Below are 57,671 nucleotides of genomic sequence, written 5' to 3'. Positions count from 1 at the left end.
GCTCTAGAGAACCCGTTTGTCCAGCAGTTGACTAGCGCCGGTGCAATCGCAGTGGGAACTACGGTGAATCCGCAGTTCTGTACGTGGGGGACGACGACGCTGCCGGGGCTGGCCGTCGACAATCCGATTCTGCCGGGGCACACTCCGGGTGGGTCCTCCGGCGGATCCGCAGCGGCTGTCGCCGCTGGGATGGTTCCGTTTGCGCAGGGCAACGACGGCATGGGGTCACTGCGTATCCCTGCAGCGTGCTGCGGGCTTTCGACCCTGAAGGCGACCCCGGGAACAATGCCGGGGCGCGTGGGCGGCAATGACTGGTACGGAATGTCTGTCCAAGGGGTGCTCACAGTCAACAACGAGGACTTGCGCCTGATTACCAAGATCCTCACAAATGGCATGGTGGATGCGGAGGATCCGGCGAAGACCCTGCCTGAAAACTTCGCCGTCAGCGTGGACACCACTGCGCCCGTATTCGGGTTAAAGGCTGCACCGGAGTACGTCGATGCGGCGCAACAGGCGGCGAGAGTATTCGCGGACAAGGGCTTTGCGGTGACGGAAAAGAACATGCCGTACCCGCTGAACCCACTGCCGATGCTCGCGCGCTGGACTGCGGGGGTGGCGGATCAGCTGCGCGACGAGCCGCGCCCTGATCACCTGGAGTGGCGCAACCGAGTCCACGCCGGCATTGGTCGCTTGCTGCGTTTCACAATCAATGGCCGCCAAGTGGCACGCGATGGCGCCCGCATCGAGCGTGAGCTGCCGGGTGACACCATTTTGATTACCCCAGCTTTGGCCAAGAATCCACCGCGGATCCGCGCATGGCATCGCATGCCCTGGATTGTGAACCTGTTGTCCAATCTGCGCTTCACTCCTTACGTTTCGACGTGGAATTACCTGGGTTTCCCGGCCGGCATCGTTGTGGAGCCGACTTCTGGATTGCCGGTGCAGCTGATTGCCCGCCCGACTCAGGAGCGAATTCTGCTCACGGCGATGGAGACCATCGCAAGTGGTGGGCGCGTTGGCTAGACCTTCCACGTTGGCTAGGCCTTTTTGGCCGGACCGCAGCCCTCATTTCCTCATCATTCGGCAAGCTGTCCGCGCGATAGTGCCGCAGGTGGGGCAGGAGTTGGGCGGCGGTATCGTCATTGGGCTTTCCGGCGGTGCGGATTCGCTCGCCCTGACCGCCGGGGCCTGTGCGGAAGCTTTCGGGTCCAAGGGGGCACTGGCCGGCCGCAACGTTCACGCCGTCGTCGTTGATCATCAGCTTCAGCAGGGCTCTGCAGAAGTCGCTGAGCGCGCCGCCCACATAGCTCGGGGGATGGGGGCTACGGCCGAGGTTATCGCGGTCGATATCAATAACGATTCCGACCGCGGTCCCGAATACGAGGCGCGTTTGGCTCGACACCGAGTCCTACGGCAGATCGCCCAATCTCGAGGTGCGGCACTGATGCTCGCCCACACGTTGGACGACCAGGCGGAAACAGTTTTGCTGCGACTGGCCAGAGGGGGCGGCCCGCAGGCGCTGTCCGCTATCCGAGACAATCTCACGTGGTCGGACGGGACTCGGATTCTGCGTCCGCTGCTCGGTGTGCGACGCACCGACACTCAGCGCTGCTGTGAAGAGCTGGGCCTAAAAGTCTGGCATGACCCACACAACCAGGACGACCATTACGCCCGCGTCCGGGTTCGAAAGACGATTTTGCCGCTGCTGGAGCAGGAGCTGGGTCCGGGAGTTGCGGAAAACCTTGCTAAGACCGCGGGGATTGCAGCAGTCGACAATGACTTTTTGGACGCTCACGCCGATTCGGCTCTGCATGCGCTGCTGGGGGAGGAAGAGGCGTCGGCAAGCGGGAGCCTGTCTGTGCGAGGGGTGGCTGAGCTTGACGACGCCATCGCGGTGCGTGTCCTCGCACGTTGGTTGCGGCAGGCGGGTGCGGAGCCCAGCAGTAAACAGATCGACATGGTGATGGCGCTCGTGCACCGCTATCACGGCCAGGGCGAAGTGCCGGTGACCCGCGGTCGCGATGGTGCTGACAGAAATGCCAGGTTGGTCGTTGAGCGAAAAGATGGCACTCTACAATTGGTAATGAATCGTCCCGCGGTGCCTTAAGAAGGGTGCCGCAATCCAACTTCCGGCGGCTGAGAACAATCGGTTGCCATAACCCTGAACTTGCACTGGGGCAGTTACGCTCCATCGACACGCCGCCATAGAAGTGCGGAAAGGAAATGCGATGCATGATGTGAAGGATTTCAACGTCCCCGCAAACCCCTACGGCGATGAGGTAGAGGCAGTTCTCATTGGCGAAGAGGAGCTGCATGCTCGCATTGCCGAGATGGCGCATCGTGTGAATGAGAAGTACAAGGATGCCGACAACGATCTGATTCTGGTCGCAGTGCTCAAGGGTGCGGTGTTCTTCCTGACTGACTTCGCTCGTCAGCTCAGCATTCCCAGCCAGATGGAGTTCATGGCGGTTTCCAGTTACGGAAACTCCACCTCGTCGTCAGGCGTGGTGCGTATTTTGAAGGACCTGGATCGCGATATTGAGGGACGCGATGTTGTGATCGTCGAGGACATCATTGACTCCGGCCTGACCCTGTCCTGGTTGATGAAGAACCTGCGCAACCGTAATCCGCGCTCCCTGGAGGTCATTACGCTTTTGCGTAAGCCAGAGGCTGTGCGCACCAGCCTGGATGTTGCGGATGTTGGCTTCGACATTCCGAACGAGTTCGTCATCGGTTACGGCCTGGATTACGCCGAGCGCTACCGCGACCTGCCGTACGTCGGCACGCTTCACCCGCGCGTTTACCAGGGCTAGGTCTGTCTTCGGCGCTTATTGCACAGTGCCGATGCTTTACGACGGGCATTGCGCGCGTACCCTCCCGCAGTTCTAGCTGTCTTCTAGCTATGAAAAGTGGGAGTTGGAAACTTTTTTCGGTTGCGATGCGTTATGCCTACTGTGGGGTCAGGTGCCATGAGCCCTGGCCCCACGTTGTGACATTGATGTGTCTTCGAGAAGAACTCGTTGATGCGTACAATTAATAAAAGCAACTAATAGATGTAGAGAGCGAAAAGCGAACCCACTGTATGGACAAGAAAAAGGTGTTCCGGTTTGCCACCGTTGCCGGCATCATCCTGATTATCCTCTTTGCTATTACTCAGCTGGCGGATGATTCCCGGGAATACCGCGAGGTGGATACGTCCGTTGCCCTGACCCAGTTGGATAAGGGCAATGTCACGGAAGCTCAGATTGACGATCGTGAACAGCGAATTCGCCTCACCCTGAAGAAGGGCGTGGAGGTCGAGGGTACTGAGGACGTCACGAAGGTGATGACCAAGTACCCAGCGCGTGCGACCGACCAAGTCTTTGACAAGGTCACCGCCGCCAAGGGTATGGAGAAGTTCGATACCAAGGTCACGCAGGATTCCTTCCTGATGTCCACCTTGGGCTTCCTGCTGCCGATGGTGATCTTCTTCTTCGTCATCATGTACTTCTTCAGCCGCATGCAAGGCGGCAAGAACGGCATGTTCGGCTTTGGTGGCAACCGCGCCAAGCTGCTGAACAAGGAGACCCCGACCAATACGTTCGAGGATGTTGCTGGTGCCGATGAGGCCGTCCAGGAGCTCGACGAGATTAGGGATTTCCTGCAGCACCCAGCTCGCTACGAGGAGCTCGGCGCGAAGATTCCGCGTGGTGTTTTGCTCTACGGTCCTCCCGGTACCGGTAAGACCTTGCTGGCCCGCGCCGTCGCCGGTGAGGCAGGAGTGCCTTTCTACACCATCTCGGGTTCGGACTTCGTTGAAATGTTCGTCGGTGTCGGTGCCTCTCGTGTCCGTGACCTGTTTAATCAGGCCAAGGAAAACAGCCCGTGCATTATCTTCATCGACGAGATTGACGCCGTCGGTCGCCAGCGTGGTGCCGGTATGGGCGGCGGCCATGATGAGCGTGAGCAAACCCTGAACCAGCTGCTGGTGGAGATGGATGGTTTTGGTGATCGTCAGGGCGTAATCATCATGGCTGCGACCAACCGTCCGGATATTCTCGACCCGGCGCTGCTGCGTCCGGGCCGTTTTGACCGACAGATTCCGGTGGGCGCACCAGACCTGAAGGGCCGCGAGGCAATTCTGAAGGTCCACGCCCGGAACAAGCCGCTTGGACCGGATGCGGATCTGACGTCGCTGGCGAAGCGCACCGCCGGTATGAGCGGTGCTGATCTGCAGAACGTGCTGAATGAAGCTGCGCTGCTGACCGCTCGCGTCAACGGCAACATCATTACTGCGGATGCGCTGGAAGAGGCAGTCGACCGAGTTATCGGCGGTCCGCGCCGTACCTCCAAGGTGATTTCCGAGCAGGAGAAGAAGGTCACCGCCTACCACGAGGGTGGCCACACCCTGGCTGCGTGGGCGCTGAAGGACATTGAGCGTGTTTACAAGGTCACCATCTTGGCTCGCGGTCGCACTGGTGGACATGCGCTGACCGTCCCCGAGGACGACAAGGGCATGTATAACCTGCCAGAGCTCTTTGCCCGTCTGGTCTTCGCCATGGGTGGTCGCGCTGCCGAGGAGCTGGTTTTCGGACTGCCGACTACCGGTGCTTCTGCCGATATTGAGCAGGCCACCAAGATTGCTCGCGCCATGGTGACCGAGTACGGCATGTCGCCGGAGCTCGGCCCGGTGAAGTACGGGGAGGAGCAGGGCGATCCGTTCGTAGGCCGTAGTGGCAGCGGCACTCTGGACTACTCGCCAGATGTGGCGGCGAAAATTGATCAGCAGGTTCGTTTGCTGATCAATAAGGCTCATGACGAGGCCTACGCCATCTTGAAGGAAAACCGCGACACTCTCGATGTTCTGGCTGAGAAACTGCTGGAGAAGGAGACCCTGCGTCGTCCGGATCTGGAAGTTATCTTCACCGATGTCGTTCCGCGTGAGCGTCTGAACTTCTTCGATAGGGACACCAAACACCCGGCCGATGGCCGCGAGCCGGTGAAGACACCGGTGGAGTTGGCAATCGAGCGCGGTGAGGAACCGCCGAAGCGTGTCAACATCTTCGCGCCGGTGCGTCGCCGCGAACCGGAGAACCAGGACGCGGGCAACAACGGCAATGGTCAGGGGCCAGCAGGCTCCGCTGGTGCCGGTAATGCTAGTGCTCCGGGTCTGCCGGGCGCCCAGCAGGACCGACCGAATGTTCCGGTTTACGGTGGCACCCCACCGCCGGCTGGTTGGACCGCACCAGGTTGGCCGCCGAAGGATACCGGCAGCACGCACGGTTCGGCTGCCGCACCGGCACCGGCCCCGGCGCAGGCTCCTCGCTCGGAGGGGCAGAGCCAGCCGGGTTCGCAGGATGGCCAGGGCAACACGCGTGGCCAGCACCCAGGCACTGCTAACTACCCAGCAGGCTCCCCGGACTTCGGCTCGAAGGCAACCGGTATTGGTAGCAACGGTGGCAACGGCCCCGCGAATATCCCTGCTCCTCCGAAGATGCCGTGGGACAGGCAGGGGGGATGTCACCACCAGGAAAACTCTGGCAGCGATGACACCCCGACTACGGTGATGCCGTCGGCGGGACAGCAGCAGGAACTGCGCGGATTCCGCTTGCCGGATAACGAGCAGCCGGAATATACAGAACGTTCGGAAAACGCGAAGAACGCCGACAACTCCGATGACAAGGGTGCACAGATGCACGATTCGGATAAAGACGGCGTCGTCAAGCGAAACGAAGACAACAGCGCCTGGCAGGACAAGCCGGACACCAACGAGGAGCGATAAGTACACATCATGGAGCGCGAATTCGATCAGGAGCGAGCCGAGGCTGCGGTTCGTGAACTGTTGATTGCCGTCGGTGAGGATCCCGACAGGGAAGGTCTGAAGGAGACACCGGCGCGAGTGGCGCGAGCCTACCGTGAGGTTTTCTCGGGCCTGTTTGAAGATCCGTCTGAGGTGCTGGCTAAGACCTTCAACGAGGATCACCAGGAACTCGTTTTGGTCAAGGACATCCCGATTTACTCCACCTGTGAGCATCACTTGGTGCCGTTCTTCGGCGTTGCCCACATTGGTTACATTCCGGGCAAGGACGGTCGTGTGACGGGCCTGTCCAAGCTCGCTCGTCTGGTCGATGGCTATGCGAAGCGCCCGCAGGTGCAGGAGCGGCTGACCAGTCAGGTTGCGGATGCCTTGGTGGAGCGGCTGGATCCGGCCTCGGCGATTGTCGTTATTGAAGCGGAGCATCTCTGCATGGCCATGCGCGGTATCCGCAAGCCGGGTGCGCGCACGGTGACATCAGCCGTCCGCGGTGGCTTCAAGACGGATGCCCGTTCGCGCGCAGAGGCAATGGCGCTGATCCGCAAGAGCTAACGCAACAGTTAAATGGTCGATTGGAAAGGCTGGACAACAAGGTGACTGAATCCCCCTTGCAAGAGCAGGCAGGACAGCAGGCGGAGATGGGTGTCGAGAATCAGCTCTGCAAGGTGATGGGCATGGTCAACGTCACCGAGGACAGCTTTTCCGATGGCGGCCTGTACAAGACCTTCGACGCGGCGATTGCCCATGCGCACGAGCTGCTCGCTGAAGGCGCACATATTCTCGACATCGGTGGCGAGTCCACTCGCCCCGGCGCACACCGCGTTTCCGAGGATGAGGAAATTGCCCGGGTCGTGCCGGTGGTCCGCGAGCTCGCGGCAGACGGGCACCTGATCAGCGTCGATACAATGCGCGCAAGTGTCGCAGAGGCAGCAATCGCCGAGGGTGCGGTATTCATCAACGATGTCTCCGGCGGTCTCGCAGACCCCAACATGTACGCAGTCTGCGCCGATGCCGATGTGCCCATCTGTCTGATGCACTGGAAGACCGATCGCTTCGGCTCCGCTTCTGGGCGCGCCGAAACTCACCCGGACGGCATTGTCGCCGATGTTCGTGAGCACCTGCTTCAGCTTGTCGACGGTGCCATGGGTGCCGGAATCGTCGAGGAAAATATTGTCCTCGACCCAGGCCTGGGCTTTGCCAAAAACGCCGATGACAATTGGGCGCTCCTCCACGACCTGCCGGAGCTTATTGACCTCGGTTTCCCCCTGTTGGTCGGTGCTTCCCGCAAGCGTTTCGTCGCCGCCGTTGGCAGTGAGGTACGAGCACCAAAGCAGGCTGATGCCGCGACTACCGCAATTTCCGCGCTGTCCGCAGCGGCGGGCGCATGGGCGGTTCGAGTTCACAATGTGGCCGACAACCTCGACGCAGTGCGTGTGGCGCAGGCATGGAACCTTGGACGTTCACTGAACGGTTACACAGCGACCGGCGACTATCCGGAAGGTGGGTCTAACCGCGCTGCGCAGCACAACGAGTCGGCTGCGGAATCACCAGCCGAGTCGGCTCTGGAAGGAGACGCGTAAACACAGTGGCTGATCGCATTGAACTCAAAGGTCTGAAAGCCCACGGCTACCACGGTTGTCTCGACTTCGAGCGCCGGGATGGCCAGGACTTCATCTGTGATGTCACCCTGTGGCTGGATTTCTCCGGTGCTGCTGCGAGCGATGAGCTGGACGACACCGTCAACTACGCCGACATTGCAGCTACAGCGCACGGAGTTTTAACCGGCACTCCTCGCAACCTCATTGAAACAGTCGCGACCGAGATCGCCGAAGCAGTGCTTGCCGACGACGACGCCCGCGCCGAACGCGGATTGTCCCCACTGTTGCACGCGGTGGAAGTGACCATTCACAAACCACATGCGCCCATTCCGCTTGACTTCGATGACGCTGCGGTGACAGCCCGCCGTTCGCGGAAGAAACGGTTGGCATGATTCGCGCAGTTGTTTCTATCGGCGCGAACATGGACCGCGCGCGAGAAAACCTCACAGGTGTGCAGGACTTCTTCGCCGATGAATTGGTCGCAGCCTCAAAAATTTATGCCACCCCGCCTTGGGGTGGGGTAGAGCAGGGTGACTTCCTCAACGCCGTACTCATTGTTGACACGCGCCGGACACCAATGGAGCTACTGGAAGCTGGTTGGAAACTGGAAAATGACGCTGGTCGAGTGCGTGAAATTCACTGGGGGCCGCGGGCGCTCGACGTGGACATTGTGCAGGTCATCGACAAGGAATCCGGCGAGGAGATTATTTCTGACGATTCGACTCTGACCCTGCCGCACCCGTGGGCAACCGAGCGTGCCTTTGTACTGGTGCCATGGCTCGACGCCGACCCGGATGCCGAATTGGAGGGAGTTCGGGTCGCGGAACTCGTCGATAAGCTGGCACCTGAAGACGTAAACGCGGTGCGCCTAGCAGACAGCGCGGATGGAGAAGGGGCCTAGAGATGAAACCGACCTCACCGATTACGTTGGCAGCATCTGCGCTGGTTCTCGCGCTGGCATCATGGATGATCTTGGCACAGTTTTTCGGTGCGCTCGGGCCGCGAAGTTGGTGGGACCTGGGGTTTCCCTGGCTGCTCACAGCCGTCTGTGTGGCGGCAGCGCGGTGGATTAAGTCGGTACTGAAAGAGGCGAAGGTCGGGCAGGATCGCAGCCAGGTGCAGCCGTTAACGTTGTCGCGATGGTTGGTGGTCGGTACGGCATCCGCGTGGTTGGGTGCGATTCTCGGAGGACTGTACGCCGGTGGCGTGCTGTGGGCCGTGCCGAAGTGGACGGAGCTTGCGGCCGCACAGGCCGACGGGCCGATCATGATTGTCGGCACAGTATCCAGCATTTTGCTCGCTGCGGCGGGGCTGTGGCTGGAAAAAGTTTGCCAATTGCCAACTGATGGCGAAAATTCTTCGCCTCCTAGCGGGGAAATGGGAACTAACTCGGTAGGGTGGGAGTTATGACTGACCTCTCCAACGCCGGTAATGACCCGAAGCGCTCGGGTGATGCCGCATATTTTCAGAGCGACGCGGCAGCTACTTCGTCGGATATGGCCGAGTCTCCGTCTCCGTCGCCTTCTTCAGCCTTCGAAAGCTACTCCGCTGGGGCTAACTCCGGGGCTGATGCGGCATATGCAGATGAGCAGAGCAATGATGTGACGAAATTCAGTTCTACCGATGGTATGACGGAGAAAACCGCCGTCATTCTCATGGTTGTGCTGCTGGTGCTCGCGGTGATTGCCAGTATCGTCATGCTCTTTGCCACCTCTGCCGGGTGGATGAAGGTTGCCGTGCTGCTGGCGTTGTGGTCGGCAGTTATCGGGGCTGTGCTGGTGACTCGATACCGCAAGACCATTGCGCTGGAGCGCAAGCGGTTGGAGACAATCGAGGAGCTGCACAAGGTGGAGCTTGACCGCGAGCTGGCTACTCACCGTGAGCAGGAACTGATTCTCGAGCAGAACTACCTGGACTCGCTTGAGGGCAACAACGATGACAACATTGCGGCGCTGCGCGCTGAGGTCTTTGCACTGCGCGCCCAGCTTGCTGAGTTCATGGGGGAGGATTTCGACGACGAGCAGGTTGCTCTTCGCGCCCAGGCCGAGCGTCTGCGTGAGCTCGACTCGCCACAGCAAGCCTCGCCGATGAAGGATCCGACCGGTCACGACCGGCCGACACCACGCGCGACTTCCCACCGTGCTGAGATGACCGCTAACGGCACTGTCGGCGCTCATACCCAGCACGGCGGCACGGGCTCCGCATCCTCCGCTTCGCCGGTTGAAGATGCCGAGGCCACCGACATGCGCCGTACATTCTCGCCGTCTGGTCAGCCGGTTGACGTCCACGAAGTCGCCGATTCCAAGGATGACGAAACCGTTTCCAAGGAGAAGTTCTCCACTAACTCTTTCCGCGCCATCAACTGGCAGGAAACCCCGGCCGAGGACGCTGCAGAGGATGATTCTCAGGGCGGTGCTCACGAGGCACACGGTGCACGGCACCCATTCGCTGCGCCGGAATCGGACGACGCCTCGGACTCTCCGACTCGCCAGCTGCAGGCCATTCGCGATGAGGACCTCGCAGAAGAGCCAGCTCAGAAACCGGCTCAGGCTCCTGAGCAGGAGCCTGCAAGCCATGGTCGGCGCCGTGCTGAGGACAATAAGGGCAGCCTGACGGTTGCCGAGCTGATGGCGCAGATGCGCAAGAAGAGGGAGCAGCGCGCGGACGAAGAGGCCTAGTCGCTTACCGAGTGTGCGCGGCCTACTCACCGCACATAGCTGGTTTGGTCTAACCTAGTCAGTCATGACGCAAAGCCAGCATGATTCCCATCCCCATCGGACAACCGCTCCGCGGTTGGCGGTGGGGATTATTTCTGCCGGAAAAGTCGGGGTCGCGCTCGGCCAGGCGTTAGAGCGCTGTGGGCATCGTGTCACTCACGTGGTCGCGCGCTCACCAGAATCTGTCACACGAGCGCATCTACGTCTCCCGAACGCACAGGTTAGTAGCATTGCCGACACAGCTTCCACCTGCGAGCTCATCGTCATCGCCGTGCCGGATCGCGCCATCGCAGAGGTCGCCGAGGACGTCGCCCGCCATGTCGGCCCCGGACGCATCGTCATGCATACTTCTGGTTCCCTCGGGCGTGCCGTGCTCGATCCGGTCGCACTCACCGGCGCGCTGACCATCGCCGCCCATCCCGCAATGACATTCGCAGGGCTTGACGACGACTCCGAGCTCCTGACCGGCTGCCCATGGGGCATCACGGTTGGGGATGAGCTCGCGAAAACAGTCAGTGAACTGCTCATTGGTGAACTCGGCGGTCGTCCGGTGTTCATCAACGAACGTCACCGCGGTCTCTATCACGCGGCTATGGCCCATGGCTCAAACGGTCTGGGCGCAGTTGTGGTCGATGCAGTAGAAATGCTGGCAACCACTATCGGCGGAGACACCGCAGCCGAAGACACCGACCTAGCTGAGCTGCGTCGAGGCCAGGCCGCCGAGCTGCTCCGCCCACTGCTGGAAGCTTCATTGGACAATGCCTTGAGGTGGGGTTCCCGGGGGCTGACTGGCCCGGTGACGCGGGACGACCTTGGGACCGTCGTCAAGCACGAACGTGAAATTGAAGCGGTGGCACCGGAAATGGGAACCGCCTACCTGGCTCTTGCCGAGCGCATCGCCGAGCTGCGCGGTGCCAACGAGGTTTTGCGGTACCTACGCCGATGAGCTGAGCGGACTGGCTGTTCTGGTCATCCGGGATGTGGCGTAAGGTATTGCCGTCGGGCGAAAAGTTTGGTCCGGTAGATCTGAACGCGGAGGAAACATGACGGGTTATACCGCCGGAGAGACAACTGTTCACAAGACTATTGCGGGAATCGCGCAGGTCACCCGTGCGTTGCGGAAGACCGGGCGGCCGGTGGTGCTCGTACCTACGATGGGTGCGCTACACCAGGGGCACCTTGAACTAGTACAGGCCGCGAAGACGCTGTCGCGCGCTGTTGTGGTGGTGTCGATTTTCGTCAATCCGCTGCAGTTCGGTGAGGGGGAGGGCTTTGACGCCTACCCGCGGACTCTGGAGGAAGACGTTGAGAAGCTCCGCGCTGTCGGTGCTGAGCTGGTCTTTGCGCCGAACGCGAAGGAGATGTACCCCAACGGTTTCCGCACGACCGTGCAGCCGGGGCCGCTGGCTTCGGAGCTCGAAGGTGCTACTCGCCCGGGGCACTTTGCCGGTGCGTTGACGGTGGTCAACAAGCTTTTCAACATCACCAACTGCACTGATGCCGTTTTTGGTGAGAAGGACTACCAGCAGCTGTGCCTGATGCAGCAGATGGTCACTGACCTGAATATGCCGGTGCAGTTGCACGGTGTACCGGTGATTCGCGAGGCCGACGGGTTGGCTATGAGCTCCCGCAACCGCTATCTGTCCGAGGAGCAGCGCAATCTCGCAGTAACCCTGTCCGCCGCGCTGACTGCTGGTGCTTTTGTCGCGGACCGTGGTGCGGATGCTGTGCTGGAAACCGCGCGTGGCGTGCTCGCCAGCCAGCCTGAGGTCGAGTTGGATTATTTGGAGCTGCGTGACGCTGCGCTCGCCCCGCTTTCCGACGAGGTGTTGCGCGGCGACGGCCAGGAGACTGAAGCTCGCCTACTGGTTGCTGCGAAGGTCGGCACTACTCGTCTCATTGATAATGTTGGCTTGATTCTGGGTGCGCCGCGCCCGGATTCGGCAAACGGTTTCGGTCAGCTCGGGCAGAAGGACGCCGAAATTGCGTCAGCGGCCCTGTCGGCTGCGGGGCTGGACGGCGAGCTGACTGAGCAAGAGGCTGCTGAGTTGGCTGAGCTGCAGGAAAAGGTCCGCGCTGCTCGGGATGCCCGCCTGAAAGATGAGTCCAGCAAAGAAAACCTGAAGAACGCCGGCTTTGGCGTTGAGCAGGACAGCGAGTAGGACGGCTTTTCGAAGTAGTTTTTCGTGGCTGGGAAGTTGTCGTATTATAGTGTGCCGACTAACAACCTGCCACGCTAAGGGGTGCCGCGGTAGGCAAGCATCCAGGGGACGAATCCAGGAAGGGACCTACCTTTTTCATGTTTCGCACTATGTTGAAGTCCAAGATTCACCGTGCCACGGTGACTCAGGCTGATCTTCACTACGTTGGATCGTGCACGATTGACGCTGATTTGATGGAAGCGGCCGACCTGCTTGAAGGTGAAGCCGTCGACATCGTCGATATCAATAATGGCAACCGGCTTACTACTTACTGCATTACCGGAGAGCGCGGCTCGGGCATCATTTCTATCAATGGTGCCGCCGCTCGTCTGATATCGCCGGGTGATCTGGTTATTATCATCGGCTACGGAATGATGGATGACGCTGAGGCGCGTACGTACAAGCCGAATGTCATCTTCGTCGATGAGGACAACAAGATTCTGGAAAGTGGCAATGACCCGGCGGATGTGCCGGAGGGTTCTGATTTGAAGAATCCGCGTAGCCCGGAGAACCAGGGCTAGTCCACGTAGCCCGCAGAGCTGGGGCTCGACTGCGTAGTTGGAGAGAAGAGTCGAGCCGGAGAACCGCAACACCAGGGTGTTCACTTTGCGTTAAAGCGCAAGTCATTAGACCGTCAGCTAAAGCTCATTGGCGAGTTGATTTTTAGAAACCGAAAGGTAACGCAACGTCCTTAGCTTCTTAGAGGATCTAAAAGTTTTAGTTTTCCATTTCCTCACCTAGTCGAAGCTATACAAAGGCGGTCTCCCCGTGGTTCGTATTGGCAAGAATCTGCTGACAAATCCTTTTGCTACCTCTCGCAGCTCTCTGACCTGCACTTACAAGTGTGGTAATGCCTGTGCTGACGATGCTCCGAACGAGTTCTCGGACAACCAGTACTTCGGTGATGTTGCGAAGGAGGCGTTCTCCCAGCGCGCATTCTCCCGTCGCGCGGCACTGAAGGTCACTGGTGCTAGTGCTCTTGCGGTCGGCGGTGGCGCCGTGCTGGCCGCTTGCTCCTCTGATGATTCGGGCAGCGCCGCAGGTGGCTCCGACGCCTCCGGTACCGCTGCTGCCGGTGACGGTAGCAAGGACGAATCGCCGGAGGGTATGCGTTTCGAAGCCGTCAAGCCGAACACGGAAGACGCAGTCGTTATCCCGGACGGCTACGAGCAGAATGTTCTGATTCGCTGGGGCGACCCAATCCACGAGGGTGGCCCGGAGTTCGACTTTGACAAGCAGACTCCGGAAAACCAGCTGAAGCAGTTCGGCTTCAACAATGACTTCGCTGGCCTGATTAAGGCTGAAGACGGCACACTGCTGTACGTTTGCTCGCACGAGTACACCACCGAGCCGATGATGTTCCGTGCCTACAAGAAAGAAGATGCCACTAAGGAGCAGGTCGACATCGGACTGGCTGCCCACGGCCAGACCATCCTTGCTGTGGAAGAGGATGACAAGGGATTCCTGAAGCCAATTCTCAGCGACAAGCGTAACCGTCGCATCACTGGCTTCACCGAATTCACAGTTGACGGCCCGGCTGCTGGTCACGATCTGCTGAAGACCAAGGCTGACCCGACCGGTATGAAGGTCGAGGGAACTTTGAACAACTGCTCCGGTGGTGTTACTCCGTGGGGTACCTACCTGTCCGGTGAGGAGAACGTTGACCAGTACTTCGGCAACGTTGGCAAGCTCAAGGACGAGGACGCAGTTAAGAAGCTCAAGCGCTACTCGGTCAAGAATGAAGAGCTGTCCGACCGCGCGTGGGAGAAGTACTACGACCGCTTCGATGTCTCCAAGGAGCCGAACGAGCCGAACCGCTTCTTCTGGCTGGTAGAGATTGACCCATCTGACCCGAACTCCACCCCGGTCAAGCACACCGCAGTGGGCCGTTTCAAGCATGAAGCCGGTCAGATTTACGTCACCGACGACGGCACGGTCGTGTGCTACTCCGGCGACGACGAGCGTTTCGAATACATCTACAAGTTCGTCTCCTCCCGCAAGATTAAGGAGGGGGACCTCAAGCACAACATGGGCATTCTGTCCGAGGGCACTCTCTACGTCGGTAAGTTCAACGGTAATTCCGAGTCCGAGATTGACGGCTCCGGTGAGCTGCCGAAGGACGGCCGTTTCGACGGTGACATTGAGTGGCTTCCGCTGATGACCGCCAAGGCAGACGGCAAGCACGAGTCCCACGTTGATGGCATGACCGCCGAAGAGGTCTGCATCTACACCCGCATCGCCGGTGACAAGGTCGGTGCGACCCGTATGGACCGCCCGGAGGATATCGAGCCGTCTCCGAAGACCGGTAAGGTCTACGCGGCGCTGACCAACAACAAGTACCGCGGTAAGGCGGGCGCGAAGGACGACAAGGGCAAGGAACGCAAGGATGGTGCAGGGCGCCCGCTTGCCGACGCCGTCGAGGTCGCACCAATCACCGAGAACAAGAATGGCCTTGTTCTGGAGATGGAAGATGACCACGCCGGTACCAAGGGCAAGTGGAACCTCCTGCTGGTCTGTGGTGACCCGAACGAGGCTTACACCTACTTCGGTGGCTTCGACAAGGAATCGGTCTCGCCAATTTCCTGCCCGGACAACGTCGCCTTTGACGAGTACGGCAACCTGTGGGTTTCCACCGACGGCAACGCGCTGGACTCCAACGACGGCCTTTTCGCCGTTGCCGTCGAAGGCGAGCGTCGTGGTGAGACCAAGTGCTTCCTGACTGTTCCGGTTGCTGCAGAGACCTGTGGTCCGCAGATCTTCTCCAACCGCGTGATGGTCAACGTCCAGCACCCGGGCGAAATCGAGACGGATCAGGGTCATCCAGTCGGCGACAACCCGGACCCGACCACCAACCCGACCTCGCACTGGCCGGACGGCGGCAAGGAGCAGCCACGCCCGGCCGTCGTTCAGGTTGTACGCACTGATGGCAAGAAGATTGGCGTCTAAAGGGCACTCAACTAGCAGGTCGGCGGTGTAGTCGGCTAACCTTTATAGCCGTGACTGACGCGAAGAAGACCCCTGAAAACACCGCCACCGTTCCTGAGCAGCTGCGCATTCGCCGCGAGAAGCGTGACCGCCTGCTCGAGGCTGGAATTCAGCCGTACCCGGTTGAGGTTCCCCGTACTCACTCTCTCAAGGATGTCCGTGAAGAGTGGGGCCACCTCGAGGCTGGCGAGGAGACTCAGGATGTCGTGACCGTCATTGGTCGTGTCATGTTTATTCGTAACACCGGCAAGCTCTGCTTTGCCGCTCTGCAGGAGGGTGACGGCACGACCCTGCAGGCCATGCTTTCCAAGGCTGAGGTCGGCGAGGACGCCCTGGCTGCTTGGAAGTCGGACGTAGATATGGGCGACTTCGTCCTCATTACTGGCCGCGTAATTTCTTCGCGCCGCGGCGAGTTGTCTGTGATGGCTACCGAGTGGCAGATGGCCTCGAAGGCTCTGCGTCCGCTGCCGGTGTCGTTCGCTGATCTGTCCGAGGACAGCCGCGTGCGTCACCGCTACACGGACCTGATTATGCGTGAGCAGGCTCGTACTAACGCACTGACTCGCATCAAGGTCATCCGCGAGCTGCGCCACGCACTTGAGCGTCGCGGTTTCCTCGAGGTCGAAACCCCGATGCTGCAGACTCTGCACGGCGGTGCAGCTGCACGTCCGTTCGTGACTCATTCCAACGCTTTGGACATCGATCTCTACCTGCGTATCGCGCCGGAGCTTTTCCTCAAGCGCTGCGTCGTCGGCGGTATGGAGCGAGTCTTTGAGATCAACCGTAACTTCCGCAACGAGGGTATCGACTCCTCGCACAGCCCGGAGTTCGCGATGCTGGAGTACTACGAGGCATTCGGCACCTACGATGACTCCGCCCGCACCGTCCGCGAGGTCATTCAGGAAATCTGCGTCGCGGTCTTCGGTTCGACGACTGTTACGCTTGCCGACGGTACGGAGTTCGACTTTGGCGGCGAGTGGAAGCAGATTGAGATGTACCCGTCGCTGAACGAGGCACTTGCTCGCAAGTTCCCTGGTCAGCCGGAAGTCACTATTGACTCGACCGTCGAGGAGCTCAAGGCAATCGCCGATGTGATTGGCCTTGAGGTTCCGGAGAAGGGCGGCTGGGGCCACGGCAAGCTGGTTGAGGAAATCTGGGAGCTGCTCTGTGAAGACCAGCTCGACGGTCCTATCTTTGTCCGCGACTTCCCGGTCGAGACCTCTCCGCTGACTCGTCAGCACCGCTCCAAGCCTGGCGTGACCGAGAAGTGGGATCTTTACGTCCGTGGCTTCGAGCTGGCTACCGGCTACTCCGAGCTGGTTGACCCGGTTGTCCAGCGTGAGCGCTTTGAGGATCAGGCGCGACTGGCCGCTGGCGGCGACGACGAGGCCATGGTTCTGGATGAGGACTTCCTGCACGCAATGGAGCAGGGCATGCCGCCGACGACCGGTGTGGGCATGGGCATTGACCGCCTGCTGATGGCCCTGACCGGCCTTGGCATTCGCGAAACCGTGCTGTTCCCGATCGTGAAGCCGGAAGCGTAAGCGACTGAATTCATGTGTAGTTATCCCGGTGTTATCACCGGGATTATTTTTATCCCGTAATTTCTTCACCCGTGAATTCGGTAAATGGGAATAAGAAAATTGATCGGCGATCCGTATTGCGCTTGGGAGCAGTAGCGGGTGCGGGGGCTGTAGCGGTTGCCGTCAATAGCGTCGGGACGCGAGCAGTTGCATCGGCGGCCCCGAACCAGTCGCCGTTTCCATTCACCGGGTTGACCAGCGGCCTTGTTGTGACGGACCTGGAAGTCGTGACCGTGACCGATACGTCGGTGACATTTTCGTGGGCGACGTATGCAGGCCCACATCCAGCGTGGGGGAAGCTGGCTCCACTGGCGCCGGCCGACACTGAAGTTGCGCTAGTGCCAGTCGATGCCGATGAGGGCGGCGAGCTACCCGTGGTACATAAGGACGAGACGCAGGTTGGCTACCACTTTGTGACCGTCGATAAGCTGCGCCCTGGAACCACGTACCGTTTCGAATGTCGATCGAATGGACTGGTCGCCGAGCCGGGATTAATTACCCGAAACCTCCCCAATGCACCCGAGCAAACTGGACAGTTCACGACGTTGGTCGCTCCGGAAGGGGAGTACCTGACCACGATTGCCATCCTTAATGACGCGCATATTGGCGAAAATGGGCACGGTATTATCACCGGCGATTTCCCCGCTCCTATCTTTTCTGAACCGGGTGCCGCGCCGTATCCCGAGGTCATGCTGACGGCTGCGCTCGCCGAGCTGCGGGGGATGGGGATTGAAAAGGTTTTCGTCAACGGTGATGCCACGTCGGAAGCACGTCCGGCGGAGGTGCGTCGATTTGCCGAGATTATGAATACTTTTGGTGCTCAGGAGCGGCAGTGGTTTGTCACCCGCGGCAATCATGATCGTCCGCATAAGCCGGATGCCGATCCATCTGCTGGCTACGACGAATTCCCGGTTTTGGAGGGTACCGAGAATCATCGCGATCCCTTCGGTGTTCTCCTGGGGCGTCCGCGGCAGGAACTGTGGGTCACTCAGCAGGGGCCGGTCCGTGTCATAGGGCTGGATTCATCGAAGTTGGATGAGTCCGGCGGCGAAATTAGCCCGGAACAGTTCGATGCACTGGAGCGGGAATTGCAGCGTGACCCCAGTAAGCCGACAGTTGTGCTGGCTCATCATCCAATTACCTCCGAGGCTGGTTGGACACATGCTGCCGGGCCCACCTTCATTCTCAACAGCGCTGATGCACGACGCTTGCAGCAGATGCTTAACGACGCTCCGGGTGTATTCTTCGCGGGGGCAGGTCACACCCACCGTGCAAAGCGTACTCGCGGTGATGTTGGGGCCGGCGTTGATTATTTGGAGACCGGCGCGTGCAAAGCATACCCCGGTGGCTACACACTGCTGCATGTCTACTCCGGTGGCTACCAGGTTAACTTTCACCGTTTGAGCAGCGAAGATGCGCTTGCGTGGACTGCGCGTGCCCGTTGGGCGATGTACGGTTTCGAGCCCGAGGCTCTGCTTGGTGAGCTCTCTGATCGCAACTACGTTGTTAACCGCGTTATCGCCTGACAAGTTAGAAGCCTGAAAGTTTTCTGTTACTTGGCAATGTTTTTTCAATTCTTGTGACAACGGTCACGTGATTGTTTTATTGTTATGCCAGTAATAGTTCTGACTCGAAAGGCCATGATCACATGAGCGAGAAGAAGAACCGCGAAGATTCGACTGTCGGCCGCAATAACCCTGGTCGCGACGCTATCGGAGCGGCAATGCGGTTCATCACGTCGATTACTGGTTCGGACTTCGCCCAGAAGTACGACCTTCAGCCAAAGATCGACCGCGTGGTGTACCAGTCCACCAAGTCCGGTTTTAAGACCCTTGGTGCCGCGAACCGTCAGTTTAAGAAGATTTCCGGTTCCGGTAAGCCGGAGCGTCCGGCTGAGGAAGCCCAGGCTGCACAGGAGGCCGCAGCCGAGGAGAAGGCAAAGAAGCTCTTCGACCTCACCCCGACCGAGGATCAGCAGATGATCGTCGAGACGGTTAAGGAATTCGCTGAGTCTCGTCTGCGCGAGGTTGCTTATAAGTCCGACCACGAGGCAACTCCGCCGGAGAACCTCGTCTCTGAGGCTTCTGAGCTGGGCGTCACTATGATCAACGTCCCGGAGGCTTTCGAGGGCATCGCTACCGGCGAGGACGTCACCACCAACGCGCTGGTCGCGGAGGCTCTGTCCTACGGTGACATGGGTCTGGCTCTGGCAGTGCTGGCTCCGGCCGGTGTCGCTGCCACCCTGACCGCTCACGGCTCCGACTCGCAGCAGAAGACCTACCTGCCGGCATTCGCTGGCGAGAACGTCCCGGCTGCCGCTGTTGTGCTCGCAGAGCCGCGCCCGCTTTTCGACGCACGCAAGCCTGAAACCACCGCAAAGCGCGAGGGCGATTCGCTGGTCCTCAACGGTGTTAAGTCCTTCGTTCCGAACGCCGGCGCAGCTGAGCTGTTCATCATCGGTGTTGAGCTCGAGGGTAAGCCGGCTCTGGTTATCGTTGAGTCCGACACTGAGGGGCTCCACGTTGAGGCTGACCCGTCCATGGGTCTGCGCGGTGCCGCAATGGGGCGCGTCATCCTGAAGGACGTCAAGGTTCCGGCTGAGAACATTCTCGGCGGCGCTAGCACCTCGGCTGCAGATCGTGAAGAGGCATACCTCGACATTCTGCGTCGTTCCCGCCTCGGCTGGGCAGCTCTTGCAATGGGTACTTCTCAGGCAGTTCTCGACTACGTCATTCCTTACGTCAACGAGCGTCAGGCATTCGGCGAGCCGATTTCCCACCGCCAGGCAGTGGCCTTCATGGTCGCCGACATCAAGATTGAGCTCGATGGTCTCCGCATGATCACCCTCCGCGGTGCTTCCCGCGCTGACCAGGGTCGCGGCTTCGCTCGCGAGGCAGCTCTGGCTAAGACCTTCGCCACTGAAAAGGGTATGAAGATTGGTTCCGACGGTGTGCAGCTGCTCGGCGGACACGGCTTCACCAAGGAGCACCCGGTTGAGCGTTGGTACCGTGACCTCCGCGCAATTGGTGTCGCCGAAGGCATCGTCGTTCTGTAAACCGCTAGATACTTCAGCCGAAAAGAATTAAGAGGAAAGAAAATGATTAACCTCGAACTGCCGGAGTTCCTCAAGGCGGGCGCGTCCCAGTCGCATCAGGCCGCCGCTGAGATCTTCCGACCGATTTCCCGTAAGTACGATCTCGCTGAGCACGAGTACCCGAAGGAACTCGACACCCTTGCCTCCATGATGGACGGCATGGCAGATGGTGGCCGTGGCTTCTCCGGTGCTTCTGGTGGACGTGGCGACGATAAGAAGCCGAAGCGCACCGGTGTAAAGAACGGTGGCAACATGGCTTCGCTGCTCAACGTTATTGAGACCTGCTGGGGTGACGTGGGTCTGACCCTGTCTCTGCCGTACCAGGGTCTGGGTAACGCAGCCATCGCAGCTGTTGCTACTGATGAGCAGCTGGAGGCTTTCGGTAAGACCTGGGCTTCCATGGCAATTACCGAGCCGTCCTTTGGTTCTGACTCCTCCGCAGTTTCCACCACCGCCAAGCTCGATGGTGATGAGTACGTCATCAACGGTGAGAAGATCTTCGTCACTGCTGGTGAGCGTTCCGACTCCGTCGTTGTGTGGGCGACCCTGGACAAGTCCAAGGGCCGTGCTGCCATCAAATCCTTCCTGGTGAAGAAGGGCACTCCGGGCTTCACCGTGGAGCGTCTGGAAGAGAAGCTGGGTATTCGTTCCTCGGATACTGCAGTGCTCCGCCTGGACAACGTCCGCGTTCCGAAGGAGAACCTGCTGGGTTCCCCGGACATTGATGTTAAGAAGTCCTTCGCCGGCGCAATGGCGACCTTCGACAACACTCGTCCGCTGGTTGCGGGTATGGCCATCGGTGTCTCCCGTGCTTCGCTGGAAGAGCTGCGTCGCATCCTGGAAGAGGCTGGCATCGAGATTGACTACGATGCACCGGCACACACCCAGAGCGCTGCTGCAGCTGAGTACCTGAAGCTGGAGTCCGATTGGGAGGCTGCATACCTCCTGGCTCTGCGCGCTGCGTGGATGGCTGACAACAAGCAGCCGAACACTCTGGAAGCTTCCGAGTGTAAGGCCAAGGCCGGCCGTGCAGGCACCGAGATTTGCCTCCGTGCCGTTCAGCTGGCAGGTACCTTCGGTTACTCTGAGCGTAACCTGCTGGAGAAGTGGTCCCGCGACGTCAAGATCCTGGACATCTTCGAAGGTACCCAGCAGATTCAGCAGCTGGTCGTTGCTCGCCGCACCCTGGGCCTGTCCTCCAAGGAACTGAAGTAGTTACAGTTTCAGAGCAATCTACATACTGGTGAGCCGGTAAAAGCTCACAAAGATGCTCAAGCCACATTTTCCTAAAACACCGTCCTGCCATGACTTGGTAGGCGGTGTTTTATTTTGCGCTGTTTTGGCCGTGTGTCTCTTGTCGTTGCGTTCCTATTTTTCTGAGATTAGAGGGAGAGTTCATCTAATTTTCATCTTTAGGTTCTAGGCTTATTTGCCATGAGCATTTCCCGCCGGGCCTACCTCTCTGTTGCAACTCTTGCTGCAAGTTCAATGGCCGTCGCGAAAACCTCGGGAGCGTACGGCCTTGAGTACGTCACGTCGGGTCTGGGGCTTACCCAGTCGGATTCCAAGTCGTGGCAGGTACTGGCTAGCGACTTGGAGGTCATCACTGTCACAGACACGTCAGTGGCATTTACATGGGCAACATATGCTCCGGGAGTGCAGACAGCGTATGGCTTCATTAAGCCGACCGTTCCTTCGGATGAGCGGGTGCTGCTTGGTCCTGCGGATTCAACGCAGTTAGAGCTCGTGCACGAGGGGTACTCAGAGTCGGGCTACCACCATGTGGTCATTGACGGGTTGGAGCCGGGACGGGAGTACCGCTTTGAGTGCTGGTCACACAACTGTCGCGCGGTTCCGTCGCTGAATATCACCATGAGCAAAACGGCACCGGAGAAGACAGGCGTCGTAAGCACTCTGCCAGCGCTGGAGGGTGCACATTTGGCGACGTTCGCGCTGACGAATGACACACACATTGGTAAGCCCAATCATGACGGCATTCGCATTGGCAACCTCGGTCTTTCCTCCGGTCCGGGAGAGCAGCCTTTTGCCTCTATGCAATTGCAGGGTCTGGTGGACACGGTAAAGGCTGCCGGGTTAGACACTCTCGTCATCAATGGCGATTGCACGGATAGCAACCGCCCTGAGGAGTATGACGAACTCATCAGGGTTTTGGATACTTTCGGTGAGTTTGGGAAAAACTGGTTTGTCACCCGTGGTAATCACGATGTGCACCCGCCCGGGCTACCCAATATCAATGGTTTCCGGGGACGCGGAATCCGCAAAGGCAAGACCGCGGTTCCGGATTACTTCAGCCAGCGTCTTGTGCCGACGCAGCAGCACTGGTCGACTCGCGTCGGCGAAGTGCGCCTCATCGGTGTTGATACCGCCGAGTTTGGTTATGCAGGTGGACGTATTAATGAGCGGCAGATGCGTGCATTGCGTGCCGAACTCGCAGACGATCCAGAGCGTCCGACAATTTTGTTTGCGCATCACCCGTTTACTCAGGATGCGGTGCGTTCGCATTTCGGTGGTGAGGCATTCATGGTCGAGGCGCAGCAGGCCAAGATTTTTCAGGAGATTCTGGCCGCCACGCCGGGTGCCAAAGGCGTGTTCGCTGGTCATACGCACCGCAGCCGCCGTGGTATCGCTGACTACGGGGATACGGACTTCTGTGAGCGGGGTGCGGCACTCGGCTATCCGGGTGGATACACACAGATTCGAGTTCACACTGACGGTTACCAAATTAGCTACCACCGCACTACGACACCTCAGTCTCTGTCCTGGTCAACGAAGACTCGTTGGTCGATGTTCGGGTTGGAGCCAGAGTTTATGCTGGGAAAGATCTCCGATCGGAACTACGTCAATTTCTTCAAGAACAAAGTGCCACTCTGAGCTAGTGCTAGCTTCTAGCAGGGTACGCTGGGCAACGCATAGTGTTAATGGAAAATACGTAGTGGCAAGTTCCGCTGTGGGCGAAGTCGCAAGCCACCACGTTATTGGCCGAGCACAAGTGTGGCTCTGAAGTAATAAGGAATTTAGCGATGACCGACCAGTACAACCCGCGTTCGTCCTCCCCGCAGGATTGGGAGCAGGACGGTTATGCAACATCTGCCTGGGAGCAGCCGCAGGGTGGGGCTCAAGACGAGTACCAGCCTCAGTACCAGTACCAGTCGCAGGGGCCGAACCAGGGAGGTTCACCCCAGCAGTATCCGGCTTATCAGCAGGCTCCGGTACCTGAGCAGAAGAGCAACAACGGTCTGTACGTGGTTTTGGGCATCGTCGGTGTCGCACTTGCAGCGGTCGCCGGTATCGGTGGCGCGTACTACCTGAATAATTCCTCCGATAATTCCCCGCAGTCTCCCGATACGGTTGCGGCAGGGGACTCGTCGTCAAGCACTGCGTCCCCGGCGCCGGTGGAGACGTACACGGAAACCTATACCCAGACCGTCGAGCCGGAAACGACGAAGCAGCCGGAGAGCAGCGCTCCTACCACTACGCAGCGGGGAAATTTTGGTCTTCGCGCGTTCGGTATGAATCGCGATGATATCGATGCCAAAGGTTGGGTTGGCAGTACCGCTCGCTGCTCGGGTGGGTATTACGCGCGTGTGTTGGCGGAGACTTCTTCGGGTAAGGCCGTGATTTGTGAGAACTCCAATAACCGCCAGCAGCGCCATTACATTGGTGACTTCGGTGAGATTTCGGATACCCCGGATGCGTACACAGTAGATAGTTTCTCCGGGAACCGTGCTGTCGCGAAAAATGGTGGCTACACGTATACCGTCACTCCGAATGCGGTAACCGTGACCCAGGACGGCGAAGAGATTTTCCGTGAGCCCGTCACGGACTACGGTGTTTTGAACGCTGGCTAATCAGCTCTAGTTCTTCCTAGGACACGCAAAAAGGACGCGGTAACTTCCATAACGGAAGTTTTTACCGCGTCCTTTTCGTGTCTGCCGTTCGCTTTACGACGGTCCCTGCGCCCTAAGCCACCTTCTCCTCGGTGACATTCTCCCACGGCTTCGGCAGGTGGCGAGGAACCACCTTGCCGACTGCGTTGCGTGGCAGTTCATCGAGGAACACGGTCTCGCGCGGAACGGCGAATCGGCTGAGGCGCTGCTTGACGTATGTGCGAATCTGCTCATTGGTCAGGGCGCGGCCCTCAGGGGAGTCGTCGCGGACAACCCAGGCGACCAGGGCCTGACCGAAGCGCTCATCCGGGACACCTGCGACTGCGCACTCGCGGATACCCTCGAGCTGGCTGAGTGCATCTTCGGTCTGGCGTGGGAAGACGTTCTCGCCACCGGAGACAATCATGTCGTCCTCGCGACCGGAGATGTAGAGCAAGCCGTTTTCCATGCGACCCAGGTCACCGGTACAGACCATGCCGTCAATGACCTGCTTGTCCGCGCCCGGGCGGGTGTAGCCCTCGTACAACATGTTGTTGCCGACGAAGATTCGACCGGTCTCGCCGTCGGCGACGCGGTTGCCGTCTTCGTCGAGAATCTGGACACGAGTGCCCAGCGGTGCGCGACCAGCTGTGGTTGGGTTTGCCTTGAGCTCATCCGGGTTAGCAATGGTTGCCCAGCTGACCTCCGTGGAACCGTACTGGTTGTAGAGAACCGGCCCGAAGCGCTCGAGGGTCTTGGTGACAATTCCCTCTGGAATAGCCGAACCGCAGGATGCGATGACCTTTAGCGATGTCGCGCCGATGTCGTAGTTGTCCGGGAGAATCTCAATCATGCGCTGCAGCATGGTCGGCACCAGGAAGATGGTGTGCGGAGAGTGCTGCTCGATAATGCGCAGGCTGTCGGCTGGATCGAACTTGCGGCGCATAATCATGGTGGAACGCAGTGCGATGCACAGCTGCGCAGTCGCGAATCCCCAGGTGTGGAACAGCGGAGCCGCAAGGTAAGCCGGGCGACGCTGACGCAGAGGAATTCGGCTCATGATGGAAGATGCCGGCATCCAGCTGCGCGGCTCCGGACGCTTGGCACCCTTTGGAGTGCCGGTGGTTCCGGAAGTCAGAATAATAACGCGGCCACGGCGCGGGCGGGTTGGCAGCTCGGCGGTCGGCCACTTTGCCGGCGGTGCTGTCTTCAGCATCTCCTGCATGGAGGTCCAGCCCTCGCGAACGCAGGAGGTGTCACCGTAGTTTTCAAACCACGACACGGCGACCGGGCACTCATCGAAGTCCTCCGGCAGCATGTGAGTGAATTCCTCATCAATGAACAGGAAGTCAATCTTCTGTTCACGAATTACGGCCAGAGTCTGCTCGGCGGAGGCGCCGGTATTGAGCAGCACCAGGTCGGTGCCGAGACGACCGTGGGCACACAGAGCCATAATGAAACCGCGGTGGTTGCGAGCCAGCACACCGATGCGGTCGCGCTGCTGAATATCGCCGTGACGGAGTGCTCGCGCCAGGGCAGTGGAGCGCTCGTGCAGCTCCTCGTAGGTCAGCGAGCCGCCATCATCAATAATCGCAGTGTGGTGCGGATCGCGGCCGGCTGCAATGCCGAGGAGACCAGCTGGCAGGAAGTCCCAGCGGTAGATGGAACTTAATGCCTTACCAGCCGCGCCGGGCCCCATCGAGCCGAGGACGCCAGCCTGAGTCACCGGTGCGAGTCCGAGAACGAGGTCCGAGGTAGCTCGCGAAGCTTTGCGCACCTTATTGAGAATCGAGGTCTGTGGATTAGATGTCATAGTCACTCATCTTCCGTGGTTCATGTCCTGTGGTCTTCGGAGAGGCCTAATCAGGCGAAACCTCATCGGTAGGACTGCCGATTTAGTTTCTTTTACAGTAAGAATAAGTGTCCTAGGTCACTTTTGCGTAGCTTTTTGCAAAATTTTTTTATCAGAAACGAATAGTTGTGAAGATATGTGGCGTGACCAGTGAAGATAGTCAAGTATCAGTTCTCTTTCGCAGCTCAATGGGTGCTGACCTTAGCCGGGGAGGGGTTCTGGTTTGGATCTGATTCTTTTGGGGAAAGCTCCTGAAACCTGTTCTTATCCAGTTGCGCTCTCGACTCGGTGGCGAAGGGCGAACCTATCCGATACGACTCCAGTCCAGACCACTATGGTGACGTCGACTGAGGAGCTGGACGATGATCGCGATGACATTGATGACACGGATGATGACCGTGACGATGGCATGGACGACGATGATCACGATGACTTTGATGACGACGATGACGATGACCGCGTGAACAATTAGTTTTCTAATCGGCACCGTAGATTTTGTGAATCATCGGCCCCCCACGTAACCCATGAACCCCCGCTCACTAGTGAGCGGGGGTTCATGGGCGTTTATGGCAGGGACGCTATTTATTGTCCTGCGGTGTCCTGTGCCATATTCTGCTTAGCGGCATGGCTGACATTGTCGGCGATATCTGTTGACAGTTGTTCGGCATCATCCCACGGGCCAGAATTGGATACCCACACATTGAGCTGTATATGCCCGGTTCGGATGGTTTCTAGGTATCCGTCCTGGTCGTTAATGGTAGATGCACGAGACTGGGCGTCTTCGTCTGCTCCACCAACAAGAATGAGAATTGTTCCATTGGAATCTTCAAAGTTGTAGCCACAGCCAATACCTAAGTCCTTCACGCTAGTCGGCACAGCGTGAGTCTCTTCCGGCATGTAGTCGCCAGCATCACAGACGTTAAGCCAGCTGAGCGCCATTTTGTAGTAATAGGAGGCTATGGAGGCCTGGTCGGAATTGGTGTTCTTGTCTTCCAATTCCGAGTTTGCTTCTTCCAGCTCATCAATCTTTGCTTGCAGCTCGCTTTCCCGCTCCTCTGCCTGCTGTTGAAACGAGTAAATCTCTTCACTCGCGCTTGCAAGTTCGGACTCAGCATTCTTACCGCCCATGGCAAACCCCGCCGCGCCGGCAACAATCACTCCGACTGCGCCGAGGATGAGCGGCAGCGTCAAAGGTTTACTCTTTCCGGACTTAGTGCCGGAAGCTCTCTCCGACACTTTCTCGGAAGTGCCCGACTGGTTGCTATTCCACGGATCGATGGGTTCGTGAGCGTTCATTTTTAACCGACTACCTTCACCTTCTGTGCGATTGTGATTGGTTCGAATCCTGGCTGCTGAGCTGTCACAGCAACGATGTATTCACCGGGTTCTGTAAATGTTGCGTAGGCCTTCTCCCCAAACCGGCGAACGATCTGGCAAGGAGTATGTTGTCCAGTCACACCTGCGCTGGCACTTGCAGTCGGTTTGCCCTCAGAATCGTAGACATCCACCTTGTTTTCACAGGTTTCCGTACCACCAGACTGGCTGAAATTCCACAGCAACCTCGCGTTTGCTTCGCCATCAACCAGGGGATAGGTCAACAGGCTATTGGCCCCCTCGAAGGGAAGCGTGATCCGAGCAGTGTCGAAGCCGCCCAATTCTTTCTGGTGAGCAGTTGCGTCAATCTTGACGTTTTGGCGCTTGGCACTGCCGGGCTCCATGCCGCCAATTTTGGTCAGCTCCATCGAGCTATTCAGCGTTACTGCACCGGAGTCGGCATCCGAGTCTGAAAGTTCGCTGTTGGGAGAATTCTTATCCTGCGAACTGTTGGCATATTCCTGCTCTGGCTCTTCCGACCCGGTCGAGCTCTCAATCGAGCTAGGAGTTTCGGATTGTGCATCAGAAGCAGGGGACGTTTCTGTAACTGTCACCACCGCGGGGGACTCCGGGACAGCGTTGTTAGTGGGCATACCTGAGCAGCCAACCAGAGTCAGGGTAGCAGCGGCGGCTGCCACAGCTAAAACGTGCTTTGAATGAAACTGGGATGTCATGGGCGTTAAAAACCTCCGAGTTAAGCGCCGAATAAGCGTTTTCTTCATCTGCTTGACGACGCTATAGCGGAGGCCTCAGAAGCGGTACGGGAGTTCTCCCGGTGACTTTCACTACCCGTGCAGGTTTAACTAAATCCTGTCGGGTTCAGCGAATTAATCGTTGGACAAAAGATTGAGGGAAAGAACCGTTTAATGAACCTCCAACAGCTGAAAGATGTGGCCAAAAGCTACTTCTCAAAAACCACAGATATTGTGAAGGGTGTTCCAGATCGTACTAAAGGTTGGCGCGGTGATTTGGAGGATCAAGGAATTATTCCAAACCGTGTTGGTGTAGATCAAGAAGGTCGTATCATTCCGCCATTTTTTGTTTGGTGGGCACCCTGGATGTTTCGAGTCGTACTCATTATCGCCGGATTCATAATTGGCGGAATTTTGGAATCCATCAATAGTGGGCCATATCCAGATACGGCGATGTTGATTCCATTCGCCATGGGGTTTGCGATGTGGTTCTTGCGAAATCAGACTAGTTGGATTCCCGGCCTCATTATCACGGTGCTGGCAGTCACCGCAGCATCGCTTATGTCTAAAAGCGTCCTTATTTCGCTCGAAGCATTAATCCTTTTCGCTCTCGTAGTCCTAGTGGAATACATCTACGCTCGCGCCGCATTCGACTACAACACTGCCGCGGCGTTTGAAGAGATGAAGCAGGCGCTTTCCACCTACGGCACTGCCTATGAGCTTGAAGAACGAGAGGACACCAACGTCAACGGAGAGACTCTGACAACTGTCTCCGCGCTTGATTCGGGACGCCCTGCTAGGGCAATGATTCGACTGTTGCCGGAGCATGTAGACCCCGGATGGCTTATCGCAGTAGATCCCGCCAGGCGGTTTATGACAGGCCTATCTCCAGAACAGCGTGTTCGCATCAGTGAGATTCAGGAGCAGATGTGAGTCTGAATCCCGCAGTTCGAGACAACCTAGCTGGAAATCTATTTTCACCAGGCGCAGTGCCAACGGGCGCCAAGTTAGCTCAGCTGATTGCTGACATTCCCATGGGCGGAGATGCCTCTTCCTCGGATTTTTGGGAAGCGCGTGTCCGTTTAATTCGAGACCTGTTGTTCTTCGGTAAGCAGTCCCAGCGCGCACTGGACATTATCGATGAGCTGCACACCGAAGATTTTGTCGCCGCAGTGCGAAAGAAGTTCGGTGTTTCTTTTCGACTTGTTCTCAAACGAGTACAGCGTCCTCAGTACTTCTTCACTGATGTGCAGATGAAGGCAGTTAAAGAGGGGTTCTTGAAGCCGTATGCAAAGGGCAGCGGAAAAGCGATTACCGAGCACGGGCTTGAAGAGTTCTTTGATCGGATATTGGTTCCAACGTCTAACCGCATGGAGCTCCGTGAATACGTCGACGTTGAAGATAGCCAGGAAATTGAGACTGGTCCGACGAACAACGCGGAGAAACGAGTCTGGGCGGCCTTTGATGAGGCCAGTAGTGCAAATACCGACATTCGGTCGATTGCAGATGTCATTGCGAACGGTTTTCGTGAACAGTCCGAAGGCTTTATTGACGGCAAACCGATCGATAGCGACATGCTGAAGAGTGCAACTAAATCCATCGGTGCGAGTTTTCGTACCGGCTCGCCAGAGGCTGAAACCCGCACCGGTCTTATTCGAAGGTTGCAAGCAGTCGATGATCCAGCGGATTTAGTGACTCGACATACTTTCGGTCTGCTTAACGACGAATCGTCGCTGGACCCAACGAGACTTCGTAAAGAATTGCAAATTGCTGAGGGAGCCTACTGTTCTAGTTCCGATTCGACAATTGAGAATCGCGTCCTTCAAAACGTCAATCGAGACGATGTCTTGAAGGCTGATACCGGAAGGGGAAAATCGGGTTTTAAGACGCCCCATGCCGGTGAAGGGGATGCGATTGCCAAGGAGTTATTACGATTTCTTTCTCCATTTGTTGTGCTCGGTTTAATAGTGCAGTTCATGCAGGAGGGTAATGGATTTATTGCTGTACCGGTTCTGGCTATTTTTGTCGGTATCTTGTGGGCGTTGGTAAAGAAGCGAGTGGCAAAACGATGGATTGCTGTTTTTGGAATCGTATATTTCATTGCCATGGGGGTTATAAATGATAATTTCTATGAATTAGGATGGGTTCTATTTTCTATATTTATCATTACATTTGTGTCGATTGCCTATCTATTCGCTAAGGGGAAGGAATATAAAAATGGGGTTCTTTAATAACAAAAAGGATGAAAATAAAAGGTCGGTTAAACATTCAGACGGTCGTGCTGATGAGTATCAGGAACGAGATCCTAAGTATCCGGAGGTTGACTTCGGTGGAGCGCATAATTTCGCCCCGCTGCCGAATTTTGATGAGTCCTTCGGCCCCCGGGGCACGGTCGACAATGGTGATACCACAGGTCAGGAGCCGGTCGAGTATTCCGGAGATCCAAAACTAGACACCGACGAAGCTGCATGGTCCAAGGTTGAGAACGTCGAATTTGACGGTGTTGAATTTGGTGGTGCCGAGTTTGGCCATGATGAAGACACCGCGGAAGGAGTTCCAGCCCAGCAGGATTTTCCTCCCGCGACAGTGGAAGAGCTCCCAGAAACGGATGCTGAAAGTACCGCAGGTGTTGCGGCCGGGAACGTCGTAAAGCAGTTGGATTTGATTCAAACACGGCTGGACACAATGAACGCAGTATTGCGCTCTCAAAGTGAAGAGTTGGAAGCGCTGACTGATCGTCGTTGGTACGCCCAGTTGATGCCGCTGGCGGAAAAGTTGGCGGCCATCCATGACGGGATTTGCGCTGACCTTTCGCGGCTCGAAGAAACTACCGAAACTGATGGCAGTGACCTGTATTCGACCCTGGATTTCCTGCAGGACTCGATCGCAGATGCGCTTCAGTCCATGGGAGTGGCAATTACAGAGGCGAAGGTGGGCGATGCCTTTGATTCTTCAATTCACCGTCGTACCAAATTCGCGGATTCGGATAACCCCGCGCTGCACCGCACGCTGGCGCCATCACGACGAATCTCGCACTACTACACCTTCACCAGTTCTACCAGTCCAATTGTGGTGGCCAAGGCGCCGGTCACGGTGTACCGGCACAGCGGCAACTAGGCCAAAACTCGAGTCTGAACAGAGCACAGCTCGAGTCCGGCCAGCACACAACTAGAGCGCTGACACGGCAAAAGAAGTCAAGAATCCAACAGATTTCAGAATAAGGAGAAAAATCATGGCTGAACGTATTTACGGCATCGATCTGGGCACATCCAATAGCGCAATTTCCTACGTGGACTCACTGGGTGTTCCTGTCATTCAAGAAAACCTCGACGGAGATCTGTCGACACCAAGTGTGGTGTGGTTTGAATCGAAGGCCAATACCGTTGTCGGAAAGCTGGCACGTGAAGAGAAGCTCTTCAGCCCCAATGACGTCATCGAGCTGGTGAAGCGGAGCATCGGCACCGATAAGAAATGGAATTTCAGCGGGAAGGCGTATACCCCGGAGGAGATTTCTTCATTGATTTTGCGCTCGTTGGTTCCAGACGAAGCAGCTGACGACGAGATTTCGGCAGTTATTACTGTGCCGGCATATTTTGGTGCGAAGGAGCGCGAGGCAACTCGCAACGCAGGGCAGATTGCTAATTTCAATGTGTTGGAGCTGGTAGCAGAACCGGTTGCTGCGGCCCTCTACTACGACTCCAAGCAGCCTCTAAAGGACAAGACCTTGCTGGTGTATGACCTCGGAGGCGGTACATTCGATGCCACGATTGTGCAGGGGATTGACAACACCTTCCGGGTTATTGCCACCGACGGTGATGCTCGACTGGGCGGTGCTGACTGGGATAAGGCGCTTGGTGAATTTATCCTGGATAAATTCATTGAGCAGACTGGTGACGAGGAGGCGGAAAACGATGAGACCTTCGTCGCTAAGTTGCATGAGCAGACGGTGAACTGTAAAGAGGCGCTGAGTAATGCGGAAAGCGCCACTGTGCGACTTGCCAGTGACTCTGGTTCCCGCGCCAAGATTGCCGTTACCCGCGAAGACTTGGAGCGTGTCACGGCGCCATTGCTCGAGCAGACGGAGATTCCTTTGACCCGTGTATTGGAGACGGCAAAGGAAAAGGAGCCGGGACTGACAATTGATGAGGTCATCCTGGTGGGTGGATCTTCGCGAATGACCGCCGTAACCAAACTGGTGGAGCGTCTGACGGGTAAGAAGCCACTGTTGGTTGAGCCTGATCTAGCCGTTGCTAAGGGTGCTGCCCTTGCTGCGATGATCAGCAAGCTCGGGGGAGTGGTTAATGCTGAGTCCAGCCCTGCTGTCCAACAGCAGTCAATTGCGCAGATCGCGGCTGAGACAGGGATTGACGCCGGGCAGCTAGCCGCGCTGTCGGAGAAGAAGGTGGCAAATGTATTGCCAAAGTCGATTGGCATTCGAGTTGTCGATCATCTGAACAACCCGTACATCGACTATCTGGTCAACCAGAATGACATGATTCCCCTGTCTGAGCCGGTGGTCCGGGAGTATTCGACCGTAGCTGATGGCCAAGAGGAAGTAGATTTGACGCTGTATCAGCAGGCCAGTGACGTTCCATCCGAAGATGTCGCTCTCAATGACATCATTAGTGGATCGGAATCTATGCTGACAGGTATCCCGCCGTTGCCCAAGGGTCAGCCAATTCAGGTTAAGTTCTTTGTAGCAGCAGACGGCATGATTACCGTGGAAGGCACTCACGTTCCATCGGGTCGCTCAATCGAATCCCACGTGCGCATTGGTGTGATGAATGAGGAAGAGATTTCGGCTGCTCGCACGACGATGATGAAGGTTTCTGTCAGCCAAGGAGATAACTGATGACCGACGATCGCACTCTAATCCCGGGCGTCGATGACATTGACAGCGGTGCAAATTCCGATACTGATGGTCGAAATCGGAAGATTCTGCTGTTCGTGCTCGCCATTCTGGTTGTCGTCATCCTGGCAATGGTGGTCTGGATCCTAAATTTCCGCTCTAACCAGCAGGATAACGCCGACGGGTTGTTTGAAACCACTGAAAGCACCGAAGTGGAAGTCTCGCCGTCCTACTATGTGGGCGATGATCAGGAACCAACCTCGACTACAATCGCACCGCCTGCCGACGATCGGTTCGTAGACCCAGAGGTCTTAGCGTCGACCGTTGATCCGACGTGCCCGATGCTGCAGAGTGCCTGGTCAAACCAGGGCTCCGATATGGACTGTGAAGCATATTACGAGGTAGTGCGGGCGCTCAGTAAACAGCGGCAAGAGCAAGGAACACTGCCAAAGCAGACGACAATCGAGATTGAGTATGACGGTCAGCCACTGACGATGGAATGCCAAGAAGTTTCGCCTAATTATGATTGCCGCTCTGAGTCTGGGATTCAGATTATGGTGGGTAATCTCGATGGGTCTGGGCAACGGAACCGATGACTAATCTTCCCCAGGTAGGCGATATTTTTGAGGGCTACGAGGTTGAAGCTCTCATCGGTGCCGGCAATATGGGGACTGTTTTTCGAGTACGAAATCCCAAGCTGGGCCGAAACGAAGCACTGAAAATCGTCCCACTGCCGGAAGAGGCCAGTGCTTCTAAGCGAATGGAGGCACTGTTCCAGAACGAGGTTTCTATCGCAGCCACTGTTCACGTTCCCAACGTTGTGACCGTGTTCGATGGCGGGCGAGCCGGGAACCTGCTTTGGTTCACCATGACTCTTATTAGCGGTAATTCGTTGGGCGCTGAACTGGCCGAATATCCGCCGCGCACTTTCGATAAGAGCGAGGTCATGTCGATTGGTGTGGAGATTGCTACCGCGCTAGATCGGCTAGCAAAGCACGAACCAGCGGTGATTCATGGTGATGTAAAACCATCAAATATCGTCGTAGAGCGAGATTCGTCGGGGCTTGTGTTAAGCGCGACGCTTGTGGATTTCGGTGTATCAACCGCCACTGAAATCGACAGTGTTGGCGTGACCAATCGTGTTGCCGGCTCATTGCCCTACATGGCGCCAGAGATCTTCACTAAGGGTTGCATTAGTGCAGCTAGTGACGAGTATGCGTTTGCGTGCACGATATTCGAGCTGTTGCAGGGATATAAGGCATTTCCAGCTACTGACGCGGCCAGTGCGCGGCAATTGCACTGCGGTAAGCGACCGGTTACCAACCTCGGTGCGGTAGTTGATTCGGTCTTCGCCAAGGCGTTGGCGGTTGACGCCGATGAACGCTACGAATCCTGCAATGCGTTTATTAGCGATCTCATTGCTGCGCTAAATGGTGGTGCCGTCGAGGTTCGCAATCCGAAGAACCGGAAGAAAGCCCTTGCAGCGTTCTCCGTAGTGGCATGTCTAGGCCTTATTGGTGGTGGCATTGTTGTTGCCGAACGTAGCGGCATTGGAGATGGCGGTCTCTTTAGTGCCAAGCACTTGGCACAGCCAGTAGCTATCGGAGGTTCTGCGGAACCGATGCGACTTCGCGCTCCCGATTTGGCGAAGGGGCCTCGGATTCCGGTGGGTGACCGATGGACCCTTACGTCGTTAAGCGACGTCCCCATCGGTGAGAAGAGCTGGCAGGGGATTCAGCGGATGGGAACATTCAACGGTGCTGCATATCACGCGACGCAGTTTGCTTCGGCAGATGAATTCTTGCTGCCATTTCGCCACGGTATTGATGAGAAGAAGCCGATTGCAGAGGCTGAAAATGACAAATGGCGGGGTGAAATTCTGGATGCCGTGAGCAAGAACCGGTCAGTGGCTGAACCAGCTGGCTCTGAAGTGGTGAAACTGCGAATGGAGCCCGATGGTCGCCGGCTGGATGTCCTACAAACGTCAGGCTCATTTCAAGCTGTGAACAGCGAAGGTTCCGAGGCAACACGGCCGATTAATTACTGCTTGGTTCAGCCGGCGGAAAGTTCTGCGCCATCCAGTCCCGAAGTGCTTCGTCCGGTATTTGTCGTTTTGAGTGAAGGCGATCCTTGTCCTGCTGCCTATGACACGGTGGCGGCGTGGGCAATGCAAACCACGACGAATTAAGCGATAACGCCGAGAATATTTGTTATATTTCGGATAACTATCATGAATGCCAGTCACTTCAGCCGTCGTTGGGCGATTCCCCCAGGAGCGTTGGGTAGGGTTCCTGATTCGCGGTTGGTGGCTGGTGGTGCGAGAGAAAGGCCTGGTCAACGTGACATCGCTCCCAACACTTGTGGTTGATAATTTGTGTGGGGATGCGATTGTTGCCAATCCGAGTGAGGGATTGACCATCGGGCGTGACGCCGACCTCAAAGTGGGCGAAGATAACCGCTACATGCACCGCATAGCAATGTATGTGTATGCGGAATCCGGAATGTGGTTTCTGCTCAATAACTGCGAGCACGTGACTGCAATGGTGCACATTCCGGAGGTGTCGCGGTCATTCCGGCTGGCTCCGCAACAGCGTTTTGATTTGAGCTACCCGGAGTATTTCATCCGCTTTTCCGTCAAGGATGACCAGTACGAAATTCAGATTAAACAGGATATTGAGCACGCCGATGCGAAGGTCGTGCTGCCAACTGACGGGACTGAAACCATCTCGGTTGGGGAGCTGCCGGAGCGCCAGCGTGCTCTGATCGCTGCATATGCGGAGGATTATCTGCGCGGCCGAATCGACACCATTATGGTTTCATGCACCGATGCCGAGGCCGGCCGAAAGCTGGGAGGCAAGACCGCAAAGGCAGTCGAGCATTACCGCACCGCACTTTTTGAATCCGCTTTGAGCAAGGGGCTGGTCTCAAGCAAGGAGTGGCAACGGGTTAATCAAAAGAGCCGTCTGCAGCTGGTAGTTGTCGCTGCAATCGAAGCACGATTGGTCACTGCAGACGACTTGAAACTGCTCGCTTAACGACGGTACTTGCGATAAGTCAATCCTTTAATTGGCGTGTTCACAGTAGTGGTTCGGCCGCCACGGGCATTCTTCGTCCACCGAACGGGCCCCATGCGATAGGAATATCCGAGGCCAGAACGCGATAGCGTAACCCGGGAGTTGCGGGTGGGGCGGAAGGTCTTTCGGAAGCTGAATAGTTTGAAAGCCATTGATATAAATCCATTCTCGGTGCGTCACAGACTGCCATGCGCTCTGACCGTGCTGCTTTGGACAGCATCGCTCTCTGACTGCATTGTGCCGGTGACATAAGCGGATAAATCGTGGTGCGTTTGATGGCACCACTGTCCAGATTTGGGCAGTCCAGCATGGTTTAGCTAGGGGAGAACTCCCCGGGGAGAACTCCCGTTTCTTTTGTGTCCGAGAGTTTTTAATCTGAGATCATGTTCACCAAGAAGATTTCCGCTGTAGCCGCCGCAATCACTGCCGCCACTGCGCTTGCTGTTGTCAATCCGTCCGTCGCCGATGCAGCTACGAACTACCCCAAGATCAACCGTGACTATGTCAGCTATTCCACAGACGGAGAAACCGTAGTCTGTGGTGGGTCGGTAAATCAGGACATGTTCCGCTGCCAGACCACAGCTAAGTGGGGTAACAAGAAGAACGCCCACAATCTGGTCACCTTTGATCTCGAGGATGCATCTGGAAGTTGGGAAGCCGGAATGAGCGGTGGAAATTGGGATGCCTCGCGCCCGCCATTCCGACTGAAGGAAGGGAAGAAGTACAGCTTCCACGGGATCGTGGTCCTGAATAAGAATGGCACCCTGTACTTCAGTTCTCCGTACCACGAGGTGCGCGGTGAAGTGACTCCGTATGAGTGGGAGATTATGGAGACTGACTGATATCCCGTGCAAATACTCCTTCTTGTCTGGCGTTTGGCTTAACGCGCAGGAGTAATTCATTCCAACATTCGTTTCCTCCCGGTGGCATTGCCGCCGGGAGCTTTTGCTGCCGTACGAGCAGTGATACCTCTCTCGACCAGGCTGTTCGCTACTGGCGTACGGCTATAGGGATTAATCTGTGTCGCGTCGCGTTTAAGCTAGGTGAAACAACCTTTATTGAATTACGGCAAAAATAGACACTTGAAAGGGCAGTGATGTTCGAGAGGTTTACGGACCGAGCACGTCGCGTTGTCGTCCTGGCACAGGATGAGGCACGCGAGCTCAATCACAATTACATCGGCACGGAGCACATCCTGCTCGGCCTGATTAGTGAAGGCGACGGTGTAGCTGCCAAGGCGCTGGAGTCCATGGGTATTTCCCTGGATGCTGTGCGCTCTGAGGTAGTCGACATTATTGGTCGTGGCTCCCAGCCGCCGAGCGGTCACGTGCCGTTTACCCCGCGTGCAAAGAAGGTGCTGGAGTACTCTCTGCGCGAGGCTCTGCAGCTGGGTCACAAGTACATCGGTACTGAGCACCTGCTGCTCGGCCTGATTCGTGAGGGCGAAGGTGTTGCTGCTCAGGTCCTGGTTAAGCTCGGCGCTGACCTGCCGCGCGTACGTCAGCAGGTTATTCAGCTGCTCAGCGGTTTCCAGGGCGATGAGTCCGATGGTTCTCCGGAGCAGCGTCCGGTCGGTGCTACTTCCGGCGCTCGTGTGCAGGAGGGTAACCACCAGTCGGGTTCGCTGGTGCTTGATCAGTTCGGTCGTAACCTGACCGTTGCTGCACGTGAGGGCAAGCTGGATCCGGTTATTGGCCGCGAGAAAGAAATCGAGCGCATTATGCAGGTTCTTTCTCGTCGCACCAAGAACAACCCTGTGCTGATTGGTGAGCCTGGTGTTGGTAAGACCGCCGTCGTGGAGGGGCTTGCACTGGACATTGTCAACGGTCGTGTGCCGGAGACGCTGAAGGATAAGCAGCTTTACTCTCTCGACCTGGGCTCGCTGGTTGCGGGTTCCCGTTACCGCGGTGACTTCGAGGAGCGTCTGAAGAAGGTGCTCAAGGAGATTAACCAGCGCGGTGACATCATCCTGTTTATTGACGAGATTCACACGCTGGTTGGTGCCGGTGCCGCCGAGGGCGCAATTGATGCAGCCTCGATTCTGAAGCCGAAGCTGGCTCGCGGTGAGCTGCAGACCATCGGTGCTACCACTTTGGATGAGTACCGTAAGCACATTGAGAAGGACGCCGCTCTTGAGCGTCGTTTCCAGCCGGTGAACGTGCCGGAGCCGAGTGTGGATCTCACTATCGAGATTCTGCGCGGTGTCCGCGATAAGTACGAGGCTCACCACCGCGTATCCATCTCGGACAAGGCTCTGGTTGCCGCAGCTACGCTCTCCGACCGCTACATCAACGACCGCTTCCTGCCGGATAAGGCCGTTGACCTGATCGATGAGGCCGGTGCTCGCATGCGCATCAAGCGCATGACTGCCCCGGCTGACCTGCAGGAGATTGACTCCAAGATCGCCGATGTGCGCCGCCAGAAGGAAGCCGCCATCGACGAGCAGGACTTTGAGAAGGCAGCTGGTCTGCGCGACAAGGAGCGCAAGCTGGGCGAAGAGCGCCGCGAGCGCGAGAAGAAGTGGCGTGCGGGCGAGTCCGACACCATCGCTGAGATTGGTGAGGAGCAGATTGCGGAGGTCCTGGCTTCCTGGACTGGCATTCCGGTGTTCAAGCTCACCGAGGAAGAGTCCTCGCGTCTGCTGCGCATGGAGGATGAGCTGCACAAGCGCATTATCGGTCAGGAAGAGGCCGTCAGTGCTGTCTCCCGCGCTATTCGTCGTACCCGCGCTGGTCTGAAGGACCCGAAGCGTCCGTCCGGTTCGTTTATCTTCGCCGGCCCGTCTGGTGTTGGTAAGACCGAGCTGTCGAAGGCCCTGGCCGAGTTCCTCTTTGGTGAGGAAGACGCACTCATTCAGATTGATATGGGTGAGTTCCACGACCGCTTCACCGCTTCGCGCCTCTTCGGTGCTCCTCCCGGATATGTCGGCTACGAAGAGGGCGGCCAGCTCACCGAGAAGGTGCGCCGCAAGCCGTTCTCCGTCGTGCTTTTCGACGAGATTGAGAAGGCCCACAAGGAGATTTACAACACCTTGCTGCAGGTCCTGGAAGACGGTCGTCTGACTGACTCGCAGGGTCGAGTGGTGGACTTCAAGAACACGGTTCTGATCTTCACCTCGAACCTGGGTACCAGCGACATTTCCAAGGCTGTTGGTATGGGCTTCTCGGGGGTCGGCGAGGCCGATGAAGATGGCAAGTACGAGCGGATGAAGGACAAGGTCCACGACGAGCTGAAGAAGCACTTCCGTCCGGAGTTCCTGAACCGTATCGACGAGATTGTGGTCTTCAAGCAGCTGAGCCAGGCTGAGATTGTCCAGATGGTCGACCTTATGCTGGCCCGCGTCAGCGACCAGCTCGACGAGAAGCGCATCACCATGGAGATTTCCGACCGCGCCAAGAACCTGCTGGCCAAGCGTGGCTTTGATCCAGTGCTCGGTGCCCGTCCGCTGCGTCGCACGATCCAGCGCGAGATTGAGGATCAGCTCTCCGAGAAGATTCTCTACGGTGAGGTCGGTCTCGGCGAGACCGTCTTCATCGATGTCGAAGGCTGGGATGGCGAGTCCAAGGACGTCGACAAGGCGAAGTTCACCTTCACCAACAAGGGCAAGGCCGGGAACGTTGATGCCGACGGCGGTGCTCTGGGGGAGTCTGAGGAAGACAAGGACGTTCTCGGCAGCGCTGATGGCACCCTGAGTGTTGAAGCCGACGACATCGAAGGTGCTGCCGACCAGGCCGCTGCCGAGGTCGAATCCGATAACTCCGAGGGAGAGAACTAAATGGGGCTCCAATTTCGCAAGAAGCAGAACCTGGACAAGGACACGTGGCTGAACTACTCGGGTTCGGGAGTCTCTGGTTCTAAGCGTATCGGTCCGGTGACCATTAACAGCCGCGGCGGTTACACCGTCCGACTGGGCAAGGGCCTGACCTTCCGCGGTCGTTGGAAGAAGAAGTAGTTAGTGGCTGATGGCTGTCGGTGAGCATTTCACCGTCAGTACAGCTAGTGCGCTAGCACACTAGTACCCCATTTTCTGATTCACCCACGCAAGCATCTCGTCGTGGGTGAGCACGTAGGCAAGGCCGTGCGTCCCATCACCGAGGTCAGTGTCGACCTCCACGTAGGTGATGTCGGCGCCGGCCTTTTGCCATTTCTGCACAAGTTTGCGTGCCGACGTCACGGGTAACACATCATCCAACGCGTTATGGGTAACGAATACGGGCATACTGGGAGTCTTTGTCCCCAGAGCTTGTTCTTCCACGTGGCGCCGAACGACGGGGGAGAGCTCCGGCGAGCGCAGATTTTCCGCTATTCCTAAGTCGTTGGCCGTGAATGCCTTGGTGTCATTGCGGGGCCAACGTTCGACAGTGGCGCCAATGCATTCATCGGCCGTGAGCTTCAGGAAATCCTGCCCCAGCGGGCTCAGCATGCGCTCGATCGGTTCTTTTGTCTCTGGGTACTCTGCAATCAAGCCGTTCATGAAGTAACCGACGAGCCCCGCCAGCGCCGAGCCGCGAATATGCAGTGCAGTGTCGGTGAGATCGGCCGGAATAGCCCCGGCGTAAACAGCGCGGATGTTCAGCTCCGAGGCGTACGCATCGGCTAGCTCGGCGGCTGCAGCGGTGGCGCCTCCGCCCTGTGAGTAGCCGAACAGCGCAATGGGAGTATCTGCAGGTAGTTGTAAAGTCTCAATAGCCGCTCGCGCCATATCGAGCGTGTTATTCCCGGCAATCTCACGGTTGAGATACGGATGTACCCCAGGCGTGCCGAGCCCCTGGTAATCCACAATGGCAACATTCCATCCCTGTGCCAGCAGCTGAGGTGCCGGAGGCGTCGGAGGCGCTTCGTAACGCAGGGCGACCGAACTGGCACAGTTATCAGCCATGCCGAGAGTTCCAGGTGCAATTACTGCCAGTGGGCGCGGGGATTTCTCTGACCATCGGGCGTAGGGCTGCAAAATCGTGCCGGACACGGCTGTCTGGCGGTGGTCGCGTGCACCTGTGGAGGAAAACACGACCCGCTGTGCGCGTGCGGGCGTATTGACCGGAAATGGCGTCTTCGTAATTACCTGCCCCGGAGGCAATCGCTTCACCGTAGAAGAGTCAGAATCCGAAGAACCGAAGCCAGTCGCTCCTAGACCATCCACCGCCGAGCAACCACCGAGCGTTCCCACGCTAGAGCCCAGAAGAGCAACTCCAAGCACTGTGCTCAGCGCAATTCTGCGCTTACTAGCCCCAAAGAGACAGCGCTGGCGCTGAGGTCGATGGGGCGTGGCATTCATGTGTCTAATTCTAGGCAACGCACTTGTTCGAATCTGGTCTTTACCGGAGCATTGCCTCGGCTTTAACGGGGCAACTGGAAGCGGCCATCGGAGGTTTGCTCCGCAAGTCCGTCGTCAAGCAGGGAAAACAGTGCGCGGGAACGCTGATGCGCATCATCCCAGACCGCATCCAGAGCGGCCTGTTCGACGGGGGAGTCGGCGGCGCGGAGCACGTCGAGAAGCAAGCCCCGGACTTGACGGTCGGTGCCTTCGAACTTCTGCACACGCCGTTTAGCAGCGGCGATTTCGTGGTCTTCGGGTTCGGGGCGACCGGCGGCAATCCATGCGCAACTGGTGGCGATGGGGCAGACCTCGCACTCGGGTGTCGTTCGACAGACGGTAGCGCCGAGTTCCATGAGTGCGACGGAAGTCTCGGCCGCAGTCGTGGGGTCGAGTGGTAGGAACTCTTCGACGAGCGTCATGTCGGCGCGTTTGGCGATGCCGGGTAGGTACGTGCCCTGACGGTGTCGCCGGAGTACGCGGCGCACGTTGATGTCCACCACCGGCGTACGCACGCCAAAGGCAAACGCCGCTACTGCCCGAGCGGTGTAGTCTCCTACCCCCGGAAGGGCTAACAGTGTGTTCACGTCGCTTGGTACTTCGCCGTCGTGCTTTTCGACGATCTTTTCTGCGCATTCACGCAGCCGGAGTGCACGTCGGGGGTAGCCGAGTTTTCCCCACATACGTAGGACTTCATCCTTGGGCGCGACTGCCAAATCGGCTGGGGTGGGCCATTTTTCCAGCCAGGCGCGCCAGGAGGGGATGACGCGGGCGACGGGAGTCTGTTGACTCATCACTTCGCTGACGAGCACAGCCCATGGTGAAGTGCCTTCTTCGCGCCAGGGAAGTGGCCGCATGTTGGTGCGATACCAATCACGTAAGGCGGCATCGACGTGTTCGTCGAAGTCGTCGGATTGGTTAATTGCAGAGGTCAATCTACATTCTCGCTTTCCCATAAACAGCAGAGTCGTTGCACAATATAGCTATGAGCAATTCTGAGAGGACTCCTGAGAGTGTATGGCAATCGATGGTGCGCGGAAACCTCCGCTTCTGCGAGAGCAAGACTGCGCATCCTCGCCAGGACTTGGTTCGTCGTAAGCAGCTGACGCAGGGGCAGAAGCCGAAGGCCGTTGTGCTGGCTTGCTCGGATTCCCGCGCTCCGGTGGAGATTATTTTCGATCAGGGCTTGGGCGATGTATTTGTAATCCGTACTGCCGGTGAGATTACTGACCTGTCGGTGCTGGCTTCGCTGGAATTCGCAGTTGATGGTCTTGGAGTTCCGCTGGTGATTGTTCTCGGTCACGAGTCCTGCGGCGCTGTGGCTGCGGCGAAGAATGCACTGGATGGTGGCGAACTGCCGGGTGGTTTCCAGCGTGTGCTGATTGAAAAGGTCACCCCGTCGCTGCTGGCGGCTCGCAAGGATGGCGAGACTGAAATCGACGAATTTGAGCGTCGCCACGTGCGCGAGATTGTTAATCACATTATTGATCGCTCTCCGGAGATTTCGTCGCGCTTGGTGACCGGCGAGGTAGGCGTTGTCGGTATGCGGTACCGCTTGGAGGACGGACGCGCTGAGACCGTCGTTACCCATGGAGTCAGCGAGAACCCGCTAACCTAAATGTGTGACCAATAAGCTGCCTCCAGAAATCTACCGGCGTCGGCGTATCGCCGCGGCGGTGTTGCTCGTTATCATCCTCGTTCTCCTGGGCTGGGGTATTTCCGCACTGGTAAACCGGGACAGCGAGGATTCTGAACCGGTGAATGTCACCAGGGATGACGGGAAAGAGGTGACTCCTCCGGAACAGCCCAAGGAACCTTACGCGCCTAAGTCTGACAAGGACTCGGAGAACGACAAGTCTGACAAGGACGCCAAGAAGGGCGACAAGGAAGGCGAAGACTCCGCGAAGGATAACGCTCAGGCGGCGCTTGCGAGCAAAAAGGACTGTACCCTTGCAGATCTGCAGGTGACGGCCACCTCGGATCAGCCGAACTACGGCGATGAGCAGCCGACTCTGGCGATTACCGTCCACAATCCCACCGGCGGTGAATGCCGCGTGAACCTTGATGAGCAGCAGTTGCGCTTCGAGGTGTACGACCTGGCAACGTATGAGCGAGTCTGGTCGGATGTGGACTGCAATGACTCCGAAGGCCACGGTGAACTGGTATTGGCACCGGGCGAGGAAGTCAACTATGCCGCCACCTGGTCGCGTCTGACCTCGGCGCCGAACAAGTGCTCCGAAGAAGACCGGGTCCCAGTTCCCTCCGGGTCGTACATCTTCTACGGCGTGATTGGTGACAACAACTCTGACGCCTACACGTTCAACATGCGCTAGCGCTTAGCTCCTAACCCAAGCTCAATGGCCTCGGCAACGGTGCCTGCTTCCAGCAGTTGCATCCCTGCCGGGCCTTTTGCGCCTCTGGGCACAATTGCCGTGTCGAAGCCCATTCGATGAGCTTCCTTAAGGCGCCACTCCAAATCGGTCACTCGCCGCACTTCGCCGGCCAACCCCAGTTCGCCGAGTGCAATGGTTTTGTCCTGGAAGGTCCGCTTAGTCATGGATGAGGCCAGTGCCAGCGCAATCGCCAGGTCCGCGGCAGGCTCCGACAGCGTCATTCCGCCGACGGTGGACACGTACATCTCCATGCGGGCTAATTGCTTGAAGTTACCGTGTTCAGTCAGCACGGCCGCGACCATCGGCACGCGCCTCGGGTCGAGACCAGAGACATTGCGTCGTGGATTATGTGCCTCAGTGTTGATTACCAGGCCCTGCACCTCCGCCAGCAGCGGTCTGCGGCCATCCATGGCCACGGTAATTGCAGTTCCCGAGGTCGGCGTTCGGTGATGCAAAAACAGCCCCGAGGGATCCTCAACTTCCGCAATACCGCCCGCGGTCTGCTCGAAGCAGCCCACCTCATCGGTGCTGCCGAAGCGGTTTTTCAGACCCCGCAAGAAGCGTAGCCCCGAGTGTCTATCGCCTTCGAAGTTGAGCACCACATCAACCAGGTGCTCCATCGTGCGCGGGCCGGCCACATTGCCGTCCTTGGTCACGTGCCCTACTAAGAAAATCGCAGTCCCGGTCTCCTTTGCCAACGCCGCCAGGGCAGAGGTTACGGCGCGGGCCTGAGCAACGCCACCGCGAGCACCTTCGACGTCGGCACGCATCGTCTGCACGGAGTCCACAATGAGCAGACCGGGGGAGAGCTCCAGCGTCAGGTCGATGACGTCCTCGATATTCGACACCGCCGACAGGTACAGAGAGTCCGACAGTGCGCCAGTGCGCTCGGCACGCAGCCGCACCTGGCCGACCGATTCCTCACCGGTGACGTAAAGCGTCGGCCCCAAATCGCCGTCCGCGCAGCGGTAGGCCACTTCAAGTAGCAGCGTCGACTTACCAACTCCCGGCTCGCCCGCCAAGAGCACCAACGAACCCGGCACAATACCGGAACCGAGCACTCGATCCAGCTCACCGATGCCCGTGCGCACCGCGTGCGCAGCCTTGGCGGAAATCCCCGTAATCGCGGTCAACTCGGAAGATGAAGTGGGGATTCGATCTGTTGCGGAAGTCTCGGCGAGGAAACGTTCCTCCGCCTCGTCGTCAAGCGCGCGCTGTGCTAGACGCTGGCTTTCAGCCGCGACGGAAGTGGAAGATGCTTTACGACGACCACCCCGCGTGCCGGGCTCCGTTGCGGCAGCGCTACGGCGACGTTGCTTGGCTGCCCGTGCGGCGATTTTGTCCTCAAGGGTGGAGCCGGACTTCCCACCGCTGGAGCGGATAGTGACCTTCTCTAGCGTGCCCCACTCTTTGCAGTTGGGACATTGGCCGACCCATTTCGACACCTGCCAGCCGCATGCTGAGCATTCGTAGGCTTCGTCTTTGGTCCTGGCCACGGTGCAACCACCTTTGCTTCAAACGAGGGGGCGACAGACCCGACAACGTTTGGTGCGGGATGTGCGGGAAATGTCGCTAAAAAATTGCCCCAGATACGCGAGAACGGGCCAGGGCAGAGTCAATGACATGTGTCAAGGACTGACTGTACCGCCGTGGCCCGTATCAAGCGACCAATCGCCCATGCCCGCTCGATGAAGCTCCTCGCGTTATTTGCGGGACAGGACTGCGCTGTACCAGCGCCTAAAAGTGCGCTGCGCACGAACAGCGCAGGGAACGCGCTGTACTGCGCTTACTTGGATTCAATCATGCCGTCAGCACCGCGGTTCGGTGCGCCAGCTTCCAGAATGTCAGCAGAGATGGTGATGTCCAGGTCGTAGGTGTTGGTCTGGCCCTGCGGGTCAGTGAACTCGAAGGTGGCCTCGCGGTTCTGGCCAGCAGCGCTGCTCTTGTCGCCAACCAGGGTGCTCGGGTCCAGCTCATTGGTGTAGTACGCGATGCAGCCGGTGTTGTCCTTGGCGGTCTTAGCCAGCGGATCGATGACGGACTTCGGGCCGGCAACAATCTGGCACTCACGCGGCAGGGAGTCCTCGCCCTTTGCAGCCTTAGCGAAGGAAGGTGTCTCAGCGACCTTCTTCAGCTCAACCTCGCCGATACCTTCAACGGTGACGGACTTCAGCTTGTAGACCGACTCGGTAGCGCGCTGCTGGTTGCTGGCGGAGAACTTCAGACCAGCGGTACCAGCCTCCGGGTCGACCAGGATGTGAGCGTCGCGGATGTTGACGAAGCCAAGAGCCGAGTTGGTGTTCTCAGCACCCTTGCCGGCAGCATCTTCGCCGCCGTTCATCGCACCGTCTACAGCCGGGTGCTGATTTGCGGTCTGCGAAATCTGACCGGCGCCACAAGCAGCAAGTGCAACTGCGGATGCTGCGGAGACGGTGATGAGGGCGCTGCGGCGAAGTACGGACTTGAAGGCCATGACTAGATTTCCTCCAGTAGCTTGAGGATGGGCGATAGGATTTTCAGTATTTAAAGAACACCTTAGTGTCTTCCTAAGATGTTCTCATACTACCCGTAAAATCATGGGGGGACATGATAGGGTGGAAGGCCGTTGGAAAGGGCGTGTGCATTACATGGAATTCAGCATTGGCGATACCGTAGTTTATCCGCACCACGGAGCTGCGAAAATCGAAAACATCATTGAACGAGAGCTTAACGGCGAGACCGTTCAGTACCTCGTACTGCAGATTCTGCAGAGTGATCTGAATATCCAGGTGCCCGCCAAGAATGCCGAGCTGGTCGGTGTCCGCGACGTTGTCGGTGAAGAGGGGCTGCTGAAGGTCTTCTCCGTTCTGCGTGAGACCGACGTGGAAGAGGCCGGCAACTGGTCCCGTCGCTACAAGGCCAACCAGGAGCGCCTGGGTTCGGGCGACATTAACAAGGTCGCTGAGGTAGTTCGTGACCTGTGGCGCCGTGATCAGGATCGCGGTCTGTCCGCCGGCGAAAAGCGTATGTTGAGCAAGGCTCGCCAGGTTCTCGTCGGTGAGCTCGCGCTTGCCGACGGCGTTGATGAGGCCAAGGTCGAGGAAGTTTTTGCCCGCGTCGATGCCACTATCGAGCGTCACCGCGCCCTGGCACAGGAAGGTGCCGCCGGTGAGAAGAAGGACGAGGCCGACGATAAGCCGGTGGACCTGGACGCAGACGCATAAGTCGTTTCCCTTCCCCGGTTCCTTCCAGTAGGGATTTTCTGCACTTTTCCGGTTAACGGCTAGCGCACACACATTGCCCGTGTGCGCTAGCCGTTTTCTCTTTTTCACCCGTATCTATTTCCCCGCTATGCTCGGGGCTGTGACTTTTCAAATCTTCGATACCGCAACCCGCCAACTGAAGGATTTTGAGCCTCTCCGCGAGGGGCATGCCTCCATTTACCTGTGCGGTGCGACCCCGCAGGCTCAGCCGCACATTGGCCATGTTCGCTCCGGCGTGGCCTTTGATATCTTGCGCCGTTGGCTGATCGCCAAGGGGTATGACGTCGCCTTTGTGCGCAACGTTACCGATATCGATGACAAGATCTTGAACAAGGCCGCCGAGCACGGCCGCCCTTGGTGGGAATGGGTCTCCCGCTTTGAACGTGAATTTACCTGGGCTTACAACCAGCTCGGTGTTCTCCCGCCGAGCGTTGAGCCGCGCGCTACCGGGCATGTCACTCAGATGGTGGAGTACATGCAGCGTCTGATGGATAACGGCTTCGCCTACGCTGTCGATGGCAGCGTCTATTTCGACGTGGATGCCTGGTCCAAGGCTGAAGGCAGCGACTACGGCAGCCTGTCCGGCAACCGCGTCGACGAGATGGAGCAGGGCGAGACCAACACTCCGGGCAAGCGCGGTGCGCACGATTTCGCGCTGTGGAAGGCTGCCAAGCCTGGCGAGCCCTCGTGGCCGACGCCGTGGGGCAATGGCCGCCCGGGCTGGCACCTGGAGTGCTCCGCCATGGCCACCTACTACTTGGGCTCGGAGTTCGACATCCACTGTGGCGGCCTCGACCTGCAGTTCCCACATCATGAAAACGAGATTGCGCAGTCGCACGCAGCCGGCGACGGCTTTGCCCGCTACTGGATGCACAACCACTGGGTCACAATGGCCGGCGAAAAAATGTCGAAGTCGCTCGGCAACGTGTTGTCCGTGCCGCATATCCTGACCATGGTTCGTCCGGTTGAGCTGCGTTACTACCTCGGTAGTGCGCACTACCGCTCCGTGCTGGAGTACTCCGAGGAGGCTCTGCAGGAAGCGGCAGCGGGCTACCGTCGTATCGAGGCGTTTATGCACCGTGCCGTCGATAAGCTCGGCGATATCGAAATCGGTGAGTGGACGCCGGCGTTCGAAGCAGCGCTCGACGATGACCTCGCCGTCCCACGCGCGCTCGCGGAAATCCACAACGCTGTTCGTGGAGGTAATCAGGCGCTTGCCGACGGCGACGAGACCAAGGCCAAGGAGATTGCCGGTGCTGTCCGCGCTATGGCCGCAGTCCTTGGGTTCGATCCGCTGAATGAGCAGTGGGCAACCTCCGATTCCAGTTCTGATGCAGCAATGCATGCGCTCGGTGTGCTGGTTGAGCACCAGTTGGAGGAACGCACCCGGGCTCGTGCAGAGAAGGACTGGGCTACGGCTGATGCTGTGCGCGATCGTCTGAAGGAAGCGGGTATCGAGGTAACTGATACCGCGGATGGTCCGGCATGGTCTGTCGCTGACTAAAGCTAAAGAAAACTATTAACAACAGGAAGCAGGTAGCTATGGCAGGCAACGGTCGTCGTGGCGCAGTGCGCAAGGCAAGCAAGAAGAATGTTGGCGGCTCCGGTGGCCAGAAGCGCGGCTTGCGTGGCAAGGGGCCGACCCCGAAGGCAGAGGACCGCGTTTATCACGCAGCTCATAAGCGGGCGAATGAGAAGCGCCGCCGTGACTCTGGGCGTCATGAGCGCAAGGGGGATGGCTCCGAGCTGGTAGTTGGCCGTAACCCGGTCGTGGAGTGCCTGCATGCGAAGGTGCCAGCGGCAGCGCTGATTGTGGCGTTGGGCACCGACAATGACGAGCGCCTGCAGGAGTCAGTGCGTATTGCTAACTCCCGTGGTATCCCAATTCGCGAGGTGCCCCGCCACGAGCTGGACACCATGACTGGCAATACCATGCACCAGGGCATCGGTCTGCAGATTCCGCCGTACAAGTACTCGTCTGTCGAAGATCTGATTGATTCGGTGGCCAAGACCGGGGAGCCGGGTCTTATCGTCTGCCTGGATAACATCACCGACCCTCGTAACCTGGGTGCGGTCATTCGCTCGGTGGCGGCCTTTGGCGGTCACGGTGTGGTGATTCCGGAGCGTCGCTCGGCCGCCATTACGGGCGTGGCCTGGCGTACTTCGGCTGGTACTGCTGCGCGTCTGCCAGTTGCGCGGGCGACCAATATGGTGCGCTCGCTCAAGCAGTTCCAGAAGGCTGGCTATCAGGTCGTTGGACTGGATGCCGGTGGCGACCACACTCTGGACACTTACGACGGCACCACCCCGGTGGTCGTGGTCGTCGGCTCCGAGGGGAAGGGCCTTTCGCGCCTGGTGCGCGATACCTGTGACACCATCATGTCCATTCCGATGACCGGTTGGGTGGAGTCGCTCAATGCTTCCGTTGCTGCCGGTGTGACTCTGAGTGAGTTTGCCCGCCAGCGCCGGGCAAAGAGTAGTTAGTAGCGCATTTGATACCCCCGGAGGCGCCATTATCAATTCGTTATAGTAGTAGCGTTTACGTGGGGTATTTTGGGTTCTAAATTGCGGCCGGTACTTATGGCTACCCCCAGTAGTTCAGCGCTTTAAAGATAATTCTATTTCCGGCGTGCGCTGCAGAAATAACAGCGTTATTATCACTTCCAACAGAAAATTATCCGTAGTTTCCCGAAGGGGAGGGCGGGCAAATCATGCTCCTAGAAATAGGGGCGTAATTGGCCGTAGTTTAGGGAAGCGCACGGACCTAGCGGTGGCTTGTACAGCTAGCTTTGGGTCACTGAGATGTCAGACCACGACATCCTCAGCGTTAGTTTTTCTGTCTGCCGGGGCAACCCATTTCGGCAGTCTCGCAGTCTTAAAAAGAGCTGGGGGTATTGGAGTCTGCTTTTAGAGAATCCAGCAAAAATACGGGCAGCCCCTCGGTGGCGAGAGGGAAGGTGCGCACCTTCTCCGCAATCGTCACTCGAGGGGCTGCCCGATGTTTTTGTTGTTTTAAAAGCCACTCCGAAAAGCGTATGTGTCTATTTGCTCCATTTGGCAGCCTGGACGTCGTCACGCGTTGCCTTGCGCGATTGCACCGTTCCGATGGCGTAGCAGATCAGGTAGATGACAAACGCGATTGTCGTCACTAGAACGCTGACCGGGATGCCCGGTGCGAGTGAGAGAACAATGCCGCCGACGGCCGCGACCTCGGCGAAGATGGTCGACAGGATGATGGCCTTTACAGGAGAGGCGGTGACGAATGCGGCCGCAGCACCAGGGGTGATGATGAGGGCGATGACGAGCAGAGAGCCGACAATCTGTACGCCCTGGGCGGCGACGAGACCGGTGAGAATCGCGAAGTAAATCGATAGCGCCTTCACGTTGACACCACAGGCGGCGGCCATGATGGGGTCGGCGGAGGCGAATAGAAGCGGCCGCCATTTCCAGACAACGCCGCCGACGACGATGACCGCGACGATGGCCATCGTCCATAGAGAAGTGTCAGTCAGACCAATGATTTGGCCGGTGAGAAGTGAAAACGCGGTACTTGTCCGGCCGGGGTAGAGGTGGATAAACAGCACCGATAAGCCCATGCCGAAGCTCAAGACCACGCCCACGACCGCATCTTGGCGCCCTCGAAGCGACAGTGCCGCCAGGACTATTGCGATGAGCACCGAGCCGATAATGGCGCCGCTGCTGACACTGACACCCAGTAATAGAGCCGCGGATGCGCCCATGAGTGCCAGCTCACTGGTGCCGTGGACCGTGAAGCTCATCTGCCGCATGACAATCAGGGGCGAGATGATGCCGGAAATCAGCCCAAGCAGTGCCGCTGCAATGAGGGCATTGTGGACGAAGCCGACCTGGAGTAGAGCGGCGGTGTCGGAGAAATACTGAGCCAGTAGGGTCATTAGACGATAACCAACTTTCCCTCGACACGGGCAACCACAATTTTGGTTTGGTAGAGCTCCGAGAGCGTCTCTGAAGTGATGATTTCCTCGACCGATCCGACCGCATGTCCATGCGGCGTCAGGTAGAGCACCCGGTCACAGACGCCCAGGATGGGGTTGATGTCGTGGGTGACGAAGACGACTGCCGTGTCATTTTCCCGGCGATGCCGGTCCAGGCGCTCGACCGTGGTCCGTTGTGCCGCAGGGTCGAGGGAGAGCAGAGGCTCGTCGCAAAGCAAAAAATCCGGCGCCGAAACGAGCGCCTGCGCCTGACGGACAAGCTGTTGCTGACCGCCAGAGAGCGTGCCGACGCGACGGTCCGCAATACCGCCCGCGCCGACAAAGTCCAGCATCTGGTCGGTGGCGGAGCGGTTCTTGCCGGCTGCCAGCTCGACGAGGTCGCGAACCCGAATGGGCAGTGAGGGCTCGAACATCCGCTGCTGTGGAATGTAGCCCAGGTTTCCGTCGACTTTTACTGAACCGTGAGTCAGCCGGCGCATGCCAAGGGCGGTGGTCAGCAGCGTGGATTTGCCGACGCCGTTGGGGCCCAGGATGGCCAAGAACTCGCCAGGTTCGATATTCAAATTGAGACCGGACCACAGCGGCTCAACGGCTGCGTCAGTAAAAGTCAGTGAGGGCAAAGTTATGCGGACTCCATATCGGAAAGGGTTTGCTTGTAGAGATCAAAGAACGACTGGTCAGCGCTCGGCGACTCAAAAACATCGACGATTTTAACGCCCTTTGCCTTGGCAGCCTCGACGAGTCGCTGCGAGACCTGGTCGTGGGTCTGCGGTGCGTCGATGAGGTAGTCCAACTCGCCGGACTCGATCAGCTTCAGCATTTCATTGACATCGCTTGCCGACGGCTCGGACTCATTCAGCGTGGACTGACGGTAGCCCTTCGGGGTGATGTCCTCGACCTTCGTGTCCTTCAGGATGTCATCGGCCAGCGGGTGAACTTGAGCAACCTTAGCGGCCTTGAGCTTGCTCTTGGCCTCTTCGATGTCCTTGATTTCCTTATCGACAGCCTTGGTGTCGGCCTTGGCGCCCATCTTGGTCAGAGCTTCGGCGAGCTGCTCTGCAGTTTCTTCAACCGCATCGGTGTTGTACCAGACGTGCTCGTTGGCCTCGCCATCGTGGTGGTGGTGCTCGTGGCCTTCGTGGTCGTCGTGACCTTCGCCATCATGCTCGTGGCCTTCATGGTCGTGCTCGTGGCCCTCGTGATCATGGTCGTGACCTTCGTGGTCGTGGTCGTGGTCGTGGCCCTCGTGATCATGGTCATGTTCGTGGTCATGGCCTTCTTCCTGCGGCAGCGCAGAGATAATGACCTTGTCCTTTGCGTCACGCAGAGAGGAGGTCAGCCATGCGTCGTAATGCCCGCCACCTGCGACGAGAATATCGGCGTCCCCTACCTTTGCCATGTCGGCTGCGGCCGGTTCGTAGGAGTGAGGGTCGATGTCGTTGGACGCGATAATCGGGTCGATGGAGACCTTCTCGTCGTCGGTGACTGCGTCGGCGACGTCTGCCCAGACCTTGGTGGAGGTGACCACCTTAATGGTGTCTTCGGACTTGCCCGCGGACGTAGCGCTGTCATCATTGCTGGAGCATGCGCCGAGACCTGCGACGAGGCCGGCGCTGGCGACTAGCGCCGCGATGCGCGTGGAAAAGCGTGCCTTCATATATGTATCCAATCCTGTTGCGGGCTGAATTATTCCTTTTATTCAGCTCCTGAGCATTAACCGCTATTGAAAACAGTTGTCTTTTAGTTCAAATAACATAGTAGGGGCTGCGGAGACCCAGTCACAAGGCGGGCCTCTGCCGGAGTGGCCGAAATGACAGTCGCGCACATTCGTTGGGTAAAGTTGTCCGCGATTAGATGCGTGTGATGCTCGTTGTAGTTCTTTTCCATAAAATCGAGGTTTTCTACCTGAGGTAGCTGGACGAAGATATCTGAGCGGGCAGTCGCTGTTGGTTTTTCAAGAAGGGTCGGTATTCCGTGCAAAGTCGGCGTCGTCGTGGCACCTTGGCTTCCATCGCTGCAGAACTTGGGGTCTCGCGCACGACTGTGTCTAATGCTTACAACCGTCCTGACCAGCTCTCGGAGAAGTTGCGGGAGCACATCTTGGAAACTGCGGAGCGGCTTGGCTATCCCGGGCCGGACCCAATGGCTCGCGGTCTGCGCATGCGCCGGGTTGGCGCCATCGGCGTGCTGTTCACCGAGCACCTCCCGTTCGCTTTTGAAGACCCTGCGTCGGTGGATTTTCTCGCCGGCCTCGCAGAGGAGCTCGGCGAAATGGGCGACTCCATGTTGGTCATTCCAGCTTCCTCCGAGGAGGGCGGGGACGTAGATCTCAATCTGATTCGGCAAGCGGTGGTCGACGGTTTCGTGGTCTACTCCGTCGCGGACAACGACCCGTTCCTCGCTGCCGTGCGCGCCCGTGGCTTGCCGACGGTCGTGTGCGACCAGCCTGCAGATGCGGTGGCTCTACCGTTTGTGGGCATCGATGACCGTGAGGCCATCAAGCCCGCGGTGCGACACCTGACTGAACTGGGACATCGCAAGGTGGGAATCTTGTCAGTGCGATTGTCGCGTACCCCGAACTCGGGATATGTCACGGAGAAGCGGCTGGCAGAAGCTCATCACCAGGTGCAGAAGAACCGCGTCGAAGGTGCGCTGGAAGCGCTTGCCGAGGCTGGTATTCAGCAGGTGGATGTGCCTATCATCGAGCGCCACCTCAATGACCGCGAGAATAACCGCGATGCGGCTCGCCAGCTGCTGACCGACAACCCGGATCTCACGGCGGTGGTCTGTACCACGGATACTCAGGCAATTGCGGTCTTGGAATATGCCAAGGAGAACGGAATTCGTGTTCCGGAGGACCTGTCCATCACAGGCTTTGACGGAATCGAGCGCGCCCTCTTCCACAAGCTGACCACTGTAATTCAGCCGAATAGGCAGAAGGGCATTGCCGTCGGCCGCGCGCTGGCCGAGGAGCTTGAGGCCGCACGCGAGGACAGCGGTCGCGCTCCTCGCGTCTTGTTGGAGACTGAGTTTGTCGTTGGATCGACAACCGCAGCGCCGTCGGCACCGTCAGCCGGGTAGCGGGCCGACGAGGGTAACAACATCGTGGCGCTATCGGGGGCTCTTGGGGTGGTAAACCCCACCTCGTCTTTACTGTGTTCGGATTCAGATTAAGGTCTATTACATGACAGATTCAACAAATTCGAGCACCGACCGATCAGCTGCGGCTCTCAATAGTCCGGAAGCTACCCGCGACGACCATGTCGAACTTGGCGGCCCCGTCGAATTGGATGAAATGTCTATCCGTGGCGCGATGAGTGAGTTCACCACTGGCGTGACCATTATCGCCACCGAGGATGAAGGCGAAGCGTACGGTTTCGCCTGCCAGTCTTTTTCCTCGCTGAGTCTCACTCCACCGATGGTTCTGTTTACTGTCATGAAGACCTCGCGGTCTTGGCCGCATATACGGAACGCTGGACGCTTCTCCGTCAATGTGTTGGCCGAGGATCAGGAGGATATCTCGGCAGCCTTCGGCCGCAGTAATGGCGAAAAGTTCAAGACGGGGAAGTGGACCCGCTCTGAGCTGGGCAACCCTTTATTGCACGGCTGCTCCGTGTGGATTGATTGCACCGTCGTCGATGTTTACGAAGGCGGCGATCACTGGATTGTGACGGCGGATATTGTGGCTATCGGCAAGCGTGAAGAAATCAATCCGCTCATTTACCACCGCGGTTCTTACGCACGGGTTTCTCACCCCGGCACCGATGCGCCTGTCGATCAGAAGTGGCGTCAGCGCCCCTCGGTGTAACCCGAAGTTGTCGCAGTCCAGCCACGGCGATCCTCGCCTGGCTTGGGGTCTTTCATCTCTCGCATGCGCAGACCATTGTTGTCCTGCGTGTAGACGAATTCGCCCGCCACAATCTTGTGGAAACGCTCCGAATAGGTCTGCGCCTGGTCTGAGCAGTCCAAACTGCGAGTCTGCTCCGGGGTACCGAATTCGACCGCCTCGCCCTTCCACTGCAGCGAACCAGAGCCGTTGCCACAGGAATCAGCGAAGGTATATGTTGTCTGCCCCAACGTAATAGTCGGCGCCTGAGTTCCGTCCGGCACACCGTGGGGCAGGTTTGGGTCATCAAAAATCGCGGTTATCTGCCACTGCTTGCCGACGATCTCCGCTGCCGGCTTTGCCTGGCATGCGGTAGCCGTCATGGACACCGCCGCAACGACAGCTACTGCGGCAACCGCTTTTTTCCCGCTCCGACCCATGCTGCGTGACCCCGTTAGTTAGCTGCCTTCTTGGTGGTCTTCTTAGCAGCCTTCTTCGTCGTCTTCTTAGCGGCCTTCTTGGCAGCCTTCTTCGCCGTCTTACGAGTGGTCTTCTTTGCGGCCTTCTTGGTCGACTTCTTCGCAGTCTTCTTAGTGGACTTGCGTGTGCGCTTTGCGGTCTTCGGAGCGTTTTCCTTCTCGTATTCCTCGTGAACCTTCTTGAAGCTCAGGCCTTCCTTCTCCACTCCGAGCATGCACATCAGAGTGACGGCATCGTAGAAATCCTCGGCGAAGGTAGCAACAATTCGCCGTGCGCCAGCAGCGGTCTTTTCTTCGACCTTGTGAAGAGCCTCGTTCTGAGCAGTGCGAGTGTCTGTGACCTTCGGTGGCACGAATCCTCCTGGCAAGCATGGCCTTAATTGCGCCCCATACACCTACTTCTGCCAGCCATCTCGCCACATGCTCCCGGCACTGAGCTCAACCGAGTTCAGTGAAGAAGGAATGGGATTGTGATGACGCAGTTTCAGCTTTAAGCGCTACTTACAATTCAAAAACCTTATTCTACCACGTTGTTGATAGGTCGCGCGGTGTGGATAATGCTCCCATGGATACGGCTAGTCCACGCAGCGGCTGTCCCGCGGATTGAGCAGTGGCTGCCCCGCGGAATGGCTAGTCCACACGCGGGTTCATACCGCCCTTGAAGCGGTAGTTGCGTGGACGGCGAGGCTTGTTCCGCGGATTCACAGGACGGATGCGACGCATACCGGCCCGGATTGGACGGGTCAGGCCACTGTCTTCGCGCAGTGCGCGAGGGCGACGGAGCCTGCGCGCCATCCATTCACCGAGGACAATACCCGCAGCTAGTGCCGTCGCAATGCCTAGCGCTGAGGCTAGCGCCGTAAACCCCTTGGTCGGGTGGTCGTGCAGCAGTGCGTGCATACCGCGGTAGATCGTCATACCCGGAAGCAGCGGGGTTACGCCTGCCACTGCCGTAATCAGCGGCGGGATGGACCAACGTCGTGCCAGCAGGCCACCGATGAGACCAATCAGCGTTGCTGCCGCGCCTGCGCTGGTCACCGGATGAACTCCCAGTGGAGTCAACACGTAGTAGTAGGTCATCGACCCCAGCAGAGCGACCGTTCCGGACACTGACAACGCGGTGAACCCAGCATTCGAGGCCAACGCAAATGCGATTGAGGCGGTAGTTCCCGCTATCACCCTCACTGTCGCCTGTGCCAGGTTGAGGTCAGAACCCGCGATGACGTCGGGAAGCGGAATGCCCAGCATTCCGGAAAACTCGATGCCCATTGCGATGCCAGCGACGATTCCGCCGGTCAACAACATGGTGTCGAAGAAGCGCGCGGAGCCAGTCACAGGTGCGCCGGTGATGCCGTCTTGCAGTGCTTGCACGAGGGTTAGGCCGGCGAGCATCACGATAATTCCCGAGGCGATCAGCCTGGATGGCTGCATCTCAAAGGGGAGATACGCCTGCGCCGCATTGAGCACAGCAGCGGAGAGCGTGGCAATGAGACCGCCGACTGCATTCTGAAAGAATGTGGGCAACTCGCGGGCAGCGAGTTCACCAATCACGATGACGATGGCCAGTGTGACCGCAGCCGCGATAAGGGCGACCTCGAAACTCGAGCCGAGCAGCACTGTCACAGATGAAGCCAGCAATGCCCAGCCAGTGTAGATGACGCGGAGGCGGTATTTTGCGGGCTCACGCTCGACCTTGTCGATAGCCTCAATAGCCTCCTCCAAGCTCAGGTGGCCCGCGCGAATTCGGCGGATGACACGGTCGGTGTGACGCAAGCGCTCGAAGTCGGGCACTGGTGCGGTGACAACGCGCATCGCGGTAATAGGGGTACGGCGCGCGCCGATGAGGTGGTAGACCGTCACGGAGGTCAACGTGATATCGACTTGGATTTGGGTGAGGCCATAGGCTGAGGTCACGGCCTTAATTTGTAGCTCGGTATCGCGGTTGCCCGAGCCACATGCCAGCAATAGCCCGCCGATGCGAGCAGCGAGATCGAGTACGGCCGTGACCTGACTCGGGTCGGAATAATCGATCGGTGCCAGCGGCAGCGGGGTAGTAGTCGAGTGCACTAGGTCGACAGTTGCCGTTGGGCCGGAAACGAAATCAATCACGCGCTGCTTGAAGGTGGACTGACCTTCGATTGCAGGAAACTGGGTCTGCGGAGTGTCGTCGTAAGAGACAGTGGCTTCAGCGTCGTAGAGATCATTCTTCGCAGCGGAGTTTTCTCCGGCGTTGGAATTGCTGTCACCAGCGAATGACATGTCGACACTTCCTTTCCCCGATACTGCCTGGGGTGCATTGCAGTGATGCTGCAAAGACGCGATGCGGAGACGTTGCAGAAACATAGCCCCAGTGATTTAGCGATAGTCACACTACCCCGTCAGTGACCGAGAATCTTAATTCGTTTTTGAGGCGGTGAATTTGCCTATCTGAGCGGGGCTTTTAGCGTGTGGAAAAGTGTTCAAGAAGTGCGGTTGCAGTTTTCCTGTGGTGTCGTTTTTAACTTCTGCTTGCCAACCTGTACAATCGCCTGTCAGCGGCACAGCTGAGTTCGATTCTCAGGTTGACTCTGATTCTTTCGAGCCAGCGACGGCTAACGCCAAAAGGTCGCTTTAAAGTTGCCGGGATGGCGCAATTGGTAGCGCAACTGATTTGTAATCAGTAGGTTACGGGTTCGAGTCCCGTTTCCGGCTCCAAAACCCCAGGTCAGGAAGTTTTCCGGCCTGGGGTTCTTTGGTTTAAAGG

Annotated in this window: 51 protein-coding genes, 1 tRNA gene and 1 pseudogene (1 of these 53 running past the window's edge); 39 read left to right on the top strand and 14 right to left on the bottom strand. The window is 58.0% G+C overall.

The features are described from left to right. The 20 genes and pseudogenes from ADM64_RS10060 to ADM64_RS09965 all read left to right on the top strand — a co-directional run. Positions 1-1,023: the 3' portion of an amidase family protein gene (locus tag ADM64_RS10060; protein WP_049171905.1), read on the top strand. It extends 258 nt beyond the left edge of the window; the window shows 1,023 of its 1,281 coding nt (coding positions 259-1,281); the start codon falls outside the window, past its left edge; the stop codon is at positions 1,021-1,023. A 10-nt stretch (positions 1,024-1,033) separates the two neighbouring features. Continuing rightward, entirely contained in the window at positions 1,034-2,107 is a 1,074-nt protein-coding gene (tilS, locus tag ADM64_RS10055; RefSeq protein WP_241486362.1) for a tRNA lysidine(34) synthetase TilS, read from the top strand. Between the two features lie 121 nt (positions 2,108-2,228). Beyond that, entirely contained in the window at positions 2,229-2,813 is a 585-nt protein-coding gene (gene hpt, locus ADM64_RS10050) for a hypoxanthine phosphoribosyltransferase (protein WP_049190659.1), read from the top strand. 269 nt (positions 2,814-3,082) lie between these two features. Next, positions 3,083-5,761 (top strand): ATP-dependent zinc metalloprotease FtsH, encoded by a 2,679-nt coding sequence (gene ftsH / locus ADM64_RS10045; RefSeq protein WP_049194059.1) that lies wholly within the window; start codon positions 3,083-3,085, stop codon positions 5,759-5,761. A 9-nt stretch (positions 5,762-5,770) separates the two neighbouring features. Then, positions 5,771-6,346, top strand: a complete 576-nt coding sequence (gene folE / locus ADM64_RS10040) for a GTP cyclohydrolase I FolE (RefSeq protein WP_049194058.1) — start codon at positions 5,771-5,773, stop codon at positions 6,344-6,346. 86 nt (positions 6,347-6,432) lie between these two features. Further along, positions 6,433-7,374 carry a dihydropteroate synthase gene (folP, locus tag ADM64_RS10035; RefSeq protein WP_049194067.1) on the top strand — a complete coding sequence of 314 codons (942 nt, stop codon included), beginning with the start codon at positions 6,433-6,435 and terminating at the stop codon, positions 7,372-7,374. Positions 7,375-7,379: 5 nt separating this feature from the next. After that, a complete protein-coding gene (gene folB, locus ADM64_RS10030) occupies positions 7,380-7,784 on the top strand; it encodes a dihydroneopterin aldolase (protein ID WP_049194057.1) in 405 nt (134 codons plus the stop codon). Beyond that, the gene (folK, locus tag ADM64_RS10025) at positions 7,781-8,293 is read left to right on the top strand and encodes a 2-amino-4-hydroxy-6-hydroxymethyldihydropteridine diphosphokinase (RefSeq protein WP_049194056.1); all 513 of its coding nucleotides are present in this window, start codon (positions 7,781-7,783) and stop codon (positions 8,291-8,293) included. Before folB ends, folK begins: the two co-directional genes overlap by 4 nt. A gap of 2 nt (positions 8,294-8,295) precedes the next feature. Continuing rightward, positions 8,296-8,802: a DUF3180 domain-containing protein gene (locus ADM64_RS10020; protein WP_049194055.1), complete on the top strand. Its 507-nt coding sequence runs from the start codon at positions 8,296-8,298 to the stop codon at positions 8,800-8,802. Continuing rightward, a complete protein-coding gene (locus ADM64_RS10015; protein ID WP_049194054.1) occupies positions 8,799-10,070 on the top strand; it encodes a DUF6779 domain-containing protein in 1,272 nt (423 codons plus the stop codon). The genes ADM64_RS10020 and ADM64_RS10015 overlap by 4 nt, the downstream gene beginning before the upstream one ends. A 64-nt stretch (positions 10,071-10,134) precedes the next feature. Then, entirely contained in the window at positions 10,135-11,055 is a 921-nt protein-coding gene (locus ADM64_RS10010) for a Rossmann-like and DUF2520 domain-containing protein (RefSeq protein WP_049194053.1), read from the top strand. A 97-nt stretch (positions 11,056-11,152) separates the two neighbouring features. After that, positions 11,153-12,094 (top strand): annotated as a pseudogene (gene panC / locus ADM64_RS10005) (pantoate--beta-alanine ligase); the annotation flags it as partial. A 314-nt stretch (positions 12,095-12,408) separates the two neighbouring features. After that, entirely contained in the window at positions 12,409-12,831 is a 423-nt protein-coding gene (gene panD / locus ADM64_RS10000) for an aspartate 1-decarboxylase (protein WP_016421480.1), read from the top strand. A gap of 247 nt (positions 12,832-13,078) precedes the next feature. Continuing rightward, on the top strand, positions 13,079-15,256 hold the full coding sequence (locus ADM64_RS09995; RefSeq protein ID WP_049171890.1) for a PhoX family protein: 2,178 nt from the start codon (positions 13,079-13,081) through the stop codon (positions 15,254-15,256). Positions 15,257-15,306: 50 nt separating this feature from the next. Continuing rightward, on the top strand, positions 15,307-16,839 hold the full coding sequence (lysS, locus tag ADM64_RS09990; RefSeq protein ID WP_016421478.1) for a lysine--tRNA ligase: 1,533 nt from the start codon (positions 15,307-15,309) through the stop codon (positions 16,837-16,839). Positions 16,840-16,910: 71 nt separating this feature from the next. After that, positions 16,911-18,404, top strand: coding sequence for a metallophosphoesterase family protein (locus tag ADM64_RS09985; RefSeq protein ID WP_016421477.1), 1,494 nt, complete (start codon positions 16,911-16,913; stop codon positions 18,402-18,404). 122 nt (positions 18,405-18,526) lie between these two features. Continuing rightward, the gene (locus tag ADM64_RS09980; RefSeq protein WP_016421476.1) at positions 18,527-19,933 is read left to right on the top strand and encodes an acyl-CoA dehydrogenase family protein; all 1,407 of its coding nucleotides are present in this window, start codon (positions 18,527-18,529) and stop codon (positions 19,931-19,933) included. Between the two features lie 42 nt (positions 19,934-19,975). After that, the gene (locus ADM64_RS09975) at positions 19,976-21,187 is read left to right on the top strand and encodes an acyl-CoA dehydrogenase family protein (RefSeq protein ID WP_049194051.1); all 1,212 of its coding nucleotides are present in this window, start codon (positions 19,976-19,978) and stop codon (positions 21,185-21,187) included. Positions 21,188-21,406: 219 nt separating this feature from the next. After that, positions 21,407-22,864: a purple acid phosphatase family protein gene (locus ADM64_RS09970; RefSeq protein ID WP_048731772.1), complete on the top strand. Its 1,458-nt coding sequence runs from the start codon at positions 21,407-21,409 to the stop codon at positions 22,862-22,864. A gap of 149 nt (positions 22,865-23,013) precedes the next feature. Further along, entirely contained in the window at positions 23,014-23,841 is an 828-nt protein-coding gene (locus ADM64_RS09965; RefSeq protein ID WP_038626626.1) for a hypothetical protein, read from the top strand. Positions 23,842-23,953: 112 nt separating this feature from the next. On the opposite strand, the gene ADM64_RS09960 is transcribed toward ADM64_RS09965, so the two are convergent. Next, positions 23,954-25,672 (bottom strand): AMP-binding protein, encoded by a 1,719-nt coding sequence (locus ADM64_RS09960; protein WP_038626623.1) that lies wholly within the window; start codon positions 25,670-25,672, stop codon positions 23,954-23,956. Positions 25,673-26,045: 373 nt separating this feature from the next. On the opposite strand from ADM64_RS09960, the gene ADM64_RS10995 reads away from it, so the two are divergent. Further along, positions 26,046-26,183 carry a hypothetical protein gene (locus ADM64_RS10995; RefSeq protein WP_160310025.1) on the top strand — a complete coding sequence of 46 codons (138 nt, stop codon included), beginning with the start codon at positions 26,046-26,048 and terminating at the stop codon, positions 26,181-26,183. A 110-nt stretch (positions 26,184-26,293) separates the two neighbouring features. On the opposite strand, the gene ADM64_RS09955 is transcribed toward ADM64_RS10995, so the two are convergent. Together ADM64_RS09955 and ADM64_RS09950 are read right to left on the bottom strand one after the other, a co-directional pair. Next, on the bottom strand, positions 26,294-27,007 hold the full coding sequence (locus ADM64_RS09955) for a hypothetical protein (protein WP_049171884.1): 714 nt from the start codon (positions 27,005-27,007) through the stop codon (positions 26,294-26,296). A 2-nt stretch (positions 27,008-27,009) separates the two neighbouring features. Then, positions 27,010-27,759 carry a hypothetical protein gene (locus ADM64_RS09950; RefSeq protein WP_222865188.1) on the bottom strand — a complete coding sequence of 250 codons (750 nt, stop codon included), beginning with the start codon at positions 27,757-27,759 and terminating at the stop codon, positions 27,010-27,012. Positions 27,760-28,143: 384 nt separating this feature from the next. On the opposite strand from ADM64_RS09950, the gene ADM64_RS09945 reads away from it, so the two are divergent. From ADM64_RS09945 to ADM64_RS09915, 7 genes are all read left to right on the top strand, one after another. Next, a complete protein-coding gene (locus tag ADM64_RS09945) occupies positions 28,144-28,710 on the top strand; it encodes a hypothetical protein (RefSeq protein ID WP_224433512.1) in 567 nt (188 codons plus the stop codon). Continuing rightward, positions 28,707-30,008, top strand: coding sequence for a hypothetical protein (locus ADM64_RS09940; protein ID WP_049194049.1), 1,302 nt, complete (start codon positions 28,707-28,709; stop codon positions 30,006-30,008). The genes ADM64_RS09945 and ADM64_RS09940 overlap by 4 nt, the downstream gene beginning before the upstream one ends. Then, positions 29,995-30,894 (top strand): hypothetical protein, encoded by a 900-nt coding sequence (locus ADM64_RS09935; RefSeq protein ID WP_016421466.1) that lies wholly within the window; start codon positions 29,995-29,997, stop codon positions 30,892-30,894. The genes ADM64_RS09940 and ADM64_RS09935 overlap by 14 nt, the downstream gene beginning before the upstream one ends. A 115-nt stretch (positions 30,895-31,009) precedes the next feature. Then, complete coding sequence (locus ADM64_RS09930) at positions 31,010-32,629, top strand: Hsp70 family protein (RefSeq protein ID WP_016421465.1); 1,620 nt, start codon at positions 31,010-31,012, stop codon at positions 32,627-32,629. Further along, positions 32,629-33,222, top strand: coding sequence for a hypothetical protein (locus tag ADM64_RS09925; RefSeq protein WP_016421464.1), 594 nt, complete (start codon positions 32,629-32,631; stop codon positions 33,220-33,222). Before ADM64_RS09930 ends, ADM64_RS09925 begins: the two co-directional genes overlap by 1 nt. Beyond that, the gene (locus tag ADM64_RS09920) at positions 33,219-34,814 is read left to right on the top strand and encodes a serine/threonine-protein kinase (protein ID WP_016421463.1); all 1,596 of its coding nucleotides are present in this window, start codon (positions 33,219-33,221) and stop codon (positions 34,812-34,814) included. Before ADM64_RS09925 ends, ADM64_RS09920 begins: the two co-directional genes overlap by 4 nt. A gap of 46 nt (positions 34,815-34,860) precedes the next feature. Further along, positions 34,861-35,661 (top strand): hypothetical protein, encoded by an 801-nt coding sequence (locus ADM64_RS09915; RefSeq protein ID WP_224433510.1) that lies wholly within the window; start codon positions 34,861-34,863, stop codon positions 35,659-35,661. Here ADM64_RS09915 and ADM64_RS10855 read toward each other — a convergent pair. Beyond that, positions 35,658-35,852: a DUF4236 domain-containing protein gene (locus ADM64_RS10855; RefSeq protein ID WP_016421461.1), complete on the bottom strand. Its 195-nt coding sequence runs from the start codon at positions 35,850-35,852 to the stop codon at positions 35,658-35,660. The genes ADM64_RS09915 and ADM64_RS10855 overlap by 4 nt on opposite strands. A 231-nt stretch (positions 35,853-36,083) precedes the next feature. Here ADM64_RS10855 and ADM64_RS09910 point away from each other — a divergent pair, with 231 nt between their 5' ends. The 3 genes from ADM64_RS09910 (at position 36,084) to ADM64_RS11025 (ending at position 39,652) form a co-directional block, all read left to right on the top strand. Next, the gene (locus ADM64_RS09910; RefSeq protein ID WP_038626607.1) at positions 36,084-36,542 is read left to right on the top strand and encodes a hypothetical protein; all 459 of its coding nucleotides are present in this window, start codon (positions 36,084-36,086) and stop codon (positions 36,540-36,542) included. A 254-nt stretch (positions 36,543-36,796) separates the two neighbouring features. Then, positions 36,797-39,475 (top strand): ATP-dependent Clp protease ATP-binding subunit, encoded by a 2,679-nt coding sequence (locus tag ADM64_RS09905; RefSeq protein ID WP_049194048.1) that lies wholly within the window; start codon positions 36,797-36,799, stop codon positions 39,473-39,475. Beyond that, positions 39,476-39,652: a hypothetical protein gene (locus tag ADM64_RS11025; RefSeq protein WP_162837151.1), complete on the top strand. Its 177-nt coding sequence runs from the start codon at positions 39,476-39,478 to the stop codon at positions 39,650-39,652. Positions 39,653-39,712: 60 nt separating this feature from the next. On the opposite strand, the gene ADM64_RS09900 is transcribed toward ADM64_RS11025, so the two are convergent. Both ADM64_RS09900 and ADM64_RS09895 read right to left on the bottom strand, forming a co-directional pair. Further along, positions 39,713-40,975 (bottom strand): lipase family protein, encoded by a 1,263-nt coding sequence (locus ADM64_RS09900; protein WP_241486361.1) that lies wholly within the window; start codon positions 40,973-40,975, stop codon positions 39,713-39,715. Positions 40,976-41,037: 62 nt separating this feature from the next. Next, on the bottom strand, positions 41,038-41,970 hold the full coding sequence (locus ADM64_RS09895) for an A/G-specific adenine glycosylase (RefSeq protein WP_049194046.1): 933 nt from the start codon (positions 41,968-41,970) through the stop codon (positions 41,038-41,040). A gap of 29 nt (positions 41,971-41,999) precedes the next feature. Between ADM64_RS09895 and ADM64_RS09890 the strand changes: the two genes are divergently transcribed. Beyond that, positions 42,000-42,632 (top strand): carbonic anhydrase, encoded by a 633-nt coding sequence (locus ADM64_RS09890; protein WP_042388218.1) that lies wholly within the window; start codon positions 42,000-42,002, stop codon positions 42,630-42,632. 4 nt (positions 42,633-42,636) lie between these two features. Next, positions 42,637-43,347 (top strand): hypothetical protein, encoded by a 711-nt coding sequence (locus ADM64_RS09885; protein WP_049194045.1) that lies wholly within the window; start codon positions 42,637-42,639, stop codon positions 43,345-43,347. On the opposite strand, the gene radA is transcribed toward ADM64_RS09885, so the two are convergent. Next, the gene (gene radA, locus ADM64_RS09880; protein WP_049194044.1) at positions 43,344-44,903 is read right to left on the bottom strand and encodes a DNA repair protein RadA; all 1,560 of its coding nucleotides are present in this window, start codon (positions 44,901-44,903) and stop codon (positions 43,344-43,346) included. The genes ADM64_RS09885 and radA overlap by 4 nt on opposite strands. Positions 44,904-45,193: 290 nt before the next feature. Further along, positions 45,194-45,880 (bottom strand): hypothetical protein, encoded by a 687-nt coding sequence (locus ADM64_RS09875; RefSeq protein ID WP_016421450.1) that lies wholly within the window; start codon positions 45,878-45,880, stop codon positions 45,194-45,196. Between the two features lie 154 nt (positions 45,881-46,034). Between ADM64_RS09875 and ADM64_RS09870 the strand changes: the two genes are divergently transcribed. The 3 genes from ADM64_RS09870 (at position 46,035) to rlmB (ending at position 49,133) form a co-directional block, all read left to right on the top strand. Continuing rightward, complete coding sequence (locus ADM64_RS09870; protein WP_005510159.1) at positions 46,035-46,610, top strand: CarD family transcriptional regulator; 576 nt, start codon at positions 46,035-46,037, stop codon at positions 46,608-46,610. Between the two features lie 139 nt (positions 46,611-46,749). After that, on the top strand, positions 46,750-48,153 hold the full coding sequence (cysS, locus tag ADM64_RS09865; protein WP_049194066.1) for a cysteine--tRNA ligase: 1,404 nt from the start codon (positions 46,750-46,752) through the stop codon (positions 48,151-48,153). Between the two features lie 38 nt (positions 48,154-48,191). Then, entirely contained in the window at positions 48,192-49,133 is a 942-nt protein-coding gene (gene rlmB, locus ADM64_RS09860; RefSeq protein WP_049194043.1) for a 23S rRNA (guanosine(2251)-2'-O)-methyltransferase RlmB, read from the top strand. 557 nt (positions 49,134-49,690) lie between these two features. On the opposite strand, the gene ADM64_RS09855 is transcribed toward rlmB, so the two are convergent. Genes ADM64_RS09855 through ADM64_RS09845 form a run of 3 tightly spaced genes read right to left on the bottom strand, consistent with a single transcriptional unit; the run spans position 49,691 to position 52,280 of the window. Beyond that, positions 49,691-50,563: a metal ABC transporter permease gene (locus ADM64_RS09855; protein ID WP_049194042.1), complete on the bottom strand. Its 873-nt coding sequence runs from the start codon at positions 50,561-50,563 to the stop codon at positions 49,691-49,693. Further along, the gene (locus ADM64_RS09850) at positions 50,563-51,243 is read right to left on the bottom strand and encodes a metal ABC transporter ATP-binding protein (RefSeq protein ID WP_049194041.1); all 681 of its coding nucleotides are present in this window, start codon (positions 51,241-51,243) and stop codon (positions 50,563-50,565) included. The genes ADM64_RS09855 and ADM64_RS09850 overlap by 1 nt, the downstream gene beginning before the upstream one ends. A gap of 2 nt (positions 51,244-51,245) precedes the next feature. After that, complete coding sequence (locus tag ADM64_RS09845; protein ID WP_049194040.1) at positions 51,246-52,280, bottom strand: metal ABC transporter solute-binding protein, Zn/Mn family; 1,035 nt, start codon at positions 52,278-52,280, stop codon at positions 51,246-51,248. Positions 52,281-52,597: 317 nt separating this feature from the next. Here ADM64_RS09845 and ADM64_RS09840 point away from each other — a divergent pair, with 317 nt between their 5' ends. After that, complete coding sequence (locus tag ADM64_RS09840) at positions 52,598-53,704, top strand: LacI family DNA-binding transcriptional regulator (RefSeq protein WP_016421443.1); 1,107 nt, start codon at positions 52,598-52,600, stop codon at positions 53,702-53,704. Positions 53,705-53,807: 103 nt separating this feature from the next. After that, positions 53,808-54,431 carry a flavin reductase family protein gene (locus ADM64_RS09835; RefSeq protein ID WP_016421442.1) on the top strand — a complete coding sequence of 208 codons (624 nt, stop codon included), beginning with the start codon at positions 53,808-53,810 and terminating at the stop codon, positions 54,429-54,431. Here ADM64_RS09835 and ADM64_RS09830 read toward each other — a convergent pair. The 3 genes from ADM64_RS09830 to thrE form a co-directional block, all read right to left on the bottom strand. Further along, a complete protein-coding gene (locus tag ADM64_RS09830) occupies positions 54,413-54,889 on the bottom strand; it encodes an META domain-containing protein (protein ID WP_016421441.1) in 477 nt (158 codons plus the stop codon). The two genes, ADM64_RS09835 and ADM64_RS09830, sit on opposite strands and share 19 nt — an antisense overlap. Before the next feature lie 14 nt (positions 54,890-54,903). Continuing rightward, positions 54,904-55,281 (bottom strand): hypothetical protein, encoded by a 378-nt coding sequence (locus tag ADM64_RS11000; protein ID WP_016421440.1) that lies wholly within the window; start codon positions 55,279-55,281, stop codon positions 54,904-54,906. 277 nt (positions 55,282-55,558) lie between these two features. Then, positions 55,559-57,187, bottom strand: a complete 1,629-nt coding sequence (thrE, locus tag ADM64_RS09820) for a threonine/serine exporter ThrE (RefSeq protein ID WP_016421439.1) — start codon at positions 57,185-57,187, stop codon at positions 55,559-55,561. Between the two features lie 359 nt (positions 57,188-57,546). Here thrE and ADM64_RS09815 point away from each other — a divergent pair. Beyond that, positions 57,547-57,622, top strand: a tRNA-Thr gene (locus ADM64_RS09815). Positions 57,623-57,671: the final 49 nt, after the last annotated feature.

Source organism: Corynebacterium sp. 401_CJEI, from assembly GCF_001076435.1.
Lineage (GTDB): Bacteria > Actinomycetota > Actinomycetes > Mycobacteriales > Mycobacteriaceae > Corynebacterium > Corynebacterium jeikeium_D.
Note: the sequence above shows the minus strand (reverse complement) of the source record. Positions and strands in the feature narration are given on the sequence as shown.

Excerpts from the sequence above, each read along its gene's own strand:
- hpt (WP_049190659.1), top strand. The coding sequence starts at position 2,229 with ATGCATGATGTGAAGGATTTCAACGTCCCCGCAAACCCCTACGGCGAT.
- ftsH (WP_049194059.1), top strand. The coding sequence starts at position 3,083 with ATGGACAAGAAAAAGGTGTTCCGGTTTGCCACCGTTGCCGGCATCATC.
- folE (WP_049194058.1), top strand. The coding sequence starts at position 5,771 with ATGGAGCGCGAATTCGATCAGGAGCGAGCCGAGGCTGCGGTTCGTGAA.
- folP (WP_049194067.1), top strand. The coding sequence starts at position 6,433 with ATGGGTGTCGAGAATCAGCTCTGCAAGGTGATGGGCATGGTCAACGTC.
- folK (WP_049194056.1), top strand. The coding sequence starts at position 7,781 with ATGATTCGCGCAGTTGTTTCTATCGGCGCGAACATGGACCGCGCGCGA.
- ADM64_RS10020 (WP_049194055.1), top strand. The coding sequence starts at position 8,296 with ATGAAACCGACCTCACCGATTACGTTGGCAGCATCTGCGCTGGTTCTC.
- ADM64_RS10015 (WP_049194054.1), top strand. The coding sequence starts at position 8,799 with ATGACTGACCTCTCCAACGCCGGTAATGACCCGAAGCGCTCGGGTGAT.
- ADM64_RS10010 (WP_049194053.1), top strand. The coding sequence starts at position 10,135 with ATGACGCAAAGCCAGCATGATTCCCATCCCCATCGGACAACCGCTCCG.
- panD (WP_016421480.1), top strand. The coding sequence starts at position 12,409 with ATGTTTCGCACTATGTTGAAGTCCAAGATTCACCGTGCCACGGTGACT.
- ADM64_RS09980 (WP_016421476.1), top strand. The coding sequence starts at position 18,527 with ATGAGCGAGAAGAAGAACCGCGAAGATTCGACTGTCGGCCGCAATAAC.
- ADM64_RS09975 (WP_049194051.1), top strand. The coding sequence starts at position 19,976 with ATGATTAACCTCGAACTGCCGGAGTTCCTCAAGGCGGGCGCGTCCCAG.
- ADM64_RS09970 (WP_048731772.1), top strand. The coding sequence starts at position 21,407 with ATGAGCATTTCCCGCCGGGCCTACCTCTCTGTTGCAACTCTTGCTGCA.
- ADM64_RS09965 (WP_038626626.1), top strand. The coding sequence starts at position 23,014 with ATGACCGACCAGTACAACCCGCGTTCGTCCTCCCCGCAGGATTGGGAG.
- ADM64_RS09960 (WP_038626623.1), bottom strand. The coding sequence starts at position 25,672 with ATGACATCTAATCCACAGACCTCGATTCTCAATAAGGTGCGCAAAGCT.
- ADM64_RS10995 (WP_160310025.1), top strand. The coding sequence starts at position 26,046 with ATGGTGACGTCGACTGAGGAGCTGGACGATGATCGCGATGACATTGAT.
- ADM64_RS09955 (WP_049171884.1), bottom strand. The coding sequence starts at position 27,007 with ATGAACGCTCACGAACCCATCGATCCGTGGAATAGCAACCAGTCGGGC.
- ADM64_RS09950 (WP_222865188.1), bottom strand. The coding sequence starts at position 27,759 with ATGACATCCCAGTTTCATTCAAAGCACGTTTTAGCTGTGGCAGCCGCC.
- ADM64_RS09945 (WP_224433512.1), top strand. The coding sequence starts at position 28,144 with ATGTTTCGAGTCGTACTCATTATCGCCGGATTCATAATTGGCGGAATT.
- ADM64_RS09935 (WP_016421466.1), top strand. The coding sequence starts at position 29,995 with ATGGGGTTCTTTAATAACAAAAAGGATGAAAATAAAAGGTCGGTTAAA.
- ADM64_RS09930 (WP_016421465.1), top strand. The coding sequence starts at position 31,010 with ATGGCTGAACGTATTTACGGCATCGATCTGGGCACATCCAATAGCGCA.
- ADM64_RS09925 (WP_016421464.1), top strand. The coding sequence starts at position 32,629 with ATGACCGACGATCGCACTCTAATCCCGGGCGTCGATGACATTGACAGC.
- ADM64_RS09920 (WP_016421463.1), top strand. The coding sequence starts at position 33,219 with ATGACTAATCTTCCCCAGGTAGGCGATATTTTTGAGGGCTACGAGGTT.
- ADM64_RS09915 (WP_224433510.1), top strand. The coding sequence starts at position 34,861 with ATGCCAGTCACTTCAGCCGTCGTTGGGCGATTCCCCCAGGAGCGTTGG.
- ADM64_RS10855 (WP_016421461.1), bottom strand. The coding sequence starts at position 35,852 with ATGGCTTTCAAACTATTCAGCTTCCGAAAGACCTTCCGCCCCACCCGC.
- ADM64_RS09910 (WP_038626607.1), top strand. The coding sequence starts at position 36,084 with ATGTTCACCAAGAAGATTTCCGCTGTAGCCGCCGCAATCACTGCCGCC.
- ADM64_RS09905 (WP_049194048.1), top strand. The coding sequence starts at position 36,797 with ATGTTCGAGAGGTTTACGGACCGAGCACGTCGCGTTGTCGTCCTGGCA.
- ADM64_RS11025 (WP_162837151.1), top strand. The coding sequence starts at position 39,476 with ATGGGGCTCCAATTTCGCAAGAAGCAGAACCTGGACAAGGACACGTGG.
- ADM64_RS09900 (WP_241486361.1), bottom strand. The coding sequence starts at position 40,975 with ATGAATGCCACGCCCCATCGACCTCAGCGCCAGCGCTGTCTCTTTGGG.
- ADM64_RS09895 (WP_049194046.1), bottom strand. The coding sequence starts at position 41,970 with ATGGGAAAGCGAGAATGTAGATTGACCTCTGCAATTAACCAATCCGAC.
- ADM64_RS09890 (WP_042388218.1), top strand. The coding sequence starts at position 42,000 with ATGAGCAATTCTGAGAGGACTCCTGAGAGTGTATGGCAATCGATGGTG.
- ADM64_RS09875 (WP_016421450.1), bottom strand. The coding sequence starts at position 45,880 with ATGGCCTTCAAGTCCGTACTTCGCCGCAGCGCCCTCATCACCGTCTCC.
- ADM64_RS09870 (WP_005510159.1), top strand. The coding sequence starts at position 46,035 with ATGGAATTCAGCATTGGCGATACCGTAGTTTATCCGCACCACGGAGCT.
- rlmB (WP_049194043.1), top strand. The coding sequence starts at position 48,192 with ATGGCAGGCAACGGTCGTCGTGGCGCAGTGCGCAAGGCAAGCAAGAAG.
- ADM64_RS09855 (WP_049194042.1), bottom strand. The coding sequence starts at position 50,563 with ATGACCCTACTGGCTCAGTATTTCTCCGACACCGCCGCTCTACTCCAG.
- ADM64_RS09845 (WP_049194040.1), bottom strand. The coding sequence starts at position 52,280 with ATGAAGGCACGCTTTTCCACGCGCATCGCGGCGCTAGTCGCCAGCGCC.
- ADM64_RS09835 (WP_016421442.1), top strand. The coding sequence starts at position 53,808 with ATGACAGATTCAACAAATTCGAGCACCGACCGATCAGCTGCGGCTCTC.
- ADM64_RS09830 (WP_016421441.1), bottom strand. The coding sequence starts at position 54,889 with ATGGGTCGGAGCGGGAAAAAAGCGGTTGCCGCAGTAGCTGTCGTTGCG.
- thrE (WP_016421439.1), bottom strand. The coding sequence starts at position 57,187 with ATGTCATTCGCTGGTGACAGCAATTCCAACGCCGGAGAAAACTCCGCT.